Origin of the sequence: Staphylococcus sp. HMSC36A10, assembly GCF_001838845.1 — a bacterium.
Classification (GTDB): domain Bacteria; phylum Bacillota; class Bacilli; order Staphylococcales; family Staphylococcaceae; genus Staphylococcus; species Staphylococcus aureus.
In genome coordinates this window covers 1-57,671 of sequence record NZ_KV839067.1, presented here as the reverse complement: position 1 = coordinate 57,671, position 57,671 = coordinate 1, and the positions used below count along the sequence as shown (strand labels likewise).

Annotated in this window: 49 protein-coding genes, 2 tRNA genes, 3 pseudogenes, 1 riboswitch and 1 other annotated feature; of the genes and pseudogenes, 16 read left to right on the top strand and 38 right to left on the bottom strand. The window is 33.2% G+C overall.

The window, feature by feature from the left end; translation table 11 throughout:
• Positions 1–77: 77 nt before the first annotated feature.
• Positions 78–374, bottom strand: coding sequence for a TfoX/Sxy family protein (locus HMPREF3247_RS00845; RefSeq protein WP_000179892.1), 297 nt, complete (start codon positions 372–374; stop codon positions 78–80).
• Positions 375–422: 48 nt separating this feature from the next.
• A complete protein-coding gene (locus HMPREF3247_RS00840; RefSeq protein WP_000389759.1) occupies positions 423–626 on the bottom strand; it encodes a DUF6007 family protein in 204 nt (67 codons plus the stop codon).
• A 308-nt stretch (positions 627–934) separates the two neighbouring features.
• Here HMPREF3247_RS00840 and HMPREF3247_RS00835 point away from each other — a divergent pair, with 308 nt between their 5' ends.
• Together HMPREF3247_RS00835 and HMPREF3247_RS15070 are read left to right on the top strand one after the other, a co-directional pair.
• On the top strand, positions 935–1,921 hold the full coding sequence (locus HMPREF3247_RS00835; protein ID WP_000662031.1) for a tRNA dihydrouridine synthase: 987 nt from the start codon (positions 935–937) through the stop codon (positions 1,919–1,921).
• Between the two features lie 184 nt (positions 1,922–2,105).
• A pseudogene (locus HMPREF3247_RS15070) lies at positions 2,106–2,320 on the top strand (universal stress protein); the annotation flags it as partial.
• Positions 2,321–2,586: 266 nt separating this feature from the next.
• Here the strand turns inward: HMPREF3247_RS15070 and sqr are convergent.
• Genes sqr through cstA form a run of 3 tightly spaced genes read right to left on the bottom strand, consistent with a single transcriptional unit; the run spans position 2,587 to position 6,231 of the window.
• Complete coding sequence (gene sqr / locus HMPREF3247_RS00825; protein ID WP_001033013.1) at positions 2,587–3,780, bottom strand: type II sulfide:quinone oxidoreductase Sqr; 1,194 nt, start codon at positions 3,778–3,780, stop codon at positions 2,587–2,589.
• Between the two features lie 18 nt (positions 3,781–3,798).
• A complete protein-coding gene (cstB, locus tag HMPREF3247_RS00820) occupies positions 3,799–5,133 on the bottom strand; it encodes a persulfide dioxygenase-sulfurtransferase CstB (RefSeq protein WP_000465472.1) in 1,335 nt (444 codons plus the stop codon).
• A 30-nt stretch (positions 5,134–5,163) separates the two neighbouring features.
• Positions 5,164–6,231 (bottom strand): persulfide response sulfurtransferase CstA, encoded by a 1,068-nt coding sequence (gene cstA, locus HMPREF3247_RS00815; protein WP_000816129.1) that lies wholly within the window; start codon positions 6,229–6,231, stop codon positions 5,164–5,166.
• A 136-nt stretch (positions 6,232–6,367) separates the two neighbouring features.
• Between cstA and cstR the strand changes: the two genes are divergently transcribed.
• The 4 genes and pseudogenes from cstR to HMPREF3247_RS00795 form a co-directional block, all read left to right on the top strand.
• Positions 6,368–6,628, top strand: a complete 261-nt coding sequence (gene cstR, locus HMPREF3247_RS00810; protein WP_001105086.1) for a persulfide-sensing transcriptional repressor CstR — start codon at positions 6,368–6,370, stop codon at positions 6,626–6,628.
• Positions 6,628–7,383: a sulfite exporter TauE/SafE family protein gene (locus HMPREF3247_RS00805; RefSeq protein WP_000355845.1), complete on the top strand. Its 756-nt coding sequence runs from the start codon at positions 6,628–6,630 to the stop codon at positions 7,381–7,383. Before cstR ends, HMPREF3247_RS00805 begins: the two co-directional genes overlap by 1 nt.
• A gap of 97 nt (positions 7,384–7,480) precedes the next feature.
• Positions 7,481–7,569: pseudogene (locus tag HMPREF3247_RS00800) on the top strand (hypothetical protein).
• 24 nt (positions 7,570–7,593) lie between these two features.
• Positions 7,594–8,052, top strand: a pseudogene (locus HMPREF3247_RS00795) (tRNA-dihydrouridine synthase); the annotation flags it as partial.
• A 107-nt stretch (positions 8,053–8,159) separates the two neighbouring features.
• Here the strand turns inward: HMPREF3247_RS00795 and HMPREF3247_RS00790 are convergent.
• The 25 genes from HMPREF3247_RS00790 to hutH form a co-directional block, all read right to left on the bottom strand.
• Positions 8,160–8,633 (bottom strand): GNAT family N-acetyltransferase, encoded by a 474-nt coding sequence (locus HMPREF3247_RS00790; protein ID WP_000455976.1) that lies wholly within the window; start codon positions 8,631–8,633, stop codon positions 8,160–8,162.
• Positions 8,634–8,732: 99 nt separating this feature from the next.
• The gene (locus HMPREF3247_RS00785; RefSeq protein WP_000426894.1) at positions 8,733–9,317 is read right to left on the bottom strand and encodes a hypothetical protein; all 585 of its coding nucleotides are present in this window, start codon (positions 9,315–9,317) and stop codon (positions 8,733–8,735) included.
• A 520-nt stretch (positions 9,318–9,837) separates the two neighbouring features.
• Positions 9,838–10,146 carry a helicase C-terminal domain-containing protein gene (locus HMPREF3247_RS00780; protein WP_001566849.1) on the bottom strand — a complete coding sequence of 103 codons (309 nt, stop codon included), beginning with the start codon at positions 10,144–10,146 and terminating at the stop codon, positions 9,838–9,840.
• 299 nt (positions 10,147–10,445) lie between these two features.
• Positions 10,446–11,480, bottom strand: a complete 1,035-nt coding sequence (gene mcrC, locus HMPREF3247_RS00775; RefSeq protein ID WP_000608224.1) for a 5-methylcytosine-specific restriction endonuclease system specificity protein McrC — start codon at positions 11,478–11,480, stop codon at positions 10,446–10,448.
• Positions 11,473–13,173, bottom strand: coding sequence for an AAA family ATPase (locus HMPREF3247_RS00770; RefSeq protein ID WP_000649663.1), 1,701 nt, complete (start codon positions 13,171–13,173; stop codon positions 11,473–11,475). Before HMPREF3247_RS00770 ends, mcrC begins: the two co-directional genes overlap by 8 nt.
• A gap of 335 nt (positions 13,174–13,508) precedes the next feature.
• Complete coding sequence (locus HMPREF3247_RS00765; protein ID WP_000749911.1) at positions 13,509–14,309, bottom strand: abortive infection family protein; 801 nt, start codon at positions 14,307–14,309, stop codon at positions 13,509–13,511.
• Positions 14,310–14,686: 377 nt separating this feature from the next.
• On the bottom strand, positions 14,687–15,166 hold the full coding sequence (rlmH, locus tag HMPREF3247_RS00760) for a 23S rRNA (pseudouridine(1915)-N(3))-methyltransferase RlmH (RefSeq protein WP_000704775.1): 480 nt from the start codon (positions 15,164–15,166) through the stop codon (positions 14,687–14,689).
• Positions 15,167–15,533: 367 nt separating this feature from the next.
• Entirely contained in the window at positions 15,534–17,852 is a 2,319-nt protein-coding gene (gene adsA, locus HMPREF3247_RS00755) for an LPXTG-anchored adenosine synthase AdsA (protein WP_064129946.1), read from the bottom strand.
• A gap of 226 nt (positions 17,853–18,078) precedes the next feature.
• Positions 18,079–18,879 (bottom strand): MBL fold metallo-hydrolase, encoded by an 801-nt coding sequence (locus tag HMPREF3247_RS00750; RefSeq protein ID WP_000088649.1) that lies wholly within the window; start codon positions 18,877–18,879, stop codon positions 18,079–18,081.
• 388 nt (positions 18,880–19,267) lie between these two features.
• Positions 19,268–20,056 carry a two-component system regulatory protein YycI gene (locus tag HMPREF3247_RS00745; protein WP_001104174.1) on the bottom strand — a complete coding sequence of 263 codons (789 nt, stop codon included), beginning with the start codon at positions 20,054–20,056 and terminating at the stop codon, positions 19,268–19,270.
• Entirely contained in the window at positions 20,057–21,391 is a 1,335-nt protein-coding gene (yycH, locus tag HMPREF3247_RS00740) for a two-component system activity regulator YycH (protein ID WP_001060141.1), read from the bottom strand. It lies immediately after the preceding gene.
• Complete coding sequence (gene walK / locus HMPREF3247_RS00735) at positions 21,384–23,210, bottom strand: cell wall metabolism sensor histidine kinase WalK (RefSeq protein WP_000871607.1); 1,827 nt, start codon at positions 23,208–23,210, stop codon at positions 21,384–21,386. The genes yycH and walK overlap by 8 nt, the downstream gene beginning before the upstream one ends.
• 12 nt (positions 23,211–23,222) lie before the next feature.
• Positions 23,223–23,924, bottom strand: a complete 702-nt coding sequence (yycF, locus tag HMPREF3247_RS00730; protein ID WP_000101976.1) for a response regulator YycF — start codon at positions 23,922–23,924, stop codon at positions 23,223–23,225.
• A gap of 621 nt (positions 23,925–24,545) precedes the next feature.
• A tRNA-Asp gene (locus HMPREF3247_RS00725) sits at positions 24,546–24,618 on the bottom strand.
• 7 nt (positions 24,619–24,625) lie between these two features.
• Positions 24,626–24,700, bottom strand: a tRNA-Glu gene (locus HMPREF3247_RS00720).
• A 429-nt stretch (positions 24,701–25,129) separates the two neighbouring features.
• Positions 25,130–26,413 carry an adenylosuccinate synthase gene (locus tag HMPREF3247_RS00715; RefSeq protein WP_000095328.1) on the bottom strand — a complete coding sequence of 428 codons (1,284 nt, stop codon included), beginning with the start codon at positions 26,411–26,413 and terminating at the stop codon, positions 25,130–25,132.
• Between the two features lie 277 nt (positions 26,414–26,690).
• On the bottom strand, positions 26,691–28,091 hold the full coding sequence (gene dnaB, locus HMPREF3247_RS00710; RefSeq protein WP_070866163.1) for a replicative DNA helicase: 1,401 nt from the start codon (positions 28,089–28,091) through the stop codon (positions 26,691–26,693).
• A gap of 31 nt (positions 28,092–28,122) precedes the next feature.
• Positions 28,123–28,569: a 50S ribosomal protein L9 gene (gene rplI / locus HMPREF3247_RS00705; RefSeq protein ID WP_000864303.1), complete on the bottom strand. Its 447-nt coding sequence runs from the start codon at positions 28,567–28,569 to the stop codon at positions 28,123–28,125.
• A complete protein-coding gene (gene gdpP / locus HMPREF3247_RS00700) occupies positions 28,566–30,533 on the bottom strand; it encodes a cyclic-di-AMP phosphodiesterase GdpP (protein WP_001081633.1) in 1,968 nt (655 codons plus the stop codon). Before gdpP ends, rplI begins: the two co-directional genes overlap by 4 nt.
• A gap of 14 nt (positions 30,534–30,547) precedes the next feature.
• Entirely contained in the window at positions 30,548–31,486 is a 939-nt protein-coding gene (locus tag HMPREF3247_RS00695) for a YybS family protein (RefSeq protein ID WP_021286023.1), read from the bottom strand.
• Positions 31,487–31,778: 292 nt separating this feature from the next.
• Positions 31,779–32,747, bottom strand: coding sequence for a homoserine O-acetyltransferase MetX (locus HMPREF3247_RS00690; protein ID WP_000186489.1), 969 nt, complete (start codon positions 32,745–32,747; stop codon positions 31,779–31,781).
• A 60-nt stretch (positions 32,748–32,807) separates the two neighbouring features.
• Positions 32,808–32,906, bottom strand: a riboswitch (SAM riboswitch).
• 203 nt (positions 32,907–33,109) lie between these two features.
• A complete protein-coding gene (locus HMPREF3247_RS00685; protein ID WP_000628050.1) occupies positions 33,110–33,439 on the bottom strand; it encodes an AzlD domain-containing protein in 330 nt (109 codons plus the stop codon).
• A complete protein-coding gene (locus HMPREF3247_RS00680; RefSeq protein ID WP_000207108.1) occupies positions 33,436–34,131 on the bottom strand; it encodes an AzlC family ABC transporter permease in 696 nt (231 codons plus the stop codon). Before HMPREF3247_RS00680 ends, HMPREF3247_RS00685 begins: the two co-directional genes overlap by 4 nt.
• 650 nt (positions 34,132–34,781) lie before the next feature.
• Entirely contained in the window at positions 34,782–36,068 is a 1,287-nt protein-coding gene (gene serS / locus HMPREF3247_RS00675; RefSeq protein ID WP_000884334.1) for a serine--tRNA ligase, read from the bottom strand.
• Between the two features lie 89 nt (positions 36,069–36,157).
• Positions 36,158–36,374, bottom strand: a binding site (T-box leader).
• A 72-nt stretch (positions 36,375–36,446) separates the two neighbouring features.
• Positions 36,447–37,961: a histidine ammonia-lyase gene (gene hutH / locus HMPREF3247_RS00670; RefSeq protein WP_070866160.1), complete on the bottom strand. Its 1,515-nt coding sequence runs from the start codon at positions 37,959–37,961 to the stop codon at positions 36,447–36,449.
• A 325-nt stretch (positions 37,962–38,286) separates the two neighbouring features.
• Between hutH and HMPREF3247_RS00665 the strand changes: the two genes are divergently transcribed.
• Entirely contained in the window at positions 38,287–39,099 is an 813-nt protein-coding gene (locus HMPREF3247_RS00665) for an NAD(P)H-hydrate dehydratase (RefSeq protein WP_000449218.1), read from the top strand.
• An 87-nt stretch (positions 39,100–39,186) separates the two neighbouring features.
• Here HMPREF3247_RS00665 and gyrA read toward each other — a convergent pair whose 3' ends face one another.
• The 6 genes from gyrA to dnaA all read right to left on the bottom strand — a co-directional run bounded on the left by gyrA (position 39,187) and on the right by dnaA (position 48,338).
• Entirely contained in the window at positions 39,187–41,850 is a 2,664-nt protein-coding gene (gene gyrA, locus HMPREF3247_RS00660; RefSeq protein ID WP_000819079.1) for a DNA gyrase subunit A, read from the bottom strand.
• Positions 41,851–41,886: 36 nt separating this feature from the next.
• Complete coding sequence (gene gyrB, locus HMPREF3247_RS00655) at positions 41,887–43,821, bottom strand: DNA topoisomerase (ATP-hydrolyzing) subunit B (protein ID WP_000255578.1); 1,935 nt, start codon at positions 43,819–43,821, stop codon at positions 41,887–41,889.
• A gap of 9 nt (positions 43,822–43,830) precedes the next feature.
• Positions 43,831–44,943, bottom strand: a complete 1,113-nt coding sequence (gene recF, locus HMPREF3247_RS00650) for a DNA replication/repair protein RecF (RefSeq protein ID WP_000775113.1) — start codon at positions 44,941–44,943, stop codon at positions 43,831–43,833.
• Positions 44,940–45,185, bottom strand: coding sequence for a S4 domain-containing protein YaaA (gene yaaA / locus HMPREF3247_RS00645; protein WP_001789359.1), 246 nt, complete (start codon positions 45,183–45,185; stop codon positions 44,940–44,942). The genes recF and yaaA overlap by 4 nt, the downstream gene beginning before the upstream one ends.
• 380 nt (positions 45,186–45,565) lie before the next feature.
• A complete protein-coding gene (gene dnaN, locus HMPREF3247_RS00640; RefSeq protein ID WP_000969811.1) occupies positions 45,566–46,699 on the bottom strand; it encodes a DNA polymerase III subunit beta in 1,134 nt (377 codons plus the stop codon).
• 277 nt (positions 46,700–46,976) lie between these two features.
• Positions 46,977–48,338, bottom strand: a complete 1,362-nt coding sequence (gene dnaA / locus HMPREF3247_RS00635; protein ID WP_001290433.1) for a chromosomal replication initiator protein DnaA — start codon at positions 48,336–48,338, stop codon at positions 46,977–46,979.
• A 730-nt stretch (positions 48,339–49,068) separates the two neighbouring features.
• On the opposite strand from dnaA, the gene rpmH reads away from it, so the two are divergent.
• From rpmH to HMPREF3247_RS00590, 9 genes are all read left to right on the top strand, one after another.
• Positions 49,069–49,206 (top strand): 50S ribosomal protein L34, encoded by a 138-nt coding sequence (gene rpmH, locus HMPREF3247_RS00630; RefSeq protein ID WP_000240855.1) that lies wholly within the window; start codon positions 49,069–49,071, stop codon positions 49,204–49,206.
• Positions 49,207–49,326: 120 nt separating this feature from the next.
• Complete coding sequence (gene rnpA, locus HMPREF3247_RS00625; protein WP_001808047.1) at positions 49,327–49,680, top strand: ribonuclease P protein component; 354 nt, start codon at positions 49,327–49,329, stop codon at positions 49,678–49,680.
• A 143-nt stretch (positions 49,681–49,823) separates the two neighbouring features.
• Positions 49,824–51,203 (top strand): tRNA uridine-5-carboxymethylaminomethyl(34) synthesis GTPase MnmE, encoded by a 1,380-nt coding sequence (mnmE, locus tag HMPREF3247_RS00620; protein WP_000362509.1) that lies wholly within the window; start codon positions 49,824–49,826, stop codon positions 51,201–51,203.
• 66 nt (positions 51,204–51,269) lie between these two features.
• Positions 51,270–53,147, top strand: a complete 1,878-nt coding sequence (gene mnmG, locus HMPREF3247_RS00615; protein WP_000249661.1) for a tRNA uridine-5-carboxymethylaminomethyl(34) synthesis enzyme MnmG — start codon at positions 51,270–51,272, stop codon at positions 53,145–53,147.
• Entirely contained in the window at positions 53,147–53,866 is a 720-nt protein-coding gene (gene rsmG / locus HMPREF3247_RS00610) for a 16S rRNA (guanine(527)-N(7))-methyltransferase RsmG (RefSeq protein ID WP_000215595.1), read from the top strand. Before mnmG ends, rsmG begins: the two co-directional genes overlap by 1 nt.
• A 42-nt stretch (positions 53,867–53,908) precedes the next feature.
• The gene (gene noc, locus HMPREF3247_RS00605) at positions 53,909–54,748 is read left to right on the top strand and encodes a nucleoid occlusion protein (RefSeq protein ID WP_000742837.1); all 840 of its coding nucleotides are present in this window, start codon (positions 53,909–53,911) and stop codon (positions 54,746–54,748) included.
• A gap of 316 nt (positions 54,749–55,064) precedes the next feature.
• Entirely contained in the window at positions 55,065–55,418 is a 354-nt protein-coding gene (locus HMPREF3247_RS00600; protein ID WP_000491382.1) for a DUF3147 family protein, read from the top strand.
• Positions 55,419–55,485: 67 nt separating this feature from the next.
• The gene (locus tag HMPREF3247_RS00595) at positions 55,486–55,881 is read left to right on the top strand and encodes a DUF3147 family protein (protein ID WP_000779134.1); all 396 of its coding nucleotides are present in this window, start codon (positions 55,486–55,488) and stop codon (positions 55,879–55,881) included.
• A 259-nt stretch (positions 55,882–56,140) separates the two neighbouring features.
• On the top strand, positions 56,141–56,710 hold the full coding sequence (locus tag HMPREF3247_RS00590; protein WP_001054130.1) for a helix-turn-helix transcriptional regulator: 570 nt from the start codon (positions 56,141–56,143) through the stop codon (positions 56,708–56,710).
• A 117-nt stretch (positions 56,711–56,827) separates the two neighbouring features.
• Here the strand turns inward: HMPREF3247_RS00590 and HMPREF3247_RS00585 are convergent, their stop codons facing one another.
• Positions 56,828–57,028 (bottom strand): cold-shock protein, encoded by a 201-nt coding sequence (locus tag HMPREF3247_RS00585; RefSeq protein WP_001059079.1) that lies wholly within the window; start codon positions 57,026–57,028, stop codon positions 56,828–56,830.
• A 392-nt stretch (positions 57,029–57,420) separates the two neighbouring features.
• Positions 57,421–57,612 carry a peptide resistance ABC transporter activity modulator VraH gene (gene vraH / locus HMPREF3247_RS00580; RefSeq protein WP_000672038.1) on the bottom strand — a complete coding sequence of 64 codons (192 nt, stop codon included), beginning with the start codon at positions 57,610–57,612 and terminating at the stop codon, positions 57,421–57,423.
• Between the last annotated feature and the right edge of the window lie 59 nt (positions 57,613–57,671).

The following is a 57,671-nucleotide window of genomic DNA, read 5'->3' as shown; positions in this document are numbered from 1 at the left end:
CAATAAATCGAGATACTCAATAAATTGACAATATGAAATTGATGATTTTCAAAATAGTTGAGCATGGCAATTTATGATTAGTTTTTCAAATCATTTTTTATAGTCTTAAATAAATCAGTGAGATTTGTTGCTTCGTCAAAATCTGGAATTAATATCATTTCTTTAGCACCTGGATATGGGGAGACTAATGTATTATCTTGCAATTTCTGCTGGGCACTTTTAGTCGCCTTGACCAATAATCTATTATCATACAAACCACCTATAACCACACTATCATAATAAATAATATATTCTCCCATCATCTTTCTAGTTTTAACGGCATTTGAATTCACATGATTTAAAAATAAATCATTTATATCTTTTTCAGTAGCCATTGTAATCGCTCCTTCAGTTTTATGTTTAATCACATTCGTATTAATGAATCATTTCGTGTTGCTCTTAATTTTATCTATAATTATATGCGTAGTTAAAATCAAACCTATGGAAAAGAAAATAATGATAACAATATTAAGAAATATAGTTATAAAATTATAGTTTGGAAGGTATGCGAATAGCAGAAACATAGGTATCGCAAAAAATAAATCCCACCAACCTAAACTTTTTAAAGATTCCTTTAAATCTTCCATAATATCACCTTTATAAATTTGTCTTTGTTATAAGATAACGTATAAATCACATTACTGTATATGTAGCTAAAGAAAATTCTGAATCATATTCATAAGTAGTGTATCATTAATAATGAACAATTTAATACGATAATCCTTGATCTTTGTATTGATCAACTTACCACAACATTTATTTTAGACTACTCTTAGACTTCCCTTTCAAATGGTTGCATCTATTGAAATTCCTTTTGTATAAGTTAGGCTTTTGTGGTAATATCATCATGCATAAAAAATCGAGATACTAATTATAAAGAGGGTATAAATATATTATGAAAGAAAATTTTTGGAGTGAATTACCACGTCCATTTTTTATTTTGGCGCCAATGGAAGACGTTACAGATATCGTATTTCGACACGTTGTAAGTGAAGCAGCTAGACCGGATGTGTTTTTCACTGAATTTACAAATACTGAAAGCTTTTGCCACCCTGAAGGCATACATAGTGTGCGTGGACGCTTAACTTTTAGCGAAGATGAACAGCCGATGGTCGCTCATATATGGGGAGATAAGCCAGAACAGTTCCGTGAAACGAGTATTCAACTAGCTAAAATGGGCTTTAAAGGCATAGACTTAAATATGGGATGTCCTGTAGCAAATGTTGCTAAAAAGGGTAAGGGTTCCGGCTTAATCTTAAGACCTGACGTTGCTGCCGAAATTATTCAAGCGACTAAAGCAGGTGGGCTTCCGGTAAGTGTTAAAACACGCCTTGGCTACTATGAAATCGATGAATGGAAAGATTGGTTGAAGCACGTCTTCGAACAAGACATTGCCAATTTATCTATTCATCTTCGTACACGTAAAGAAATGAGTAAAGTAGATGCACATTGGGAATTAATCGAAGCTATTAAAAATTTACGTGACGAAATTGCACCAAATACATTGTTAACAATTAACGGTGATATTCCCGATAGAAAAACAGGACTTGAGCTTGCAGAAAAATATGGCATTGATGGCGTCATGATCGGTAGAGGCATTTTCCATAATCCATTCGCTTTTGAAAAAGAACCACGCGAACACACAAGCAAGGAACTATTAGATCTATTGAGATTGCATTTATCATTGTTTAACAAATATGAAAAAGATGAAATACGACAATTCAAGAGCTTGCGTAGATTCTTTAAAATCTATGTGCGTGGTATAAGAGGCGCTAGTGAACTTCGCCATCAATTGATGAACACACAATCAATTGCAGAAGCACGAGCACTACTAGATGAATTTGAAGCCCAAATGGACGAAGACGTTAAAATTGAATTATAGTATGAGTAATAAAGGTTGAGGATGATATTTCCCAATTTAACACGGATTGAACACTTTCTACTTAGGTATTATCTGGTTTTCCTGATAGGATAACTCCCGATGATGCCTTTTTACTTATATCACTCATCCTTTTGGAAATGGTGCAAAATTAAAAATACATCAGGATATCGTTTAACTCAGAAAAAAACTCCAATCAAAAAAAATGTTTACAACACATTATGAAATTAAAATTGCTCTTAGTGTTCAACAGACAAAGTTATTGAAATTACTATTGGAGGTACATACCAAGCTATCATTTTGAGTACACGTGGTTTGAATATCTGGCAAGAAATGGAAATTGGTAATGTCAGTCATAAAGTCGCTAAACGTGCTCAAATACCATTAATTATTTTTATATAATTTAGAGGATGAGGTATAAACCTTTAAAAAACAGCAGTGAGATGATTTTCAATTAGAAAATATCTTACTGCTGTTTCTATTTTCATAATCATTCTTATTGAATGACTTCATCATGATCATTTAAAACAGTAACAACTTTTTCAATCTTATACTATTTAGAGCTAAAAATTCACGACATATAAACACAACACTGACACGTCATTTAAATACTTAATCTTTTATAGTAAAAGATTTTTCATTAAAAATTTATTGTTTTCTGTACTTTATTATATTAATCCTTTTAGCATGCCGTACCAATACATTTTAGGTAATAAATCTTTCTTAAATATATACATACTTCTACGTTCTTTAGCCTGATTAAACGGCATTGTTTCTTTAGTATTTTTATTATAATCAAACTCTGCAAGTATTAACCTATTATATCCAGTAACAATAGGGCATGAAGTATAACCATCATAATGATGCGTTAACATTTGATTATTCATCACTTGCAATAAATTATTAGCGACGATAGGTGCTTGCTTACGAATAGCTGCGCCTGTTTTTGAAGTAGGTACATTTGAAGCATCACCAAGTGCAAATACATTAGAGTAGCTTTTATGCTGTAATGTGGTTGGGTTAACATCTACCCATCCCTCACTATCTGAAAGTGTACTTTCTTTTACTACATCTAAGGGACCCATAGGTGGTGTTACATGTAACATATCATAACTTATTGTTTTTCTATCGTATGATTTGATATGTTCGAATGTAGCCACTTTTTTGTCACCGTCGATTTCAACAAGGTTATAATTATAATTGACTGTTATATTTCTTTCTTCAACAATCCTTTCTAATTCTTTATTATATTTTCCTACGTCAAATAAAGCATCTTTTGGCGTTGCATATATCACATTAGCGTTAGAACGGATTTTATGTTTCCTAAAATAATCTTCAGCTAAATACATAATTTTCATAGGCGCACCTCCACATTTTATAGGAGTGTTTGGATGCGTAAAAATGGCATTTCCTTGTTTAAAATTAGAAATTTGGTTCCAAGTTTCGTTAACATAGTCAGGTGAATAGTTAGAGCAAACACCATTTTTACCTATATTTTCTTTTAGTCCTTTAATTGAAGACCAATTAATCTGTAATCCTGGAGCTACTACTAAAAAATCATAATAAACGACTGTATTATCTCCTAAAATAACGCTATTATTTTCAGATTGAAAACTTGAAACAGCCTGTTTTATCCAGTGAGCACCTTCAGGTATAACACTTTCCATATCTTTACGAGAACTTTTCAAACTAGATACCCCTGCGCCAACCAACGTCCATAATGGTTGATAGTAATGATGGTCTGCTGGGTCTATAATTGCTATTTTCTCTTTTAAGTTTTGATTTTTTCTTAATAGTCTTGATGCTACGGTAACACCTGCTGTACCGCCACCAATAATAACAATTTGATAATGCTTATTCATTTTTTCCACATCCTTAAATTATTTTAATGATTCTGGAAAATCTTGATAGCCTTCTCTAATATTCACCACATTTTCAAAACCTTTGCTTTCCAATATACCCACTGCAATTGAACTTCTAACACCTGACTGACAATGTACATATATTTTATCCTCTTTATTAAAAGGAATATTTTCATTTAATAATTTACCATGTGGAATATTAACTGCTTGATCTAAGTGTCCATTATTCCACTCTTCATCATTACGTACGTCTAATACATGTTCTTCTTTACCTGTCATATCAGCGCTATGAACGGACTGGGTTGAAATGCCTGATTTTGGCAAACGATAGCCTGCTACCTTATCAAACCCAATTAATTGTAAAGTGTGTTTCGCTTTCTCAACAGTAGATTTATCTCCAATTAAATCTATATCTTTTTCAAAATCTAAGTACCAACCAATTTGATTAATAAAGTTTTTGTTGTATGGTATATTGATTGTTCCTTTTGTGTGGCCACCGTGAAAGGCCTCTTTGCTACGAAGATCAAATGCTACTCTCTTATTATCTAAACTAGGATAAACATCATATGATTGATATAAATTCATACCAAACTGATTAACTTGTTTCATTTGTGCAAAATGATGCGGTGGTGCTGGTTGATTTGATGTTAATGATTCAATAAATTTAGTCTCATCAATTTCATTAAATGCCCAGTTATTAATTTTCTCATAACCTATTGTAGATATAGGTATGGCACCTAATGCTTTACCACAAGGGCTTCCAGCACCATGACCCGGCCAGATTTGAACATAGTCTGGTAAATTTTTAATATTTTGAACGGACTCATACATTTGTTTCGCGCTAATTTCTGTAGAACCCTTTATTTGAACAGATTTTTCTAATAAATCAGGTCTACCTATATCACCAACAAAAATAAAGTCACCACTAAATAATCCCATCGGAACACTTGAACCACCACCTAAATCAGTGAGTAAAAAGCTAATACTTTCAGGCGTGTGCCCTGGAGTATGCAGAACTTCTAATTTAACATTGCCTACTTGAATGATATCTCCATGTTTAACAAATTGTGTTTTTGATGGCATATTTTTATACCCTAATGCATCTTCACCTTCGCCAGACACATATATATTTGCATTTAAACGTTTAGCCACATCACGAATTCCTGAAGCAAAATCAGCATGAATATGTGTTTCTGTAGCTTGTGTAATTGTTAAACCTTCAGAATCTGCAACTTCTATATATTTCGATAAATCACGAACAGGGTCTATTATTATTGCCTCTCCTGTACGTTGACAACCCACTAAATATGATGCTTGAGATAAATGATTATCGTAAAACTGTTTAAAAAACATGATAACAACTCCTTTTATTAATAGATTTAATTAGATAAATAAATTATGATTCGCATTTTCAGTAGCACCAATATAAGTGCCTACACCACCGTACTCAACTTCATCTCTAAGTTCTTCTTTCTGAATACCCATGACATCCATACTCATCGTACAAGCGATTAATTTGATATTTTGCTCAATAGCTTGATTGATAAGTGTTGGTAATGAATCAACATTTTTCTTTTTCATTACGTAGCGCATCATCATATTTCCTAAACCAAACATATTCATTTTGGAAAGAGGCATTCGTATATTCTTTTTGGGCAACATTAAATCAAACATTTTTGCAATACCTTGCTTTTTAACATTAACTGTTTGCACTTTTTTTAATGCATTAAGCCCCCAAAAAGTAAAGAAGATAGTTACATCTTTTCCAGCAGCTCTAGCGCCATTTGCAATAATCAATGCTGCTACAGCTTTGTCTAATTCTCCACTAAATAATACAATTGTAGTACCTTTAGCAGAATAATTTATATCTAAATCTTTTGCTTTTTCTTTTTGAATAATCGCATTAATTCCATTGTTATTTTCATCAAGCTTAACTAAAGTATGCCTTGTTTGTTTCACCCAACTTTTAATGTCACTAGGGAATCCAGGGTCTGTGACTTTGACTTCAATTTGGTCACCTACTTCAATATTCTTCATTTCTTGACTAATTTTTACAATTGGCCCTGGACATTGAAGACCACGATAGTTAAATTGTTTACGATCTGCTTTAATTTCTATACTTTTATATTCTTCTTGTGTATCATAACTATCGTTTTCTTCTTCATAAGCTTTATAACCACCATCAAGATTTATAACGTTATAACCTTGTTTAGCTAAATATTTACTAGCATTAGCACTTCTGTTACCACTTCTACAGATTACATAATAGGTTTTATTTTTTTCTTTATTGAATGACTCAATCTCATCAACAGGATGAAGTATGGAACCATTGATATGTCCTAATGCATACTCCTCTTCTGTTCTAACATCAATTAATTGCCCTTGCTTGGCTAGTTTTTCCAATTCTGCTTTACTAAATTCATCGATAAACTTTTCTCCGTATTGTTTCATAATAACCTCCCTAAAAATACCTGTAGGGGTATTCTAAACAGTTGAATGGAACTTGTCAAATACCTCTAGGGGTATTTGACACATTTGTGTTTATCTATTAATATATTTTTATTCAATTAAAAGTGGAGGTATGACTATGAATTATGATAAAAAAATGATTAATCGTATTAATAGAATACAAGGGCAACTAAATGGAATTATTAAAATGATGGAGGAAGGAAAAGACTGTAAAGATGTCATTACACAAATAAGTGCATCAAAGAGTTCACTCCAACACTTGATGGGTATCATTATTAGTGAGAATTTAATAGAATGTGTAAAAGCAGCTGCGGATGATGAAGAAAGCTCCCAAGAGTTAATTAATGAAGCTGTAAACTTATTGGTGAAAAGTAAGTAATGGATATTGTTAATATAGTTATCATGTTACTCATTGGGGTATTCGGCGGGTTCATATCTGGTCTAGTAGGCGTAGGTGGTGCTATCATTATTTATCCAGCTATTTTATTATTACCACCATTATTCGGAGCCCCTGCATATAGCGCATATATCGCATCAGGTCTTACTTCTAGCCAAGTCTTTTTCAGTACATTAAGTGGCTCATTAAAAGCTCGAAAAAAAACAGAGTTCTCGCCACAATTAGTTCTTTATATGGGTGGCGGCATGATTATAGGGAGTATGTTAGGTGCATTTCTAGCAAATTTATTTGATGCTACATTTGTAAATACGGTATATATCATTATTGCTTTACTTGCATTAACATTAATGTTTATTAAAGTGAAACCTAGTTCCGAAAAGTCTTCATTTAATAAATATTTATTAGTTATCATTGGCCTTTTCATTGGTATTATTTCAGGTATAGTAGGTGCAGGTGGTGCCTTCATTATTATTCCTATATTATTGGTTTTATTCAAATTACCAATGAATACTGTAGTCGCTAATAGTATAGTAATTGCTTTTATATCTTCAATTGGTGCTTTTGTCATCAAACTTATTCAAGGTTATATCCCTTTATATGACGCCTTATTCCTTATAATAGGGAGTATTATATTTGCTCCAATAGGGTTAAAATTAAGTAAAAAAGTCCCTAACATAATACAAAAATGGATTATCAGTATTTTAATCGTTTTTGCTATAGTTCAACTCATTTTATAAAACTAATACTTATAACTCAGACAGCAATTTCCCGAAAAATAATACCTCTTATTTCAACAAATATGTATGCAGTTCGGATTTATATGAATAAAAATTTTTGATGAAATATCCATATATATGCTTATAAATATAAATTTATCAACTATAACTAAAAATGATAAAAGATTTAATGCCACTGATGATTGAATTAATATTATTTAAGTTTTTATCAAACGCATGAGTAAAGTATATGCACATTGGGAATTAATCGAAGCTATTAAAAATTTACGTGACGAAATTGCACCAAATACATTGTTAACAATTAACGGTGATATTCCCGATAGAAAAACAGGACTTGAGCTTGCAGAAAAATATGGCATTGATGGCGTCATGATCGGTAGAGGCATTTTCCATAATCCATTCGCTTTTGAAAAAGAACCACGCGAACACACAAGCAAGGAACTATTAGATCTATTGAGATTGCATTTATCATTGTTTAACAAATATGAAAAAGATGAAATACGACAATTCAAGAGCTTGCGTAGATTCTTTAAGATCTATGTGCGTGGTATAAGAGGTGCTAGCGAACTTCGCCATCAGTTGATGAATACACAATCAATTGCAGAAGCACGAGCACTTCTAGATGAATTTGAAGCCCAAATGGACGAAGACGTTAAAATAGAATTGTAGTATGAGTAATAAAGGTTGAGGAGGAATTTAATGTTCCTCCTTTTTTGTTTGTGTTAAAGTCTTTTAGGTATGAACTAGGGTGATTTAAAGCTGAGTGTATTTATACATTACAAACATTTCCTCAAAACAATTTCATCTCTAATTTCAATGCCATTTTTATCAATTGTAGGAATCGACGGCTTTATTTTCCTAGCTTCTGTTACAGCATCAAAAATAACGTCTGTGATTCTATATTTATTTTTTTGATAGAAATAGAGTGCCTTAATATTTTCATTTGTAGTAATAACACGGATACTTCTTTTACTCATATCTGAGGCAATTATTTCAGCATAATTAAGTAAATGACTACCAATACCCTTGTTCTCTACAAAACTATCTAAAGAAATGATTTCAATGTACTCATCATAAACTTTATACGTTAGTAGCCCCACAATATCATTATTTTTATAGGCAACAATACATGGCAACTCAGACAAAATATAACTACCTGTTGAGACTACCATTTTATTATCGAAATTTTTTTCACTCAACAAGATAGATAAAATATTATTACTCATTTTGTTGTAAGATTTATATTCCAAAATAAGTCACTTCTCTCTGTTAAAAATCCTTATTAGTAATTATTTCTGTAAATTAAACAAAAGTTAAACCTATTTATTCTATAATAATTATTAGATTTTCTACTTTAAAAACACCCCTAAAATTGTAATAATATCCGAAGCGAAGCTAGCTATACTAGAAGATGATTTTGCAAATCTTTTCAAAACTGATAAATCTTCATGAGTGGGTGCCATTTGATTATTAAGAGTATTTTGAATATTATTAACAGCAATCATTAAGTCCACGTTACTTATATCATTTAATTCTTCTTCGTATATGAACTTCTTTGCATTTATTGAATTAATAGTTTCTGCATATATATTTATCTGATTCGCTTTTTTGATATCTACAGAGTTAGTATTTATATCAACATTGGTTTTTAATAATGCTACAGCATGCAACTCTATTGTATTATTAAAATATTTATTATAAAACCTTTCGAATCTGTCATTGCCTTTGTAATAAGACTGAAACTTGTAGCATTGGTAATCATTACCACCAAATTCTAAAATGTATTTTTGATTAATTACATAATTCAGCACATCGATTAGTTCTTTATCTTTTTTGCTAATTGGGTTAAATTTCAATTTTATGGTCAACTTATTACTTTCTATTTCCACATCTGTTCTATATTTTTCTATTACTTCAATTACTTCATTTTCCAAAGACAAACAACCCCTTTTTAAACTTATATATTTTAAAAACACAAATATAGAAATTTTTCACTTTATTACATATTAACATAAAAATGGGAATGATATTCAATTTATATAATTATCAATTGTAAGATTATATTAGACAATTAAAAAAGTGTTCTGTGTTAAACATAATAAGTATTCCCCCAAAAAGAAACCTAAGTAGTTAGTATAGAGTGGCTTATACACATAAGTTCATTGTTAAATAGGTTAAATTATGTAAGTCTCTTTTCAAATTCTATTGGACTTAAATAGTTCAATACATGCATTATCGCAACAATTCTCTTTATGACTTACACTCGTAATTTTTTCTGTTTCTCTTAATTTATTTTGACACTTTATCGATGAGTGCTGACTCCATCTATCCAAATGATGAATTAAATCTACAGATAGTTCTTATGTCATTAATGCTCTTTTTAATGACGAAATTACTAGTTCTTTTATCTAACAGCATAAATACCCCTCCAAAGTACAATATAAAAAGGTATAGTTATAATGATGTCAAAAAGTTTATCACATCGGATTCATTAATTTCATTTTTTATTGGTATCGAATTTAATATTAATTCTCTATGGCGGTAATTTTTATCATTCATTCTTAAATCCAATATAGTCAATAATCCTCTATCTTTTGCTGTTCTGATTAATCTACCGGTACCTTGTTTAAACTTCATAATCATCTCTGAAACTATTACCTTTTCAATATTACCCAATAATTTACTCTTTCTTTTTATTACTGGATCAGGAACGGGAAATGGTAGTCTTACTATTATAATTGATGTTAACTCTTTCTCTTTCAATATTTATATTTACTTAGCGTATAATTAAAATGAAATAAGTGATTTGGTGGGAATGATGATTTAACAATGCACAATTTTGATTCTTTAAACATGTGCATTTTAAAATTATTTTTAGCTATAAATGCGAATTTTGAAGTTGCTACTCTTTTAGGTTTACTAAAATAAAAGTTGATATAAAGAAACTTGAACATGAGAACAAATAAAACTAAATTCATGACAATCTTAAACCTCTAAAAATAACATTTTGAAATCACTAATCAAAATTAATAGCTTTATACTTTTAAATTTTTAATATTATTTTAGTAAAATATATCATCAACTATCTCATTCAACTGTTTTTTAATAATAGTAAAATCACTGTTCAAATCTAATGTCTTAATAATGATTTGACTACCACTCATATGAAACTTATTGTTCAAATCAATATTTTCGTCTGTTTTAGCATATAGCAACATTCCTGAGACCTGCATTGCTTTCTTTTTTAAATTTAATTGTTGGTTTTTCACGTAGGTAAATATTTGATACAAGTTAGTTGAATGGATCTTTTTAGTATCATAATAATTGTTTAATGTATTTTTATAAAATTTTGCATCGATAATTAGACATTTATTTTTATATCTCAACATAATATCACTTCTCATTATAGGAAGCATATTCACGTTGTCATAATTATCTAATGACCATTGAATATTTGATGATGTAACAACAAGCTCTGGAAATTCTTTTTTATAGTACTCTAGAACAAATTTTTCATATAGTCGAGATATTTGTTGTTCGTCTACAAACGCCATAAGATTATTTTGTCCCCTGTTTTCAGTTTGTATTACTCCTTGAAAAATTAAAGAGCATATAGATATCAACATTTTATACATCTGATTATTTCGATCAAACAAATGATGCCATTGAATATTTCTATAATCTAAAGTATCAACATTATTAAAATGAATTAATAACTTTCGGATCTTTATCTTATTCTTCCTAGAAATATCTGTTTTTATTAAACATCTCATTGTAGTTTTTAAAATCTTGTTCATGTATGTATTTAATGAAAATTCATCATAAATACAATTAATACGTTGACTTAAAACTCCTAAGCCTTGTATAGAATTCTTAACATCAACTTTTCCCCTAATAACTTTTAGAGAATCTGTCTGTTCTATATATTCATGATGAAGTCCACTATTTAACTGACTTGATATACCTTTTATAAGAATAGCTGAATATAAATCAAATATATTTTCAAATTGTTCTGTTGCTAACTTCTGATATCCTTTTTTGTTAAGTACTGTAAATGCATAAGATAACATATAATAAATATTTTTAATATTAATCATTATTTATCGAATCCCTTAATTTTTCAGACCATACATTTATTTTTGAAGGTTCATCAAACCAATACTCTTCTAGCATAGGAATAATCTCAAATTCTACAATATTAGAAAGTTCATCTTTGTCGATACATTCAATATTGCTAAAATAACTATGACCAATCACAAAGCCATTACCTAACATATCGTCTTGAACAATCTCTTTATTTAATCCTTCTATACAATTAATTACTGACTCTAATTCAGTATTATTAATTGCTTTAAGAAGTTTTTTGAATTTAGTTGTGTGAAACGCTGGTTGCATATTATAAAACGCAAAGCGTCTGCGTAATGCATAATCTAAAATTGCTAAACTACGATCAGCTGTATTCATCATTCCCACAATATAAATATTTTTAGGCACAGAAAATCTCTCACCGCTATAAAGTAATATTAGTTCTTCATCTCTTTTATCACTTTCAATCAACATAAATAATTCACCAAAAATTTTACTCAGATTACCTCTATTAATTTCATCAATAATTAAAAAATATTCATTATCACGGTCTTTATCAGCTTTCTTACAAAAATCATAAAACGTCCCCGTAGTCAGTTCAAAACCTGAACTAGTAGGTCTATATCCCATAATAAAATCTTCATATGAATAACTTTGATGAAATTGAATTAATTTAATTCGTTCTTTACACTTACTGCCAATCAATGAATAAGCAAGACGTTTTGCAAGAAAAGTTTTTCCTACACCAGGCGGTCCCTGTAGTATGACATTTCGCTTCCTTCTTAAAAGTTGTACTAACCTATCATAATCACTTTCATCAATAAAAACTTCATCTAAGAATTCTTGTTTTCCATATGGTATAACTTCAGTTGTTCTACTTCTATTTTGTATTATATTGTCATTTTCACTGACAACATTTTCTTTGATATTAGAATCAAGTTTGTTTCTGTTAGCTTCATTTATCATTTCAGAATAATGCCAAGACTCATAACTTAAATCAATAAAATCATTAATCTCTACTTCCTGGCACTTCAAAACTAGCTTTAACATATCTATCAATTCTAAATAATGTCGACCTGTTAGTTTTTCTTTTGGTTTAAGTTGTTCATTAATCAATTCTTTAGGAAGTTTATATGTATCAAAAATGTACCAAATTGAACGTGAATCAAAGTTAGCAAATGTTTCAGGTGCAATCCAGTACAAACCACTCGTAATCTTACTATTCCCATTTCCTGTTTTAGTAATATTCTCATCAAAACTATGTATAAATTTTAATTTATTATCTTCTGATGGATAATTTGCAAAATTTAATGCATCAGTAAATAATGTCCATAAATTTTCTATGTCATTATCTTTTCCATAATCTTTAAAATTATAATATGTAGCATTCAGATTATTGACTGTTGGAATACTGTCAAAAACTAAAGGAATTTTGGACTTAATATCCAATTTCGAAGCTAATTCTGTTAAAATTTTTACCTTATTAGTTTCTCTCATAAACGTTTTATTAAATAATGCAAATATTGTAAAAGGATCTATATCCATCAATACATTATCACTTGCTAAAGTTGGGAATTTTATTCCCGTTTTTATATATATTTCCTTCACTATTTCAATTAATTCATAACGTTTATTTTGATAATCTGTTAACTTATCAGCTAATTCTTTATAATAGCTAACCCACGTTTTATCTATACACTTCATCACAATATCCCCTCCGTTGTAATTACAATGTATTATGAAAAGATAGAAAATACTACTTTTCAAAATTATCCCCTTGCAAATAAAATTTTCTATAAATCTATTAGTTTCCTAGATTAATAAATTTCAATGTCGCTAAGTGCATTTTATTCTTGTTATTATTTAATTTGAAGAATATGCTTAAATCATAATAATCACTTACATAAACATCGTACTTTATGATAAGTCACAAGGTAAAAAACTCCTCCGCTACTTATGATACGCTTCTGCTTATCGGTAGATGCCACGGTATTATAACTATATATCCAATAAAATTGATTAATATCATTAAATAGTTTTTACTTTTTGTATGAAGATAAAAGAAATTCGGTTATTGTACGTGCCGCATTGATTGCTAGAAGAGCATGTCTAGTTTCAGGTCTATAATTTTTCTTTGATTTACCATGTGCATCCCCATATTCATTCCTTACTTCGTCCAGACCATTAATTACATTTATCATTCCACTCAAAATTGTTTTAAAAGTATTTTCATTATGTGCACCAGGAGAAAGATTCATAATACTACTTACTTTTCTATATAAAACTCTCACAGTTTCATTATTATTGAATTTTTCTCCTTCAGAATCTAGAATATGCTTCAAAGTACTCTCAACCATTGATTTTGCAGATGTAATTGCGTCCTCTGGATCTGTTAGCGCCTCTTTTTCAATTCTATTACATTCTTTTAATACATACTCAATATCAAATTTTTCTGCCAAAGATTTAACAGTACTTAAGTTAACTTTACTTCCATTTTTAGTTATTCTTCCTTCCTCTTTATTATATGCATATCCTAATGCATTAATTATTTTTATTAATCTATTAATTTCTTCGTCTTCATCAATTTCATTACTATACATATTCCATTGAACCAAATACGCTTCCATAACATTAAGTAATTTAGAAAATTCAGATTCATCTTCTAAATTTAAAGTACTAATATATTCCCACGCTAATGTTTTACGTTGCCCACTATATTTTTGATTTATAGAGCTATCTCTCATAATATCTGCATCAATAAAATTATTTTGAATTTCTCTGAGTGAGCTTCTTGAAGAAAGTAAGTCTAAAAATTTATCAATGAGTGTTGATTTTTTCATGATATTCTCCTTTTAACCAATAATTTTTCTAAAGTTCTCAAGTTCTTCTTTTTAACTGCCACTATGTATAAAATGTATTTCGATTCAAAAATTGTAACGTTTAACCATAAATGATTATAAAATAAAAACACTTTCGTTGAATTCATTTTATGGAAATATAATAATTTTAATATTACAAAAGCAGGCTACTTTTTTTCTATATACTTCAAAAATTTGGTAACCCAGAAAACTGTGCTTTTATTATATTTCCATTTTAAGGGTTTATCACCATAATATTCTCCATTTTTTTATCTAATTTAAATTTATTTCTAATAATCAAAATTATGTCTGAGATGTTACTAATGTATTTAATATTATTTTTAGTATTTAATCTCCCCCTACTTATGATACGCCTCTCCACGCATAATCTTAAACGCTCTATACACTTGCTCAATTAACACAACCCGCATCATTTGATGTGGGAATGTCATTTTGCTGAATGATAGTGCGTAGTTACTGCGTTGTAAGACGTCCTTGTGCAGACCGTTTGATCCGCCAATGACGAATACAAAGTCGCTTTGCCCTTGGGTCATGCGTTGATTCAATTCTTGGGCCAATCCTTCGGAAGATAGCATCTTTCCTTGTATTTCTAATGTAATGACTGTGGATTGTGGTTTAATTTTGGCTAGTATTCGTTGGCCTTCTTTTTCTTTTACTTGCTCAATTTCTTTGTCGCTCATATTTTCTGGTGCTTTTTCGTCTGGAACTTCTATGATGTCTATCTTGGTGTATGGGCCTAAACGTTTTTCATATTCTGCTATGGCTTGCTTCCAATATTTCTCTTTTAGTTTCCCTACAGCTAAAATGGTGATTTTCATGTCGTTTGGTCCTCCAAATTGTTATCAACTTTCCAGTTATCCACAAGTTATTAACTTGTTCACACTGTTCCCTCTTATTATACCAATATTTTTTGCAGTTTTTGATATTTTCCTGACATTTATGCCCGATTTTTAGTGTATAACCTGTGTATTTGTGGATAACTCTGTGGGCATTGTGGGTATTTCTCTTTAAATTGTACACAATTCTGGATAACTATCCCCATTTCTGTGGATAAACACCTTGATGTCTTATTACTTATCTTCGTTTTTATATCCCATATTTATCAACGGTTATCGCTTTTTTTCATAAAAAAACACTACCGTACCTCTTATTTGAGAAATACAGTAGTATTATTTTCAATATATTTTAGCTAGCTTTTCTACGTCGTACAGTCGCAATTAAACCTATACCTGCTACTAATACAAACATCGCTGCTGGGCTTGAACTTTGATCAGTTCCAGTTTTTGGTAACTGTTTCTCATGTGCGCTACCTTTAGGCGCTGACTTGTTAGCCAATTGTTTCCCACTCTTACTTGATACAGCAGTTCCTTCCAATGCGCGATCAGAACCTTCTCTACCACTACTAACAGTTCCGCTATGCGCTGGTAACAACACAACTTTACTTGGCACTGGTTGTTTCGCTGGATTCATCACTTTGTCTTTATCAATTGGTTGTGTATCTTTACCAGACTTACTACCTTTGCTACCTTGTTGTCCTTTAGCTGGTTGTTCACTTACTGCTGGTTTACCTAATAACATACGTTGTGGTTCTGTCGTATCATACTTAGCTAAGTTAGCTGTTTTTAAATAACTTGCTAGTACTTGATCTAATGAAATACCTTCTTCTCTAGGACCACCGAACATACTATATCCGTCGCCACCTGATGCTGTGAAGTCATTCATCGTTACGTGATATACACGTTTTAAATCAATATTTTCAAACTTACCTGTCTCTTTATTTAAAATTTGAATAGCATTAATTCGTTTGCCAGACGGTTTATTTATATCATAGTAAACACGGATTGAATCAGAGATATGTAGTAAACCGCCATTCGCTGTTAACACTGTCTTACCGTCCTTTTGTGTTGTTGGTGCGCCTAAACTATGTTCGAAAGCCGTCCAGACGTCTGAACCTTTTACATCAATTTGCGCAATCGTATTTCCAAATGGTAATACTGAGATTAAATCATAGCGTGTCACCTTACCTTTTGCGATAGAGGCACGAATACCTCCACCATTTGTCACGGCAAAGTCAGTCTTTTTAGAGAAATTCTTAACGCCATACGCTTCCATAGCATCTGCAATCGCGTTTCCTAAATTTGTTTCACGCGTTCTAACGTCATCTCTTTCTCCTTTGAAATCAATCGTATTATTTGGAATAATAATCTCTGCTGTTTGTGCTCTAAATGTTTGATCAGCTTGATTAATTTGTTCAGCTAATGCTTTGTTCGGTGTCACATTTTCAACGTCTTTAACGTTAATCAATGACGGCTTAATATTCGATACCTCTCCATTGCGGTAATTAAATGTAATCTTACCGATATTCGCAAGTGCTGTACCTGTTTGTGCTAATGCATCATTGTTATAAATTTGACCATTTTGAAGTACGGTATGTGAATGACCATCAATGACTGTAATTCGTTTCTTCAATCGTGGATTTTGACTTAATTGTTTCACTAAGTAATCACCACGCCATGTTTCTTGTGTTGAAGGATCAATCCCTAAATGTGATATAACAACAAATGTATCTACGTCTTTATAAATACGCATCATTTCTGCTGTCACACTTTGTAATGGATCTCTAAATTCAACACCTTTAATGCCTTCAGGTCTTGTTTTCGTCTTTGTTTCTGGTGTCGTTACGCCAATAATTCCATAACGAATACCATTTTTCGTTACAATCGTTGAAGGCTTAAACGCGCGTTTCCCATCTTTGTAAACGTTAGTACTTAGCATCGGGAAGTCTAACATACCCTCTAATTTTTTCAACTGGTCGTATCCAAAGTCAAATTCGTGGTTACCGACTGCCATAGCATCATAACCTACTGCATTCATCGCTTTAGCCATTTCTTCACCTTTAGACTGGTTTGAAAGTGGTAAACCTTGGAAGGCGTCTCCTGCGTCTAACATTAAATCAGGCTTTTCTTGTTCTTTTACTGTTTTTAATTTAGCCATACCGATGACACGCCCTTTTTCTTCGGCTAGTCGGCCATGGATATCATTTGTATGTAATATTTTATGTGTTGTTGTTTGTGGTGCATTGGCAGCAAACTTTCGTGGTGAAAGTGATGCTGTTTCAGCATTTGATAATTTGAATGTTGCTGTGTGAGTTGGATTTTGTGTTGAGGCTTGTTGTGTATCTACGTCGCGTGTTTCGTTTACTTTTGTTGAAACTGCTGTAGATGGTTTGTTAGATGGTGCGTTGGATGTTACTTTGTTGTTTGTATCATCAGCTGTTCCCTGCGCTGATGCTGATACGTGGGTTGCCGCTTCTTCACCATAATGATGAGCCGCTTCCTTTGTTGGCGGTACTTGTTGCTTATCTGTTGGCGCTTTGTCTATCGTTATTACTGCATGTGCTTTCATTGGTGTATGCTGCTCAGCCGCGTTCGAGACATGCCATAATCCCATTGCACTAAAAAGCAAAACGAGCCATACACTTGTTTTAAGTAATAAAGCTTTCATTTCGTTCCCTCCATTAACTGTCATACACCAATATATTATCATAATCCTTATATTAAAATGATTGATTTTATGTAAATTATTTATAAATTACATTTAATATCGAATTATTTTTTACATTTCAACTAGAACCTTAATCTCAACAACAGCCATTTCCAACCAACAACATAAAAAAGCACCCGATAAAGTCGTCTCACAGCAATGCGGAACTTTATCGGGTGACTCTCATTTATATTGTATATATTGGCGTTGGAATAGCTTTATCCGTATCACATAGCAATACTTCTTTTTCCGTATCAATATCGTGTTCGTTCAATACTTGACCAACACTCATACGCGCCAAATCTTTCATGTTATTATCTTGTGATAAATGCGATAGGTAAATACGTTTCGTGTTACCTGTAATCACGTCTGTCATTGCATGACCCGCATCCTCATTAGATACATGACCCATATCGCCTAAAATACGTTGTTTCGTCTTCCATGGATAACGACACATTCTCAACATATCGACGTCATGATTACTCTCAAAAATAAACGCATCGCTGCCACGTATCATACCTTTCATACGATCAGACACGTAACCCGTATCCGTTAAAATCGTAAACTTCTTATAGTTATTATGGAAAATATAAAATTGCGGATCTATTGCATCATGTGACACGTTAAACGATTCAACATCGAAACCTGCAATAGATTTTGTTTCATAAGGATTAAAAATGAATTTCTGATCCATAGGGATGCGACTATCTTTCTTTTCAATTGCCTGCCAAGTCTTTTCATTCGCATAAATTGGCAATTGATATTTACGCGCCAAAACACCTAATCCTTTAATATGATCAATATGTTCATGGGTTACTAAAATACCATTTAAATCTTGAATATTACGGTCAATTTGACTAAACAATTCTTCCATTTTCTTGCCAGTCAAACCAACATCAACTAATAGACTACCTTTTTCATTTTCTACAAAAGTGGCGTTACCTGTACTACCACTTGCTAATACACTCATGCGTATCAAGCGGCTCATCCTTTCTCTTTAAACAGTCAATCTCTCTATATGACTGCAATATACATCAGTGCAAATATACGATTTTCCCTACAGAAACTATCAGTATATTAGCTGTTTTGTATACCTTTCCTATTATGTAACTTTAGTTCATCGACCGGTTTCTTATATTTAAATTTTGATAATCACGTGCAATGAATTTCTTAATTATTATAACAATGATTAGACAAATACTAAAGTTTTTAAAATAGCAGTTACGTTAATTTTAAAATGCGGTTCTACTTAAAATATGAATAAATGCGCACATTAGAGACGCAGAAATGTCATCCATGAAAACCCATACCAGCAAAAAGCTAGCACCGCTTCTCACATATGATGAGCTTGCAATACTAGCTTATTACGATTCATATTAATGATTAATAATTTTAGGGTTATTATTTGTCGCTTCGACATAGTAAGTATTCGTTTTGTCCTTACCGTCATGCTTCACTTTAATTTCCCAGTTTGGTTGTAACAATTGAACATTCGTTTCGTTCACGACTGAGTAGTAACCGAGTCTAGCATTAATGACTTCATCACCTTTTTTCAAGTAACGATTATAATATAATGCCTCGATTGCTTTTCTCACTCCAATAACTTGATGCTTCTTATCTGCACCATCTGTGGGCTTAATGTCATCCATCATTGATTGTTTATAACTAGCCGCTTTGTTATCTTCTATATTAAAGTTCAACATCGCTTTACTATTATTCAAAATCGGGAAATTATCATACGTTTGTTCGTATTTTACAGAACCAGAACTAATCTCACTTAATTGATATTCTGAACCTTTGAACACACGTTTGTTAACATAATCCTTCAAATCTTTTAAGTTATTGTCACTGACCTTTACCGATTGACTAATGTTCGCATTTAATAATTTTCCACCATCTGATGTGGTCAAATCCGAATCGCCCTTAGCTTTAGAACTAAAGTCTTTCGAACGCCCCGTAATTTGCTCTAATTTTATGCCTTTAACAGATTTATTTAAAATACTGGCTGGCACCCTAATTTCTTCTTGCTGAAAATTAACTTCATTGTTACTCTCGACTTCATTAATGTGTGAGCGATTGACTTTATTAACATAAATCGATACTAACACGATGTTGACAAGAATAAACACGAAAATGAAAAGTGTCTTTGTCAGTTTCCAGTTCATTTATTCAAGCCTCCCATCGTTATAAACAAACCATTTTCCATCATATTCTACATACCAACGCGGTACGAGTTCACTGTTAATCTGCACTTCAATGTGATTATGATCTGAGTTATCCTGCATTTCGTAACCGATAGCGATGTTTGTTACTTTTTCAAAATTAATATCACTATTGTTCGCTAAGCTTGAACGTACAGACTCTAATTTCGGCAACGTTTTATTATCTTCACTGTTTAAAACAACGTCGGTGCGTAATAACGAACGACGATAATCAAAGACGCCTTTTTCACCCCAAGTGACTTGAATTTGATTAGAGCCTTCTTTATTAAACGTTGGATAACCGTTAAGGAAACGTTGATATGTTAACTCGCCTGACTGATTATTCGTACTAAACAATCTGAAGTCTTCGTTTAAGAAACCACCATGACCATTAATAAAATCAAAGGTTCCTGGAATCGTTTCTTCCATTTTGCTGGAACTTGCTTCATCTTCGGACAAGTTTTTATAATGGTATTTTTCATTTTTATCGTTATAGTTTGCGACACCTGTATTATTGTTGTAGGTTGTAACACCACTCTTTGAACTACGAACGATGGTTGAATCGTCAAATAGTATAGCATTCATTTTCTCAACACTAATCGTGTTAAATACCATGCGATATGTTTTTAACTTTTCAGGTTTACTTGGTGCAAAAACATGCGTCGTACGATCAATTGTATCTTTGTTTGTGATGATATCTGTGTATGGTTGCATATCTTTTTTCACTGCTGCTAATGCATCTAAAAAATGATCATTTTTCGTTGTAGTTGTTAATTTTACGTAATCGTGGCGATCTTTGCTTATAGCATAAAGCACGATATTATCATCAGCATCATGATCTATGACCAAACGATTGAAATTGAAATGATTTGGTACTTTCGCATTCATGTTCAGTACTTGACCAAGATATGTTGATAACGGTAAATCATACGTAAAATCGAATAATGTAAAATCACTGCTCAAATCAGGAATCATCAAGTTATGATCACGACGAACATGTTCCACGGACTTCACTTCTTTATTTTTTAAAGGTTTCGTCAGCTTATTCACATTAGAAACCGTCGCGATCGTACCTTCTGGATGATCATTTTTCGAATGAATAATCTGAAATGGCGTAATAGTTGTATCCATTTTGGCTGTCATAGGTGTCGTTAAAGGTTTCGTTTCACTCTTCTTACTATCTGTATTGTCGACATTTGCAATATCAGGAGAAAAGTTCCATACCATATATGTCAATACGACACTCATCAAGACAAGTAGCGCTAAAATGACAGATTTAATATGCTCCTTATTATTCATCCCAATCACCGTCTTCAATGACTTCACATGGAAGTGTGATAAAGATAGATGTACCTTGACCTTCTACACTGTTTGCCCAAATACGACCATTGTGCGCTTCCACAATCTCTTTCGAAATGGCTAGTCCTAATCCAGTACCACCCATTTTACGCGTACGTGCCTTATCTACACGATAGAATCGGTCGAATATCTTATCGACTTTATTGATAGGAATACCGATGCCATTATCTTTAATACGAATCGTCATTCGATTATAAAGTGGATTTTGTTTCACGTGGAACTCGACACGTTTATCGCCTCTAGAATATTTCATCGCATTTGTAATGACATTATCAAATACTTGCGTCATTTTATCAGGATCAAATTCTGTGAAAATCGTCTTTTTCGGAATATCTCGAATAAATGTTGTATCTTTCGCAGACATTTCATGTCGATTAATAATTTTATTAATGAACATGTTAAAGTCGATAATTTCTTTGTTGATTTGATCAGACTCATTATCCATTTTAGATAACTGTAGCAAGTCATTGACCAGTCGAATCATTCGTTCTGTTTCTTCACGGGTAACAGATAAAAATTGTGGCGCAAGTTCCTCATCTTTCCATGCACCTTCTTCAAGTGCTTCAATGTAACTATTCATAGAAGTTAAAGGTGTACGTAACTCATGTGATACATTGGCAACAAATTCACGACGCTCACGTTCAACTTGTTGTTGTTCAGTAACGTCATGTAACACAGCGATATAACCAGTTACAAATCCTGTTTCCTGCACAATCGTACTAAAGTTAACACGTGCGATTAGACCTTCTTCTTCATTTAAATCTAATAAAAAACTATCATTATTCTCTTGAATTTCTTCAAGTTTAAATTCATCTTCAAGACTTAATACACTTAACATGTAATATCCGATGATGTCTTCTTTCGCCATACCAAGCATCTTGAGTGCCATATCATTGACGATACGAATACGTCCACGGCGGTCTGTTGCAATAATACCATCACTCATATGGGTGATAACTGAGTCCAGTCTACGTTTCTCACTTTCAGTATTAGCCTGCGCTTCTTGTACACGTTTAGACAAGTTATTAAATGCTAAAGCTAATTCGCCAATTTCATCATTACCATAAATCTTCACACGTTGCGTATAGTTACCTCTGGACATTTCGACCGTCTGGTTACGCATATCGGTGATTGGTTTGGTAATCGTTCGCGCTATAAAGAATCCTAGGATGACTGTGATTAATAATGAAATAGCTGTACCAACAATGAATATTTGATTTATATTATTTAATTGGTTATAAACGTCATTAATTTTTGATTCGATATAAATATTACCAATTACCTTTTTATCGACTTTAACTGGGATATTATATACCCAGACACGGTCCTTACCACCGCCATAATCTTTTAAAATTAAATGATCGTTTGATTGTCCTAGTGATAGTGCTTTTTGGACAGAACTATCATTCGCTTTTTGATTGATTAGACTACGGTTAGACTGCTTCGTCGTCGCAATAATAATTTGGTCTTTATCTATAAAACGAATTTCTCCAATTTCTTGACGGTTGGCATACTCACTTAATAAATTTTGAATATCTTTTTGTGCATTTACGGAGCCCTTTTCGTCATATACTTTTTCAATACTAATTTCTAATTGTTTCGCGTACTGCGTAATATTCTTCTTAAAATTATCAAGCAGCTCTTTTTCAAGGTTATTTGTAAAATATAACCCGATAATTTGCATACCAATGATAATCAGTAATACATAAACAATTACAAGTTTAGTATGAAGGGATTGTAGTTGTTTTAGCCACTTCATTCGTTTCGACCTCTACTCATGTTGTTGGAGGAAATATCCAACGCCTCTACGCGTCACAATATATTCAGGATGTGACGGATCATCTTCAATCTTTTCACGTAAACGACGAATCGTTACATCGACCGTACGTACATCGCCAAAGTAATCATAGCCCCATACTGTTTGTAATAAATGTTCACGTGTCATTACTTGTCCCATATGTTTTGATAAATAATGGAACAATTCAAATTCACGATGTGTTAATTCAATATCTTCGCCACGTTTTTTAATAGAATATGCGTCTGGATAAATCACAATATCTTTAATTGTGATTTCATTCGTTACATTTCCAGTGTCTTGTGCTGGTTGTGAGTAATGACGACGTAAGTTCGCTTTCACACGTGCGATTAATTCACGCGTACTAAACGGTTTCGTTACATAGTCATCTGCACCTAGTTCTAAACCAAGCACTTTATCAATTTCTGAATCTTTAGCAGTAAGCATTATTATTGGCATTTCGTATTTTTTGCGCACTTCACGACATACTTCCATACCATCACGACCAGGTAACATGATATCTAGTAATACGATGTCTGGTTCTTCTTCATAAATTAAGTCGACTGCATCATTACCATCGTATGCACAGTACACATCGTATCCTTCTTTTTTTAAGTTAAATTCTAAAATATCAGCAATCGGTTTTTCATCATCAACTACAACAACTTTTCTAGCCATTTGCATAAACCTCTTTTCTTAAATCATTAATATTATTTTATCATTTTTTGTTCTTTATCGTTTATGTTTGTGTAAAAAATCACAGGATGTCGCTTACTATTTTTGTTATTGTGCGCATTTTCCGTCTTATAACGTATAGTAACCTATTATATAATTTACCATTTATAAGCTATTAATTCTATTTTCCAATATAAACTTATATATTAATATTTTTTATTAGTTTCTCACGGCGGATTGTGACAATGATATTTAACACAATGATGAGGTCTCTATTCCAATAATAAAATTAGGGTAATGGCAACTTCTAGTTGCACGTCATTGCTCAGAAAATAAATATCATTATTCGTTATTCGTTACTTTAACAATTGATGATGTTATGGAGGACTGGTGGCATATCACAACGAAGAAATATGTTGACAGTAGCATATGTTTGTACGTCTAATAAAGATTTTATTGTCTATGTTTATCTTTCATATCCAACCACTAAGTTACTTGAGGTTCATACATTATAAAGAAAATGGACGAACAGATAAATCAATATGATTATCATTCGTCCATATATCTTTTATTAATATAATATAAAACGCAAAAAATGCCTATCCTCTTGGATAGGCATTTGTACGGTCTCGACGGGAATCGAACCCGCGATCTCCTGCGTGACAGGCAGGCGTGTTAACCGCTACACTACGAGACCTAAAAAATGGTGACTCCTACGGGACTCGAACCCGTGTTACCGCCGTGAAAGGGCGGTGTCTTAACCGCTTGACCAAGGAGCCGTTCTTAAGCACAAGATAGATTATAGCACAGCCAATCTTGCCATGACAAGATATTTTTTACATAATTTTGCTATTATTTTTTGAAGAATGTTATAAGTGAAAAATTGCATTTTATTGGCAGTCCGTTTATTATAATAATTACGCTATTTTTGAAATTTTTCTATTTTAGATACTTTCATTTACACTTACGTCTACTCTATTTTAATAGCTATTTTCGACATCAGACTTCTTACATTCAAGTATTTCATCTTTATTTTCGTTAAATATCATCTAATCTTCTAAATTATGACTAGCAAATATCACCTTTATGTTAGTATTTTTTATCTAAATAATCGAATCGATACAGAAGCAAGCATAACAAAAGCCTCCTACCAATAAAGATAGAAGGCTCATGTATTTATAATCATTGTGTATGACTTATATAAAGTTCTACCACAATTCTTTTAATAGGTTTGTTTGTTCTCTATCTGGACCAACTGAGAAGATAGAAATTTGTACATTACATAATTCTGAAATACGCTCTAAATATTTACGTGCATTTTCAGGTAATTCTTCTAAAGTGCGCACACTTGTTACGTCTTCTGTCCAACCTGGTAACTCTTCAAAGATTGGTTTACAACGTTTTAATTGATCTAAGTTTGCTGGGTACTCAGTAATTTCTTTACCGTCTAATTCATAAGCTGTACAGATTTTCACTGTGTCTAGGCCTGTTAAAACATCGATTGAGTTAATAGATAAATCTGTAATACCACTTACACGACGAGAGTGACGTAATACAACTGAATCAAACCAACCTACACGACGTGGACGTCCTGTTGTTGTACCGTATTCACGACCAACCTCTCTAATATGATGTCCATCTTCATCGAATAATTCAGTAGGGAATGGACCATCACCAACACGTGATGTATAAGCTTTACATACACCAATTACCTTTGAAACGAATGTAGGACCTACACCTGTACCAACAGTAACGTTACCTGCAATTGGATTACTTGATGTAACGAATGGGTATGTACCATGGTCGATATCTAACATTACACCTTGCGCACCTTCGAAAAGTACCTTTTCATCTGCTACAAATGCATCGTCTAAGATTTTTGATGTGTCTGTTACAAATTCTTTTAAACGTTGACCTGCAGCATAGTATTCTTCAAAGATATCATCAAATGATGGACATGTTTCGTTAAACATACCTTTGAAATATGCTTGTTTATATTCAATATTTGATTTTAATAATCTTTCGAATGTTTCTTTTTCAAGTAAATCTGCCATACGAATACCGATACGTTGAACTTTGTCTACATATGCTGGACCGATACCTTTTTTAGTTGTACCAATCTTATTGTCACCGCGTAAACGTTCTTCATATTCATCTTGTGCTAAGTGATATGGTAAAATCACTTGTGCACGATTAGATATACGTAAATTACTTGTAGGAATGCCACGTTCATTTAATCCGTCTAATTCTTTCAATAGTGCAACTGGATCAACAACGACACCGTTACCGATTACCGCTAATTTGTCTTTGTAAAAGATACCAGATGGTACTAAATGTAATTTATATGTTTCTCCGCCAAATTGAATGGTATGGCCTGCATTATTACCACCTGAAAAACGCGCGATAACATCTGACTGTTCTGCCAAGAAATCCGTTATTTTTCCTTTTCCTTCGTCTCCCCATTGTGTCCCAACTACTACGATTGATGACATGTGAGCACCTCCAAGTTTTTCTCATTTAACCATTTGATATTCTACCAATATCGAGACCATAATGCAAATAAAAATCGAACATTGATTTTCAACCTTTTTAAAAGAAAAATCATTTTAACAAATCGTCTTCAACGTCCTAAAAACCCTTTAACAGAGGCGTTGACAGTACTAATTTATCACTTTCAATACACAAACTTAACATATATCAACCCGTTCAGAACAAAATAAAAACCGTACAATTTTATCATCGTAATGATTATTGTACGGGAAAACTTTTTTACATCATATCTGCATGTGCATAATCGATATCGGTAAATTTATTATATTGTTTCATAAAGTGTAACTTAACTGTGCCTGTTGGACCGTTACGTTGCTTAGCAATGATAATTTCAATTTCACCGTTTTCATCATTCGTTTGTAGCTCAAAACCACCATCATCGTCATCATCTTCATCGCCACCACGGTTATAATAATCATCACGGTATAAGAACGCAACGATATCAGCATCTTGCTCAATCGAACCAGATTCACGAATATCACTCATCATTGGACGTTTATCTTGTCGTTGTTCAACACCACGAGATAACTGACTTAATGCGATAACTGGACATTCTAATTCACGGGCTAATGCTTTTAATGTACGAGAGATTTCAGAAACTTCCTGTTGTCTGTTATCGGACGCACGTGAACCACTACCTTGAATCAACTGTAAGTAGTCAATCACAATCATGTCTAAGCCATGTTCTTGCTTTAATCGACGACATTTAGAACGTAAATCATTAATTCGAATACCCGGTGTATCATCAATAAAAATCTTCGTACGTGATAATTTACCTACCGCTATAGTAAAACGACTCCAATCTTCCTCAGTCATAGTACCCGTTCTTAAGCGGTTTGAGTCAACATTACCAGAACTACAAATCATACGTGTGGCTAACTGATCAGCACCCATCTCTAGTGAGAAAATACCAACTGTATACATATCTTCATGCGTTGCAACTTTTTGTGCAATATTAAGTGCGAACGCAGTCTTACCTACAGATGGACGCGCTGCAAGGATAATTAAATCATTTCGGTTGAACCCTGCTGTCATTTGGTCTAAATCTCGATATCCTGTAGGTATACCTGGTGTTTGACCACTATTTTGATCAAGCTCTTCAGCTGTTTCATACACTTGTCCTAAGACGTCTCGAATGTCTTTAAAGCCATCGCTTTCACGAGAAGATGATAGCTCTAAAATTCGACGTTCTGCATCACTTAAAATCGCATCTAGTTCAAGTTCATCATTATATCCATCATTGGCAATACTATCTGCAGTTTGAATCAATCTACGTTTTAATGCATGCTTAGAAACGATATCAGTATAATACTGAACATTTCGCGTCGTTGGTACATTTGTAGATAACTCTGCAAGATATTGCGGGCCACCCGCTTCATTCAACGTACCTTCCGTCGATAATTGATCCATCAATGTTACAACATCAATTTCTTTATTATCTTCATTTAAGTGCATCATTGCACGGAAAATATGTTGATGGGCACCCCTATAAAACGACTCAGGAAGCAAAACTTCCTGAGTAGTATTAATCAATTCTGGATCTATAATAATTGAACCTAAGACAGACTGTTCAGCTTCATTGTTATGTGGCATTTGATTTTGCTCATACATTCTATCCATGAATGGTTACACCTCTTATTTCAATCCAACTTTATTGTTCAACTGTGTGTACGCGAATTTTACCTTCAACTTCTTTATCTAATTTAACAGGTACATTCGTATATCCTAGGGAATGAATTCCATTTGGTAAATCCATTTTACGTTTATCAATTTTAATATCATGTTGTGCTTTTAGTGCTTCGGCAATTTGTTTTGTACTTACTGACCCAAACAATTTACCACCTTCACCAGTTTTTGCTGATACTTCAACTTCAATGTTTGATAACGTTTCTTTTAATGCTTTAGCATCTTCAATTTCTTGTTGGCGTTCTTGTTTTGCACGTTTTTTCTGTAACTCTAATTGTTTAAGGTTACCTGGTGTCGCTTCTACAGCATAATTCTTTTTCAATAAGAAGTTATTTGCATAACCTACTGGTACTTCTTTAACTTCACCTTTTTTACCTTTACCTTTAACATCTTGTGTAAAAATTACTTTCATGCATCTTCACTCCTACTTAATTGTTCTGTAATTGCTTGTTGTAATTGTGCTATCGCCTCTTCGACTGTCACACCTTTAAGTTGTGTTGCAGCATTGGTTAAATGTCCACCGCCACCAAGTGCTTCCATTGTTAACTGGACATTTACTGAACCGAGTGAACGCGCAGATATACCAATCAGATTATCTTCACGTCTCGCAACAACATATGATGCTTCAATACCTTCTAAACTTAACAGTTCATCTGCTGCTTGTGCAACTGTTACTGGATGATAAATTTTATCGTCTGAACCATGCGCAATGGCTATGCCATTATCTTCAACTTTTACAGTTCGAATTAATTCAGATCGATTAATGTAAGTATCCACATCATCTTTTAAGAAATGTTGCGTTAAAATCGTATCTGCACCATGTGCACGTAAATAACTCGCTGCATCGAATGTTCTTGATCCTGTTCGTAATGTAAAGTTTCTTGTATCTACAATAATACCTGCATACATCACTGTTGATTCAAGACGTGTTAAACGTTGTTCTGTTGGTTGATATTCCAGTAACTCTGTTACCAATTCAGCTGTCGAACTTGCGTATGGTTCCATATATATCAACAATGGATTAGAGATGAAGCTTTCACCACGTCTATGATGATCGATAACAACTTTACGGTTTGCTTTATTTAAGACATTTTCATCTAAAACCAGTTCCGGTTTATGCGTATCAACAATCACTACGGTTGTCTTAGATGTCATCATATCCCAAGCATCATCTGATGTTATAAATCGTTCTCTTAACTCTGGCTTTTTATCAATTTCGTTCATCACGCGTCGTAATGTTGGATCAATGTCAGTCTCATTTAATACGATGTATGCTTCTAAATTATTCATCATTGCAAATCTAGACACACCGATTGCTGCACCAATTGCATCTAAGTCAGGACGTTTATGTCCCATGATAATGACTTTGTCACCCTCTGCAAGGATATCTTTTAACGCATGTGAGATCACACGTGCTCTTACACGAGTACGTTTCTCCATCGGGTCAGTCTTACCGCCATAGAAGCGCACATTACCATTAATACTTTTAATTGCAACTTGGTCGCCACCGCGTCCTAATGCTAAGTCTAGGCCTGATTGTGATAATTCACCTAAATCGATTAAATTTTCAGTACCTTCACCAACACCAATACTTAATGTTAATTGGGCACGATAACCAACACTTTTTTCACGTAATTGACTCAAGATATCAAATTTAGATTCTTCTAAGTCAGCTAATATTTTTTGATTTAAATAGGCTACGAATTGATCGGAACTATACCTTTTAAAGAATATATTATACTCAGTTGCCCATCGACTAATAACACGCGTTACCATTGAATTGATTTCCGAACGCTGCGTATCATTCATATTTTGAGTAATCTCATCGTAGTTATCTAAAAATAATGTCGCAATGATTGGTTTAGAATTTTCAAATAGTTCATTTGTTTGTACTTGTTCAGTTATATCAAAGAAATAGAGGCAGTGATCATTCTCAGAATAACGTACTTGGAAATGATACTGATTATATTCTATTTCAACGGATTTCACTCTATCTAATTGCTTTAAAATATTTGGAAATACTTCATTTACAGATTCAGAAATGACATTTGCTTCCATATGATCTATCATAAATTGGTTAACCCATTCGATGTGATCATTTTCATCTAAAACAATGATACCAATTGGTAAATGTTTGATTGCTTTATTATTTGTTGTTGAAATTTGAGCACTCAAACCATCTACATAACTATCCATTTTCATTAAAGCTTGTCTGAATAAAATGATGCTAACAATAATCATCACGACAAGAACGATAGATGCAATTAATGCTATAAGACTATTAAAGATAAACCATACACCCATTAAAACAATTGCTGTGATGATCATGATGACAAATGGTATTAGTAAAGCTTTCTTAGTGGACTGCCGATTCATTATTCCACCTCTATTCACTTTTTAGAATTATTTTTCATGATTCGCTTCAAATTCAAACTTAAATCGATAACACCAAGTAGTCCTACAATATGTGTCGTAGGTGTCAGTATTGTACCGATAATCAATAGTAAAATCGTTACTGCATTCGGCAAACCTTTCGCTTTACCAAAGAAATGAATAACACTTAAACCTTGAATATACATTACTAATGATAACACAAGTTGGAAGTTTAAAAGAATGCTCTGGAACACACTCGGTTGACCTGTAAATAATAAACATATGATAACAATAATGTATATCCATAATAAAATACCGCTCATTTGCCACGCGAAAAGTGGCTTAAATACAGGTGTAGCGATTTTAAATTTTCGTAAAATCGGAAATGTAACGATTAAGTTAATTAAGACGATTAAAAATGTAATGATAATGATGAAACCTGGTAATTGAACGGTCGCTTGTCTAAACCCTTCTTCTAATATTTGGGTCATATTCGCATCGGCACCGCTCATCGTAATCGCTTCATGTAATGTTTGCTTGAAAGGTTTTACTATGCTCGCTGATGGTGGAATTCTTCCGAATGTTTGTAGTAACATAAAAGCGATTAATGAAATTAAGCTCATCGCTACTGTTGTTACGTATAATATTCTTTCTTTAGACGTTCTTTCTTTGAGCAATTGACCAATAATTAAACTTGCAATTAAGACTAATATGATGGCACTTAAAACGAAAGTATTACCTAAAACAGTTGTTATAATTACTGTAATAAGTGCACTAATCCCGAAAGATTGTATTGATTTATTCCATAAAACGATACCTGGTATGGTTGCAAATAATGCAAATATTAGTCCTAAACCAGGCACTAGATATAAAGCTAAAGCGACAAATACCAACGCAATCGTTGCAATTATTGTTGCTTTAGGTTGTATTTTTGAAAACACATAAGCCACTCCCATATTTTTAACTATAGCTATTATTTTAACCTCTTTAATGGAATTTAACAATTTATAGATTGTATGCTTCTATTTCATTTAATTGAATAATAACTTTCATGTTTTATAAGTAATTAACATACTCATTTGAATCGCTTTTGTGTGCTTTCATTTTCAACATGATTATTTAATCCCACTACATAGCAATCAAGCTTGATTTAGATTTACAATTCATTACCACTCTCATGTACTCTAGATGTTTTTGAATATGATAGCTGTGATTTAGTGGCTTCATTCTTTGAAAATATATATATTATTACTTACGCTTAAAATGCTTTAAATTTAAGAAATGATATAAGTTAGGTGCCCAGGTACTAAAGTTTAGTAGGAATCCATCATGCCCAACATTATCAGGCACGAAGAAATGACGATGATATTTAAAACGTTCACCTAATGCACGAACTTGATCATCCGGATATAGCAAATCATCTATGAACCCCATCGTTAACACTTTTGTTTCTAAATTTTTAAAAACATGCGTTACGTCTGTGCGACCTCGGTCAATGTTGTGACTATCCAATACATCTAGCAGTGTCAGATAACAATTCAAATCAAAATGTTCTTTAAATTTATTACCTTGATGTTGTTGGTATGCGACTACTTCATCCAGCGTGAAACGTTCATCATAACTTTTTGATGATCGATATGTCAAAAAACCTAATTGGCGTGCAATACTTAGACCTTCCTTACCACCAAGATGAATGGCTTGCCTTGCAATTTCATTGAAAGCTCTACTATAAGATGATGTTCGGCTTGTTGCAGCAAGGATAATGGCTTTATCTACTTCAAACTGTTGATTGTAAAGTAGTTCCATTGCTTGCATTCCTCCAAGGCTTCCCCCTATTAAAATATTAATCTTGTCATAACCAAGGGCTTGTATACCTCGTTCATTCGCTCTGACTATATCTCTTAATGTTAATTTTTTAGGAAAATGAGGGTCGTTTAAAGGTGAACTTGAACCGAAAGGACTACCAATAACATCAAATGTTAAAAATTGATAATCGTGAATGGGTATATATCCCCCATCAATAATTTCTCGCCACCAACCCGGATAATCATCTGTTCCATATGTTAAATGATTGCCAGTTAATGCATGACAAACTACAACTAATGGTTGTCCATGATAACCGACATGCTCATATCTCAAACGCAAGTTATCTATGACTTCCCCAGATTCTGTAATAAATTTCCCTAAATTTAAAGTATCTACTGTGTAATTTGTCATTGTTCTTTCCTCCTTAAACAAAAAAAACTTCTCACCCTATTGAAAAGTAAGAAGTCTTTATACTTATCATTCGAGTAACTCGTTGGTTTTAGCACCGTGCTATAAAGTCGGTTGCTGAAGTATCACAGGGCCAAGTCCCTCAACTTCTCACAATAAGAAATATGAAATTGTTATGTGTTAGTTGAGATTCAGTGATGAATTACTTTATCATTTAAAATGTTGTTATCATTGTCATGCGTTAGCCAAATCGCTTACGTATACACGATTCCCAATCTTAACATAGACGATTTGTATATCAGAATTTTCTGATTACTAACAGTTTACCTAAGTTTAAATATCTGTTCAATGATTTTCAGTTATTTTTAAAAGAAAAATCGTAATGCTGCCATGATAACAATCCCACTAATAATTGTAATAGTTAAACTACGCGTGATTATAGATAAAATAACCGTCGGAATGAGCGCGATAATGTAAGGGATGTTTAATGTATACCCCTCACCATGAGGCGTCTGTTGAATAATGCTGTCAATGACAAGTGCCGTAAATAGTGTGATTGGGATAAATGATAGCCATCGAACCACGACATCAGGCAATTGCACTTTTGAAATCATGATAAAAGGTATAATTCGAATTAATAGCGTTACGATACCACACAATAAAATAAGTATTAACATGTTCATATGAGTTATCATCGTTCCATCATCACTCCTAACGCTGCTGAAATTGTGGCTGCAATTAATATTGCTAGATATGAAGGCATAAACATACTTAGCGATAACATCATTACTATGACGGCAATAATGAGTACTATGTAAATTCTTAATCGCGATTTAGTAATTGATTCAAATTGCGCAATGGCCAAAAAGATAAACATAGCCGTGATAGCAAAATCTAACCCTAGCGTTTGCGGATTTGAGATATATTCGCCAAATAAAGCCCCAGCTACACATGAAATTGCCCAAAATAAATATGCTGTGATATTAAGACCATGCATCCAACGATCATTGATAGCTTCTCCTTTTAAATAAGGTGTAATGGCGACGCCAAACGTTTCGTCAGTTACTAATGAACCTAATCCAACACGGTTCCAAAACCCATATGTCTTGAAGTTTGGTGCAAGCGACATACTTAAAAGGAACATTCTTGAATTTACGATAAATACAGTTAGTACAATCGCTGATATCGGTGTACCTGCTATAAACAACGCGCACATAATAAATTGCGCAGCACCGGCATATATTACAAGACATAACAAGACAATTTCTAAAATACTAAAGTTTTGAGACGAAGCCACAATACCAAATGAAATACCAACACCGGCATAACCCAATAATGTTGGGATACACTCTCGCACGCCTTGTCTAAAACTTAAATGTGTTGTCATCTCAACTACCTCCTTTGCCACTTTATATTTATATAATTACGAAAAAAATAATATACCTAGTCTAATACAGTTCTATATCACAAGCAATAACGTTAGACGCCGGTTTGTCTGAAGTTAGACATACCGTAGTCTTTAATCAGCTTCATATTAACTTTTTATTTTTTAGAATTTTCAATTTTTTATTTAAGACTACCTCCATATTTTCTATGGATTGTAGTTGTTTTTAAATACTAATTTTATAATTTTTTATATCTAATGATGAGTATGGGATATTGATTCATGTACCACTCCCTTATAATCATCATACCCTCCCCCTACCCTACTCCATCGATATTACTCATACTACATCAACGAAATCAGTATTTTATCGCTTAATTTCCTATAATAGTGATGCTCAAAATTGTTACGTTTTAGATTGTTTTAGTTCATCATAATTATCCCGTATTGTTGCTATAATGAAATGCGTTCACCCCATTAAACAACAAACTTAATTTATTGTTGTTATGTGCATTGGCTCACTATTATACTTTTACAGCACAAAAAAAGTGGCGACAGCTTCGTCACCACTTTTTAAAATATTATTTAAAGTATCTTGCCCTTGCTTTAAGTATACGTAGATATATACTTTTTAAAGCTTGTAGCTAAAGCCTTTATTTAACTGGTTTTGAAATTTGTGTTTTACCACCCATAAATGGTACTAATGCTTCTGGAATTGTTACTGTTCCATCTTCATTTTGGTAATTTTCAACAATAGCAGCAAATGTACGTCCAACTGCTAAACCACTACCATTTAATGTATGTGCTAATTCTGGTTTAGCTGCTTTGTCACGCTTGAAGCGGATGTTAGCACGACGCGCTTGGAAATCCGTACAGTTTGAGCATGAACTAATTTCTTTATAATCATTGTAGCTTGGTAACCAAACTTCTAAATCATATGTTTTGCTTGCACTAAATCCAATATCACCTGTACATAAAATAACACGACGATATGGTAAACCTAACTCTTCTAGAATTGCTTCTGCGTTTGTTGTCATTTCTTCTAAAGCATTCCATGAATCTTCAGGTTGTTCAAAACGTACCATTTCCACTTTATCGAATTGATGTAAACGAATTAATCCTCTTGTATCTCTACCTGCTGATCCTGCTTCACTACGGAAACATGCAGATTGACCAGTGAATTTTTCAGGAAGTACACCTGGTTGAATAATTTCATTACGGTAGAAATTCGTTAATGGTACTTCAGCAGTTGGAATTGTATATAATCCTTCTTTTTCTACTTTAAATAAATCTTCTTCAAATTTAGGTAATTGACCTGTACCATACATTGTATCTGCGTTCACAAGCTGTGGTACCATCATTTCTGTATAACCATGTTGTGTTGTATGTTTTGTAATCATATAGTTCATTAAAGCACGCTCTAATTGCGCACCTTCATTTGTTAAATATACAAAACGCGCACCTGAAACTTTTGCTGCACGGTCAAAATCAGCCATTTTCAATTCTTCTACAATATCCCAATGTGCTTTTGGTTCAAATGAAAACTCACGTGGTGTACCCCACTTTTTAACTTCAACGTTATCTTCATCAGATTCACCTTGAGGTACATCATCACTTATTAAATTTGGAATACGACAAAGGATACCTGTCATTTTATTATCAATTTCATTTAATTGACTATCTTTTTCTTTAATATCGTCACCTAATGTGCGCATTTCAGCAATCACATCATCAGCATTTTCTTTATTACGTTTTTTTAATGCGATTTCTTCGCTTACTTTATTACGACGTGCTTTCATTTCTTCTGTTGCACTAATTAATTTACGTCGTTGCTCATCCAATTCTAAAATTTCATCTACAACTTTTGGATCATCTCCACGTAATTCAATTTTGCTCTTAACTGTGTCAGGCTCATTTCTGAATAATCTAATGTCTAACATTAACCTTCATCCTTTCCCAAATAATTATCATTTATTATGGAATGACGTACGTCTTTATTTTTTAGAAAATAAAAAAAGACCACATCCCTACAAGGGACGTGGTCTACGCGTTGCCACCCTATTTAACAATTTAAGTTATAAAGATACACTAAACCTAAATTGCACTTCACTAAAATAACGGTTATCACCGATTGTTCTTTTAAATTAAGTAGGTAGATTCATATATATGTTGATTCTTGTTCACACTAACCACAAGCTCTCTGATATCGAACACTATATATTACTTGTCCTACGAACAATGTCTTATTAAGTTATTTTTAATATAGCAAACTATATTTGCTTTTTCAAGTAACGATTTCAAACATCACTCATGTCGATTTAGTGACATGCAGTCGTTTGATAAATTGATTGCTTTAAATACTGTGCAACCGCTTCAATATCTTTATGAAATTGACGATCATGTGTAATGGATGGCACGATACTTCGAAACTCATCATACTTGCGACGTGTTTTTGGTGATAATCCTTCAACACCTTTTAACTCTGCTGCTTGTAATGCAATAACACATTCGATTGCCAGCACACGTCTTGCATTTTCAATAATTTGATAACCATGTCTAGCAGCTGTAGTTCCCATAGATACGTGATCTTCTTGGTTCGCAGATGAAGTGATAGAATCAACACTCGCTGGATGCGCTAAAGTTTTATTTTCAGAAACGAGACTTGCAGCAGCATATTGCATAATCATCGCGCCACTTTGCAATCCTGGCTCTGGACTAAGAAATGCTGGTAAATCACCATTTAATTGAGGATTTACTAGTCGCTCTAGACGACGTTCCGATACGTTTGCTAATTCACTTACACCTAATTTAAGATGATCTAATGCAAAAGCAATAGGTTGTCCATGGAAGTTACCACCTGAAATAACAAACGTTTCATTTGCTTCCTCAAATATAAGTGGATTATCATTAGCCGCATTCATTTCAAATTCTAATTGCTGTTTAACATAATTGAATACTTGAAAACTCGCACCATGGATTTGTGGTATACAACGCAACGTATATGCATCTTGTACACGTATTTCTGCTTGTCGCGTCGTTAATGCTGATCCTTCTAACCAATCACGCATACGCGCTGCCACATTAATCTGTTCTTGAAAATTACGAACAGCGTGCACATCATGTCGATATGCATCTATAATGCCATTAAGAGACTGATGCGTTAATGCAGCAATCCATTCAGATTGGTAACCTAAATCTTCTGCTTCTATATAACTAATGACACCTTGAGCTGTCATAGCTTGCGTACCATTAATCAATGCTAAACCTTCTTTAGCCTGAAGGTTCAAAGGTTGTCTATTTAATTCTCTTAATACATCGTCACTATCCTTTTCTTCCCCTCTGTACAATACTTTCCCTTTACCAATTAATGCTAATGCTAAGTGTGATAATGGCGCTAAATCTCCTGATGCACCGAGAGAGCCTTGCTGTGGGATTATCGGTATAATACGTTCATTTATAAAAAATTGTAATTGTCTCACTAATTCTAAAGTGGCACCTGAATGACCTTTTAATAATGTATTCAATCGTAAAATCATCATGACTAATGCTACTTCTTTTGAAAATGGCTCACCTAGTCCACAGGCATGTGAGCGTATCAGATTCACTTGTAATTCATTATATTGCGTCGGGTCTATACGTACATCACTAAATAACCCAAAACCTGTAGTAATACCGTAAACCGTTTCCTCATTTTCAATAATACGTTCAACTACCGCTCTACTTTTTTTGACACGTTCTAACGCATCATCAATAATTTCAATCTTTGATTGTTGTTGTAAAAATGATTTAATATCCTCAATTGTTAGTGTTTCACCATCTAAATATAAAGTCATATATGTTACCCCCTTGTTTATATTAAGTAACCCATCCTTCTTGAAGTATACGTTTTCATTTTTATTGAAACAATGGTTTTACGTACATTTATAACCTATTATCAGAGCACTATTGTAGTGCGTTAAAGGATATTAATATTGTTGTAAGCATATTTAATAATTTATCTATTGACGAATTGCATATACAGGTATAGTATTTTCTATTGTATTTAACGACAAATAATAATGAATTCAGAAATTTATAATACATTTTGTTAAAAGTTACTATATATTTTTAAAATTGAATAAATTCCGAAAAGGCTTTTACATGGGAGGTTATATCACTATGGAAACGTTAAATTCTATTAACATTCCTAAGCGTAAAGAAGATTCACATAAAGGTGATTATGGCAAAATTTTATTAATTGGTGGATCTGCTAACTTAGGTGGTGCCATTATGTTAGCGGCTCGTGCATGTGTATTTAGCGGTAGTGGTTTAATCACTGTAGCTACACATCCAACAAATCATTCAGCTTTACATTCTCGTTGTCCAGAAGCCATGGTTATCGATATTAATGATACGAAAATGTTAACGAAAATGATTGAAATGACTGATAGTATCCTTATTGGTCCCGGACTTGGTGTTGATTTTAAAGGGAATAATGCCATTACATTCCTATTACAAAATATACAACCACATCAAAACTTGATTGTTGATGGTGATGCAATCACAATTTTTAGTAAACTTAAACCGCAATTACCTACTTGTCGTGTAATATTCACTCCGCACCTCAAAGAGTGGGAACGTTTAAGCGGTATTCCTATTGAGGAACAAACTTATGAACGTAATCGTGAAGCGGTAGATCGTTTAGGTGCAACAGTTGTACTAAAAAAACATGGTACTGAAATTTTCTTTAAAGACGAAGATTTTAAATTGACAATTGGTAGCCCAGCAATGGCTACTGGAGGTATGGGTGATACTCTTGCCGGTATGATTACAAGTTTTGTCGGTCAATTTGATAACTTAAAAGAAGCGGTTATGAGTGCCACATATACACATAGTTTTATTGGCGAAAATCTTGCAAAAGATATGTATGTGGTGCCACCATCAAGACTTATCAATGAAATACCTTACGCAATGAAACAATTAGAAAGTTAGTCATTACTAATCATTGAATGTAGTACAGTATTACTTTCTAGCATAAAAATAAGACTCCCCTACATATAGGGAAGTCTTATTTTTTTATTATTCTTCATCTGATGATTGTTGTATATCTTCTTCAACACGATCCATGAAATCTTGTCTTACTTCAATACGTCCATCTTCATCATTTTCTTCTGAATCAATCACTTCAGTATGAATTGCATTTCCTGGTGTTTCATCATTTACAACCGCTTCACGTTGTTGTTCAGTACCATCTTCAGATACAGTTGAAGTAGATTGCTCATCTTCATTCGTTTCATCTTCTGCATCTTCTTTTACTTTAGCAACCGTTGAAACAAATTGATCATCGCCTAAACGAATTAAGCGAACACCTTGTGCTGCACGACCATTTTGAGAAATATCTGCAACATCTAGTCGAATAATGACACCTGCATTAGTAACAATCATTAAATCTTCTTCACCAGTTACTGTAGTGATACATACAACATTACCATTACGCTCAGTAATCGTAGCTGTTTTAATACCTTTACCACCACGATTTGATAAACGATAGTCATTAACTGGCGTACGTTTACCATAACCATTTTCAGTAACTACTAATACTTCATCAACACTGTTTGCATGAGCTACATCAAGCCCTACAACTTCGTCACCTTCACGAAGTGTAATACCTTTCACACCCGTTGCTGTACGGCCTAAAGGACGTAATGTTGATTCAGGGAATCGAATTAATGATGCATGTGATGTACCAATCAAGATATCTTCTTGACCACTTGTTAAGCGAACTGCAATTAACTCATCATCTTCTCTGAACGAAATCGCAATCTTACCATTTCTATTTATTCTTGAGAAGTTGCTTAATGCTGAACGTTTAACGACACCACGTTTAGTTGCAAACACTAAGAAGTTGTCTTCACTTTCAAGGTCTTTAACAGCAATCATTGTACTAATGACTTCATCATTTTCAAGTTCAATAGCATTCACTACAGGAATACCTTTAGACTGTCTTGATAACTCAGGCACTTCATAACCTTTTAGTTTGTATACACGACCTTTGTTAGTAAAGAACAATACATGGTCATGTGTACTTAAAGTTACCAATTGACTGACAAAATCTTCTTCCAATGTGTTCATACCTTGAACACCACGACCACCACGGTTTTGAGCACGATATGTAGATACCGGCAAACGTTTAATGTAGTTATTATGGCTCAAAGTAATTACTATTTGTTCTTCTGGAATTAAGTCTTCGTCCTCTAAATCTTCAAATCCACCTAATTGGATTTCAGTACGACGCTCATCACCGAAACGATCTCTAATTTCAGTCAATTCATCTCTAACTAACTGTAATAACACTTCTTCATCAGCTAAGATGGCTTCTAATTCACTAATATAATTTAATAACTCATTATATTCAGCTTCAATTTTGTCTCTCTCTAAACCTGTTAGACGTCTTAAACGCATGTCTAAAATAGCTTGAGCTTGTTTTTCAGAAAGTTTGAAGCGTTGTTGCAAGCTGTCCATTGCAACTTTATCTGTATCTGACTCACGAATCGTTGAAATAATTTCATCGATATGGTCAAGTGCGATACGTAATCCTTCTAAAATGTGGGCACGATCTTTAGCTTTACGTAAGTTGTATTGCGTACGTCTTCTAACAACTGTCTTTTGATGCTCTAAATAATGTACCAACGCTTCTTTTAAATTAATAAGCTTCGGTCTACCATTTACAAGTGCAATCATATTCACACCAAATGATGTTTGAAGTGGCGTTTGTTTGTATAAGTTATTTAAAATGACACTAGCATTTGCATCCTTACGCACATCAATAACGACACGCACACCAGTACGTAAACTTGTTTCATCACGTAAATCAGTGATACCGTCAATTTTCTTGTCACGAACGAGCTCTGCAATTTTTTCAATCATACGAGCCTTATTCACTTGGAAAGGAATTTCAGTGACAACAATACGTTGACGTCCGCCTCCACGTTCTTCAATAACTGCACGAGAACGCATTTGAATTGAACCACGACCTGTTTCATATGCACGTCTAATACCACTCTTACCTAAAATAAGTCCAGCAGTTGGGAAATCAGGACCTTCAATATCCTCCATTAACTCAGCAATTGAAATATCAGGGTTCTTACTTAAGCTAAGTACACCATTGATTAATTCTGTTAAGTTATGTGGTGGAATATTCGTTGCCATACCTACCGCGATACCTGATGCACCATTGGCTAATAAGTTAGGGAATCGAGCAGGTAAGACTGACGGCTCTCTTTCATTACCATCATAGTTATCGATAAAATCTATTGTATCTTTATTAATATCACGTAACAGTTCAAGTGTGATTTTAGTCATACGCGCTTCAGTATAACGCATTGCTGCTGCGCCATCTCCATCCATTGAACCAAAGTTACCTTGGCCATCAACAAGCGGATAACGATAACTGAAATCTTGAGCCATACGTACCATTGCTTCATAAATAGATGAGTCACCATGAGGGTGATATTTACCCATTACGTCACCAACGATACGTGCTGATTTTTTATATGATTTATCCGGTGTCATACCTTGTTCATTTAATCCATATAGTATACGACGATGTACTGGTTTTAAACCGTCACGAACATCTGGCAATGCACGAGCAACGATAACACTCATCGCATAATCTAAAAATGATTCACGCATTTCACTGGTAATATTTCGTTCATTTATTCTTGATTGAGGTAATTCAGCCATCAAGAGTTCCTCCTTCAAAAGTTCAGTTCACAGCGCTTAGAAGTCTAAGTTTGCATAAACTGCATTATCTTCTATAAATTGTCTACGGTTTTCTACAACGTCACCCATTAACATTTCAAATGTTTGGTCCGCTTCAATCGCATCTTCAAGTTTTACTTGTAAAAGAGCGCGGTGCTCAGGGTTCATTGTTGTTTCCCATAATTGATCTGCATTCATTTCTCCAAGACCTTTGTATCGTGCAATAGACCATTTTGGTGTTGGATTCAATTCAGATTTAAGTTTATCAAGTTCCCTATCATTGTATACATAATACTTTTGTTTACCTTGTGTCAGTTTATACAACGGTGGCTGTGCAATATACACATAGCCTGCTTCAATTAACGGTCTCATAAATCGATAGAAGAATGTTAATAACAATGTTCTAATATGCGCTCCATCCACATCGGCATCAGTCATAATGACGATTTTGTGATATCTTGCTTTCGCTAGATCAAAGTCGCCACCGATTCCTGTACCAAATGCTGTGATCATTTGACGAATTTCATTGTTATTCAAAATTCTATCTAATCGTGCTTTTTCAACATTTAATATCTTACCTCGTAATGGTAAAATCGCCTGCGTTCTAGAGTCACGACCAGATTTTGTAGACCCCCCGGCAGAGTCCCCTTCGACTAAGAAAATCTCACATTCTTCAGGACTTTTACTAGAGCAATCGGCTAATTTACCTGGAAGACTTGCTACATCTAACGCTGATTTACGACGTGTTACTTCACGCGCTTTTTTCGCAGCAACACGTGCACGTGCCGCCATAATACCTTTTTCAACCACTGTACGTGCGACTTGTGGATTTTCATATAAAAATCGTTCAAAGTGCTCTGAGAATAATTTATCTACAACTTGACGCACTTCAGAATTACCTAATTTTGTCTTCGTTTGACCTTCAAATTGAGGATCACCATGTTTGATAGATATAATTGCTGTCATACCTTCACGTGTATCTTCACCAGAAAGTCTATCTTTTTCTTCTTTCATAATCTTGCTACTTAAACCATAACTATTTAAGACACGCGTTAATGCACGTTTGAATCCGTCTTCATGCGTACCACCTTCGTACGTATGAATGTTATTTGCGTAAGTTAAAAGATTTGTGGCATATCCTGAGTTATATTGAATCGCAATTTCTACTTCAATATCATCTTTAGATTGATGAATATAAATTGGCTCATCATGAATAGGTTCTTTATTTTCGTTCAATAACTCAACGTACGATTTAATACCGCCCTCATAGTGATAGGAGTCTTCTCTAACGTTTTCTTCATCACGTTCATCTCTTAATGTGATTTGAATTCCTTTGTTTAAGAAAGCAAGCTCTCTAATACGCTGCTGTAATGTTTCATAGTTGTATACAGTTGTCTCTGTGAAGATTTCTCCATCTGCTTTAAAACGAATGACAGTACCTGTCTTATCAGTTGTGCCAACTTCTTTTAAGTCAAATTGAGGTACACCTTTTTTATATGCTTGATGATATATAGTCTCATTTCTGTGTACATATACTTCTAAGTCTTGTGACAATGCGTTTACAACTGATGAACCAACACCATGTAAACCACCAGATACTTTGTATCCGCCACCGCCGAATTTACCACCAGCATGTAAAACAGTTAAAATAACTTCGACAGCTGGACGTCCCATTTTTTCTTGAATATCAACTGGGATACCACGTCCGTTATCCGTTACTTTAATCCAGTTATCTTTTTCAATAACAACTTCAATTTTATTTGCATAACCAGCTAATGCTTCATCGATACTATTATCGACAATTTCCCACACTAAATGGTGCAAACCTCTCTCTGAAGTCGATCCTATATACATACCTGGTCTTTTACGTACTGCTTCTAAACCTTCTAATACTTGTATTTGCCCAGCACCATAATTATCCGTGTTGTTTACATCTGACAATGCAGTCACCATCGCTTTCTGTTACTTTATAATTTCACCTTGATTAATACGATACAATTTAGCGTTATTCATGATTTCATGATCAATACCATCTACAGATGTCGTAGTGACAAATGTTTGTACTTTATGCTGAATCGTACTTAATAAATGCGTTTGACGCGAATCATCTAATTCACTGAGTACATCGTCTAATAATAAGATGGGATATTCCCCAACTTCGATATTCATTAACTCAATTTCAGCTAATTTAATGGACAAAGCCGTTGTACGTTGCTGTCCTTGAGAACCATATGTTTGAGCATCCATGCCATTCACATCAAAACTTATATCATCTCGATGTGGTCCGAATAAGCTAATGCCTCGTTCTTTTTCTCTTTGCATATTATCGCTAAGAATAGACATAATTTCTTCAAGTCGTGCCGCTTCATTTTGAGCATAATCAAATTTAAGACTAGGTAAATAATTCAGCGACAACGCTTCTTTATCATTTGTGATACCAGCATGAATCGGTTTAGCTAACGACTCTAGCTCTTGAATAAAATGTGCACGTTTATCAGTTACTTTCATTGCATATTCAGCAAACTGCTGATTTAATACTTCCAACATTGTTAAGTCCTTTTTTTGGCCTAATTGTAACTGCTTTAAGTAATTATTCTTTTGCTTTAAAATACGTTGGTATTGAGCTAAATCATTTAAGTAAACAGCAGAAATTTGGCCCAACTCCATATCTATAAAGCGTCGTCTTATTTGAGGAGAGCCTTTTACAATATTCAAATCTTCTGGCGCAAATAGAACCACATTAAGGTGTCCAATATATTGAGTTAGACGACTTTGCTCTAAGTGATTCACTTTGACTTGTTTACCTTTTTTAGTTATAAACATTGTTAATGGCATCGTGCCGTGTCTATAACTAAGCTCACCTTCTATTTTAGCATAATCAGCATTAAAACGTATGAGTTCCTTATCATTACTCGTTCTATGACTTTTTGCTAAAGCTAAGGTATAAATTGATTCAAGTAAATTTGTCTTTCCTTGTGCATTTTCTCCAATGAGGATATTCACGTCAGGATGACATTTCAACGTAACCTCATCATAGTTACGATAATTTTCTAATTGGAGTGTATTTAACTTCATTGTTCACCTTGATGAATGATTAAGAAAGAACCAGCATCTTCAGGTAATTCTGGGATATCTATACGATCTTGATGTTCTAACTTTTTACCGCGACGTGTTTCACGCACTCCATTAATTAATACTTCAACGTCTTGCAAGAACCATTTTGCTTGACCACCAGATTCAATAATCCCTTCTGTTTTTAGAAATTGACCTAAATTAATGTCTCCTTCTACTACAACTTCTTGAACCAAAATAATCACTCCATTTCTTTGTATGTCATTAATATATTATACCTTTTTTTGTCACAAATTTCATTTAAAATAGAGGTAGAAACCGTTTACATATAAATAATTAATTCTTATTTTTTGGCAATACTGTCATTTTCAATTTTTTAACGCTATTTAACGGCGTTTAACTTTTATATTCAACTTGTTATTGACTATTAAAATTTTAAATTTAAAGGGCATATAAGCACACTTATTAAAATTTGGATATATTTGTCATAAATTTAATTGGCGTCTTTTATTTGCTGTTTAAAATGCTGTCAAATTTATTTTACATACGCATCTAGAATTATTTTTGCAAAAAAATAAAGGATGACGTTTTAATTAATCACGTCATCCTTTATTTATATCTATTTTTAGTAAGTTCTGATTGGTAAAATTAATTGCGTTACCGAGTCGTCACCTTTTGGTTTTAGAATAAATGGTTTCATTGTACCGAAGAATTCAACTTCAACCTCATCATTATCGATTGCTTTTAAAGCATCCATCATATATTTAGAGTTGAATGAAATTTTCAGGCTACCACCTTCAACATCGTTTGCATCAACTTCTTCTTTTACAGTACCAATTTCTGGTGATGTAGAAGATAATTCAACAACGTCATCACCTGTACTTAATTTAATAACGTTATTACCACCTTCACGTGCTAATAAAGAGGCACGATCAATCGCATGATAAAACTCCCCATTGTCTATACTTAATTTAATTTCATAGTTTTCAGGGAATAAACGTGTTGTATCAGGATAATGTCCTTCTAATAATCGAGAAATAAAGTTCACATTTCCAACTTTAAATAAAACTTGGTTTGAAGCAAAGAAGATATCAATGTCTTCTTCATTGTCAGACATAATTTTATTTAATTCAGCTAAAGCCTTACCTGGAATGATGACATTTTTGTTTTCAGAAACATCTTCTAACTGCAACTTTCTTACAGCCAAGCGGTGTGAATCAGTCGCTGTGCATATTAATTCATTTTCTTGTATAAGCCAGTTCACACCAGTTAGTACTGGGCGTGTTTCTGAGGTGGACACTGCAAAATTCGTTTGTGCAATCACGTTTTTAAGTACTTTTACCGACAATTGAATTGCGTCATCTCTAGAAACTTGAGGTAATAAAGGATATTGATCTGGATCTAAGCCACTCAAATTAAATTCAGAATGACCTGATGTAATTAATGTCTGGAATTGTTCATTTGTAGATAATTTAACATCTTTACCAGGTAATTTTTTTATAATATCAACAAAGAATCGTCCAGGAAGTACTACTGAGCCTGTTTCTGAAATATTGACAATATCTTCGCCATCTACAGTTTTAGGAATAGTGATTTCTATTGAAATTTCAGAGTCTGAACCAGTTAATATAACTTCATGTTCTTTCGCATCGATTTTGATACCAGTTAATATAGGTAATGTTGTTCTTGGTGAAATAGCTTTTAATGTGTCATTTAATTGTGTAATAAAATAATCTCTTTTAATAGTGAATTCCATCATTAATTAAAACTCCTTCCAGTCGTTTATATATAATTATATAGGTTTTAAGTTCTTAGTAATAGTAGTAGGTGCTGTGGATTGGTGGATAAGTCTTAAAAACATAGATTTGGCAAAGTTATACACATGTTGATAACTTGTGTATGGTGTGTATGACTTTTAAACATTATCCACAAAATGAGTTTTGCTCATCTTGCCACATTAGCATATAGAAATGTAAAAAATGATTGTTATTATTAGTGCTGTTATATAACAGATTACATTTCCCAAAGTTTCCTACTTATACATTTCTTATTTCTTTTTCAAGATTCTCTACTTCTTGTTTAAAAATAGGATCTTCTTTTAAATCTTTAGATATTTTTTCATGAGCATGAATGACGGTCGTATGATCACGCCCACCAAATTCTTCACCAATTTTAGGTAATGAGAAATCTGTAAGCTCTCTAGACAAGTACATAGCTATTTGACGCGGATATGCAATTGACTTTGTACGTTTTTTTGCACTGAAATCTTCAATTCTAACATTATAGTACTGGCCTACAATTTTTTGAATATCTTGGATGGTAATCTTTTTAGATTTTGGTGCTTGAATGATATCTTTTAAAGCTTCAGCAGTTAATTCAGTTGTAATTGGTTTTCCTAATAATTGTGAATATGCAAGTAAACGTGTTAATGCACCTTCTAATTCACGAATATTAGATTGAATTTGATTTGCTATATAATTTAAAGCTTCTGGTGGAATATCTAATTTTTCTTCTTCAATTTTCTTCTGCAAAATTGCCATTCGAGTTTCATAATCTGGTGGCGTAATATCAACAATTAGCCCCCATTCAAAGCGTGAACGTAATCGATCTTCTAATTGTGCAATTTCCTTTGGTGGTCGATCACTCGAAATAACTATTTGCTTGTTATTCTGATGCAATTCATTAAAAGTATAGAAAAATTCTTCTTGTGTTTGTACTTTATTTTGTATGAACTGAATATCATCGATTAATAAGACGTCGATATTACGATATCTTTCTCTGAAAGCTTCACCTTCGTTATCACGAATTGATTTAATAAATTCATTTGTGAATTTTTCACTTGATGTGTAAATCACTTTGGCATCTGGATTATTATCTAAAACATGATGACCAATGGCATGCATTAAATGGGTTTTTCCTAAACCAACACCTCCATAGATAAATAATGGATTGTACGCTTTGGCTGGTGCTTCGGCTACAGCTAAACTTGCTGCATGTGGAAAGCGGTTACCAGGTCCGATTACAAAAGTGTCAAATGTGTTATGGGCATTGAATTGCTCTCTACCAAGCACATGATTATCCTCAGTTGTTTCAGTAGAAGGTTTTGTTGTTTCTTTTGGAGTAGCAGTTTCATTATTACTATAATTTGCTAATTCTTCAGTAGTAATAAAGTGAGGTTTAACTTCATAGCCTACAACATCAAATAAGATTGCTTGGATAATTTCAGCATATTGTTGATTTAACCAATTTGCATTAAAAGGAATACTCGATAATACGATAGCTTCACCATCTTTAATCGTGTAAAGCTCAGTATCTTTTAGGAAAGTTGAGTAACTTACAGCTGATAATTTTTCTTGAGCAATTTCAAGCACTTTTTCCCAAATTTCTTTTTCCGACATAAATTTACTCCATCTTTCTTAAATTTTTAAGTTATACACAAAAATAACAGCCGTGGATAACTTCTAAACACACCATGTTAATAATTATCCACAAGTTAATAACAATCGGTGGATAACTTTATCCTGCTTATTAGTTATGCACAGTATTTTTATGTAAATATCAATAAATAAATCCTTATAAAATCATGAGTTGGACGACTTATCCACACAATTATACTTTTTCAGTTCTCTATATGTCAAATACCTGTGAATATGTTGCTAAAAATAGTATAACTTTGTGTGTAATTTCTAATTATCCACAATTCTGAAAACTATAAATGTGCATAAGTGGATAACTTTTCCTTCTATAGAATATCTGTTAGTGAGTGTATCAAAACAGCTTGGGAAATAATTTATAAAGTATGTATAAGAACTGTATAAGGTATTCAAACATTGTAAACACTCATGCTTCGGACCAAACTCATGGTGATGTTATGAAATTTGATTGCTCGCATCGTGTATTTCTATCTTTAATCGATAAAAGTAAAAAAATTGAGCAGTAGTATAAAATGAACTTGCGTTATAAATAGGATTTTGTTATATTGTAGTAGTTGCTTGAATTATGACTAGATAATCAATGAGCTAATACGAGAATTTTAATCTAAGAAACGCAAAATCTTATCTATTAAAGTGATCAGAGTCTGCATAATCTGGTATATTAGATAACTGTATAAAGATGGAGGTGTTTTGCATGGTAAAACGTACTTATCAACCAAATAAACGTAAACATAGTAAAGTTCATGGTTTCAGAAAACGCATGAGCACAAAAAATGGCCGTAAAGTTTTAGCGCGCCGTCGTCGTAAAGGCCGTAAAGTTTTATCTGCATAAGATCACTGACTCATCAGTGATCTTTTTTTTCGTTTAAATTAAGAATAAATAGAAATTTATGTTATAAGCTCAATAGAAGTTTAAATATAGCTTCAAATAAAAACGATAAATAAGCGAGTGATGTTATTGGAAAAAGCTTACCGAATTAAAAAGAATGCAGATTTTCAGAGAATATATAAAAAAGGTCATTCTGTAGCCAACAGACAATTTGTTGTATACACTTGTAATAATAAAGAAATAGACCATTTTCGCTTAGGTATTAGTGTTTCTAAAAAACTAGGTAATGCAGTGTTAAGAAACAAGATTAAAAGAGCAATACGTGAAAATTTCAAAGTACATAAGTCGCATATATTGACCAAAGATATTATTGTAATAGCAAGACAGCCAGCTAAAGATATGACGACTTTACAAATACAGAATAGTCTTGAGCACGTACTTAAAATTGCCAAAGTTTTTAATAAAAAAATTAAGTAATGATAGGGTAGGGTAGGGGAAGGTAAATATTAACCACTCAACACCTCCCGAAGTCTTACCTCAGACAAACGTAAGACTTACCTTAGGGTTATAATAACTTACTTTAAAATGTATTCACATCGTTGAAGGAGGCGAGTAGCAATATGGATTTAGATACAATTACGAGTATTTCAACACCAATGGGTGAAGGGGCAATTGGAATTGTTCGATTGTCTGGACCGCAAGCCGTTGAAATTGCTGACAAATTATATAAAGGAAAACATCTTTTAAATGATGTTCCATCACATACGATTAATTACGGTCATATTATTGATCCAGAATCTAAAGAAGTGGTTGAAGAAGTTATGGTGTCTGTGTTAAGAGCGCCAAAAACATTTACACGCGAAGATATTATAGAAATTAATTGTCATGGTGGTATTTTAACGATTAATAGAGTGCTGGAACTTACTATGACATATGGCGCTAGAATGGCTGAGCCAGGTGAATTTACAAAACGTGCCTTTTTAAATGGTCGTATTGATTTATCTCAAGCTGAAGCAGTTATGGACTTTATTCGCTCGAAGACAGATAGAGCTTCTAAAGTTGCGATGAATCAAATTGAAGGTCGTCTAAGTGACTTAATCAAAAAACAACGTCAATCTATATTAGAGATACTCGCTCAAGTGGAAGTGAATATTGATTATCCTGAATACGATGATGTTGAAGATGCGACTACTGAATTTCTTTTAGAGCAGTCTAAAGAAATCAAACAGGAAATTAATCGTTTATTAGATACCGGTGCGCAGGGCAAAATTATGCGTGAAGGTTTATCTACAGTTATTGTTGGTAAACCAAACGTAGGTAAATCATCGATGTTAAATAATTTAATACAAGATAATAAAGCGATTGTAACTGAGGTAGCAGGTACTACAAGAGATGTCTTAGAAGAGTACGTCAATGTTCGTGGCGTGCCATTAAGATTAGTTGATACTGCTGGTATACGCGAGACAGAAGATATAGTAGAGAAGATTGGTGTTGAACGCTCTAGAAAGGCTCTTAGCCAAGCAGACTTAATTTTATTTGTATTAAACAATAACGAAGCATTGACTCAAGAAGATTACACATTATATGAAGTGGTTAAAAATGAAGATGTAATCGTAATTGTTAATAAAATGGATTTAGAGCAAAACATAGATATTAATGAAGTTAAAGATATGATAGGTGATACGCCATTAATTCAAACTTCAATGTTAAAACAAGAAGGTATTGATGAATTAGAAATACAAATTCGAGATTTGTTCTTTGGTGGAGAAGTACAAAATCAAGATATGACTTATGTTTCTAATTCAAGACATATTTCATTATTAAAACAAGCAAGACAAACGATACAAGATGCGATTGATGCAGCAGAATCTGGTGTGCCTATGGATATGGTACAAATTGATTTAACTAGAACTTGGGAAATATTAGGAGAAATTATTGGTGAGACTGCAAGTGATGAACTCATCGATCAGTTATTCAGTCAATTCTGCTTAGGTAAATAGTAATTGAAATAGACGGAATACCGTCTTAAGAAGGCTAGTAAGATATCAAATAAGGAGGTTTATATTGTGGTTCAAGAATATGATGTAATCGTTATAGGTGCGGGACATGCAGGTGTAGAAGCAGGTTTAGCATCTGCAAGACGTGGTGCTAAAACATTAATGCTAACAATAAATTTAGATAATATTGCATTTATGCCATGTAACCCATCTGTAGGTGGACCAGCTAAAGGTATCGTTGTTCGTGAAATTGATGCTTTAGGTGGACAAATGGCAAAAACAATCGATAAAACACACATTCAAATGAGAATGTTAAATACAGGTAAAGGACCTGCTGTAAGAGCACTAAGAGCGCAAGCAGATAAAGTACTTTATCAACAAGAAATGAAACGCGTGATTGAAGATGAAGAAAATTTGCATATAATGCAAGGTATGGTAGACGAACTTATTATAGAAGATAATGAAGTTAAAGGTGTACGTACAAATATTGGTACAGAGTATTTATCTAAAGCAGTAATTATTACAACGGGAACATTTTTACGTGGTGAAATCATTTTAGGTAATATGAAGTATTCAAGTGGACCAAATCACCAATTACCATCAATCACATTATCAGACAATTTAAGAGAACTTGGTTTTGATATTGTTCGTTTTAAAACAGGTACACCACCGCGTGTAAATTCAAAAACAATTGACTATTCGAAGACTGAAATACAACCAGGTGACGATGTAGGTCGTGCATTCAGCTTTGAAACAACAGAATATATATTAGATCAATTGCCATGTTGGCTAACGTATACTAATGCTGAAACACACAAAGTTATCGATGATAATTTACATCTATCTGCAATGTATTCAGGGATGATTAAAGGAACCGGGCCACGTTATTGCCCTTCAATTGAAGATAAATTTGTTCGATTTAATGATAAGCCGCGACATCAACTTTTCTTAGAGCCTGAAGGTCGTAATACAAATGAAGTATATGTGCAAGGATTGTCTACAAGTCTTCCTGAACATGTGCAACGTCAAATGTTAGAGACGATACCAGGTCTTGAAAAAGCAGATATGATGCGTGCCGGCTACGCAATTGAATATGATGCGATTGTGCCAACGCAGTTATGGCCTACACTTGAAACGAAAATGATTAAAAACTTATATACTGCAGGTCAAATTAATGGTACATCTGGTTATGAAGAAGCAGCAGGACAAGGATTGATGGCAGGTATTAACGCTGCAGGTAAAGTGTTAAACACAGGCGAAAAGATATTAAGTCGTTCAGATGCATATATTGGTGTCTTAATCGATGATCTTGTAACTAAAGGTACTAATGAACCTTATCGTTTACTAACATCACGTGCAGAATATCGTTTGTTACTACGTCATGATAATGCTGATTTGAGATTGACGGATATGGGATATGAACTTGGTATGATTTCTGAAGAACGATATGCACGTTTTAATGAAAAACGTCAGCAAATTGATGCGGAAATTAAGCGTTTATCAGATATTCGTATTAAACCAAACGAACATACGCAAGCGATTATCGAACAACATGGTGGTTCTCGCTTAAAAGATGGTATTTTAGCTATCGATTTATTACGCAGACCTGAAATGACTTACGATATAATTTTAGAAATTTTAGAAGAAGAACATCAATTGAGTGCAGATGTTGAAGAACAAGTAGAAATACAAACAAAATATGAAGGTTATATCAATAAATCACTACAACAAGTTGAGAAAGTTAAGCGTATGGAAGAGAAGAAAATTCCAGAAGACTTAGATTATAGTAAGATTGATAGTTTGGCGACTGAAGCGCGAGAAAAATTATCAGAAGTAAAACCTTTAAATATTGCACAAGCTTCTAGAATATCAGGGGTAAATCCAGCAGACATATCTATATTATTGATTTACTTAGAACAAGGTAAACTCCAAAGGGTGAGTGACTAATGACTGTAGAATGGTTAGCAGAACAATTAAAAGAACATAATATTCAATTAACTGAGACTCAAAAACAACAGTTTCAAACATATTATCGTTTACTTGTTGAATGGAATGAAAAGATGAATTTGACAAGTATTACAGATGAACACGATGTATATTTGAAACATTTTTATGATTCCATTGCACCTAGTTTTTATTTTGATTTTAATCAGCCTATAAGTATATGTGATGTAGGCGCTGGAGCTGGTTTTCCAAGTATTCCGTTAAAAATAATGTTTCCGCAGTTAAAAGTGACGATTGTTGATTCATTAAATAAGCGTATTCAATTTTTAAACCATTTAGCGTCAGAATTACAATTACAGGATGTCAGCTTTATACACGATAGAGCAGAAACATTTGGTAAGGGTGTCTACAGGGAGTCTTATGATGTTGTTACTGCAAGAGCAGTAGCTAGATTATCCGTGTTAAGTGAATTGTGTTTACCGCTAGTTAAAAAAGGTGGACAGTTTGTTGCATTAAAATCTTCAAAAGGTGAAGAAGAATTAGAAGAAGCAAAATTTGCAATTAGTGTGTTAGGTGGTAATGTTACAGAAACACATACTTTCGAATTGCCAGAAGATGCTGGAGAGCGCCAGATGTTCATTATTGATAAAAAAAGACAGACGCCGAAAAAGTATCCAAGAAAACCAGGGACGCCTAATAAGACTCCTTTACTTGAAAAATAATGCATAATCCTTTACAACTAACATAAAAGGAGCGAATGGATAATGAAAAAACCTTTTTCAAAATTATTTGGTTTGAAAAACAAAGATGACATCATTGGACATATTGAAGAAGATCGCAATAGTAATGTTGAATCCATTCAAATTGAACGTATCGTTCCCAACCGTTATCAACCAAGACAGGTGTTTGAACCAAATAAAATTAAAGAACTTGCTGAATCAATACATGAACATGGTTTACTACAACCTATTGTTGTAAGACCGATTGAAGAAGATATGTTTGAAATTATTGCTGGAGAGCGCCGATTTAGAGCAATACAATCACTAAATTTACCTCAAGCAGACGTTATTATTCGTGATATGGATGATGAAGAGACGGCTGTTGTTGCATTAATTGAGAATATTCAAAGAGAAAATTTGTCTGTTGTTGAAGAAGCGGAAGCCTATAAGAAATTATTGGAAATTGGTGATACAACGCAAAGTGAATTGGCAAAAAGTTTAGGTAAAAGTCAAAGCTTTATTGCAAATAAGTTGCGTTTATTGAAGTTGGCGCCGAAAGTACTACTTCGCTTAAGAGAAGGTAAAATTACTGAACGCCATGCGAGAGCGGTATTATCATTGTCTGATAGCGAACAAGAAGCGTTGATTGAGCAAGTCATTGCACAAAAGCTAAATGTGAAACAGACTGAAGATAGAGTACGCCAAAAAACGGGGCCCGAAAAAGTCAAAGCACAAAACCTTCGCTTTGCACAAGATGTCACTCAAGCACGAGATGAGGTAGGCAAAAGTATCCAAGCGATTCAACAAACAGGATTACATGTTGAGCATAAAGACAAAGATCATGAAGATTATTATGAAATAAAAATTCGAATATATAAACGTTAGTAGTAGGATGTCGTATACATGATGACTAACACATAAAAGACAAAGCTAAGATCATAACAGCTTTGTCTTTTTTTGTTTTACGTGAAACATAAAAATTTATATTTATATGTTGATTTGAAAATTACAGTTAATGGTAATTTTCAATAATTTGAGCTGGATATACTTTCATTTGAACCCTTTATTGCTAGTTTATGAAAGTATCATGAAAGCTTTATGAACATCGCTTGAGTTGCCTTTACAGTAGAAAATTTAAGTTTTACACTTTGTGTGAATGATACGTTTTGTATTGAATTAATTATAGAAAGGTACGTTGAAGATGTTTTCAATTGGAAGTGCAATTCTTCATTTTGTCATTGGTGGTATCGCTGTTGCATTAGCTTCAATTATTGCTGATAAGGTAGGTGGTAAGTTAGGAGGTATTATAGCTACTATGCCGGCAGTCTTTCTTGCGGCTATTATCGCATTAGCTTTAGATCATCGTGGTACGCAATTAGTGGAGATGTCGATGAATCTTAGTACTGGAGCAATTGTCGGTATTCTGTCTTGTATATTAACTGTATTTTTGACATCTCTCTACATTAAGCATAAAGGTTATCGGAAAGGCGCAATATTCACGGTTGTTTGTTGGTTTGTCATTTCCCTCGCAATATTCAGTATTAGACATTTATAGTTTGGAAAATGCGTGATAATTAGTTGTATTCAGTTATTAAGTAATAAATTATTGGAGGCAGAACATCATGAAATTAACATTAATGAAATTTTTTGTGGGGGGATTTGCAGTATTATTAAGTTATATTGTATCTGTAACACTACCTTGGAAAGAATTTGGCGGTATATTTGCAACGTTTCCGGCAGTATTTTTAGTATCTATGTTTATTACAGGTATGCAATATGGTGATAAAGTCGCTGTGCATGTAAGTCGTGGCGCAGTGTTTGGTATGACAGGGGTATTAGTTTGTATTTTAGTTACATGGATGATGTTACATATGACGCACATGTGGTTGATTAGCATTATTGTTGGTTTCCTAAGCTGGTTCATCAGTGCAGTATGTATTTTTGAAGCGGTAGAATTTATAGCACAAAAAAGATTAGAAAAGCATAGTTGGAAAGCTGGAAAATCGAATAGTAAATAGTGTGAACGTAGTATCACTGTTAGGATTTAATTCGCAAGCATTGAATAGCATGGAAAAGTTGCGTCCTTAATAAATGAAATTCAAGTTGGCATTGAGAAAATTACAAGCGCGTAATCATACAGGTCTGTCTTAAGGGAGTCTTCAAACCCTGATGTTGTCGTATGTCAAAACATTTAGTCAATCATACAGGTGACTTGATTTAACTTTATCTGATAGTCTGATTGTAATGATTGTACTAATTGACTGGAGGCGTATGTAATTGAATCTAAGTAAACAAATTAAAAAGTATAGGGAACGAGATGGTTATTCACAAGAATATCTTGCTGAAAAGTTATATGTATCTAGGCAGAGTATTTCTAATTGGGAAAATGACAAAAGCTTACCGGATATACATAACTTATTAATGATGTGCGAATTGTTCAATGTAACTTTAGATGATTTAGTAAAAGGGACTATTCCATTTGTACCTGATATTAAAGTGCAACGAAGTCTTAACTTATGGACATATGTGATGCTTATTTTCATGACATTAGCTGCAATTTTAACAGGACCTTTAATTGTTTATTGGAATTGGGCTTGGGGTATAACGGTGATAGTCATTTATGGAATAGGTTATTATGCAGCTATGAAAATAGAAGACTTTAAAAAAGTGCATAAAATGGATAACTACGATCGAATTGTTGCTTTTATGAATGGAAAAGATCCTAGTGAAGTACAAACGACTAAAGCTAGAAATACGATGACAAATGCGCTTTCTATTATATCAGTAGTTGGTACACTCAGCCTCATAATTTTCCTTAGTGTGTATTTGGCAAATAAATTTTTATAAATCATCATCGTATCGTCTCATATTATCCGAAATAGCATAAAAAAATACCAACAAGGTTCTAAACCTTGTTGGTAATCAAAGCGATTCATTTATAATGAGTCGTTTTATTTTGTAAGATTAAACAGTTTGTACGTTAACTGCTTGGTCTCCACGTTGACCTTCAGTGATTTCGAAAGTAACTTTTTGACCTTCTTCTAAAGTTTTGTAGCCATCGCTAGCGATACCTGAGAAATGTACGAATACGTCTCCGCCATTTTCTTGTTCGATGAAACCAAAACCTTTTTCTGCGTTAAACCATTTTACTGTACCGTTATTCATATAGAAAACCTCCATGTGCTTTTGCACTTAATATTTGTAACAAATTCATAACTAAAAAAGAGGATATTCTAAACAAATACACTACAATTTAATTCACGAGCTTTTATTACGTAAGACCAACTATACGCTCATATTGGCATAATGTACAGTGTTTTTTGAAAATAAATTAAAAAAGATTTTTAAAAACCTTAGAAACGTTGATTTAAAGGGGTTTATAAAAATAAAAAAATTGTAGTCTTTTATGGTGTTTGCTAGTTTTCAAAGTGACATATCGTTTAAACATGACGATTTTATAAGCAATCCATAAAAAACAAGCAGCGATAAACGCTACTTGTTGATATTAAAATCTGACTTGAAAGGTCATAGCAATGTTATATAACGATGGAATGTGCTTATTTGCCTTTTTCTTCACGACGTTTTAAATAATAGGCGCCACCTAATAAACCAGCTGGAATGCCTATCATTGGTGTTGTGAATGAGCTTAATACAATAACAAGTATTGTTAAAGCAATGACGTTATACCAAGTTACAGTCAAATTTTTCAAATCCTCGTATGATTGTTTTACTAATTCTCTAAATTTCATGATTCAATCTCTCCTTTTTATAAATCTTTAGATTGTCAAATTAAGCTGGACAAGTTTAT

Excerpts from the sequence above, each read along its gene's own strand:
- HMPREF3247_RS00845 (WP_000179892.1), bottom strand. The coding sequence starts at position 374 with ATGGCTACTGAAAAAGATATAAATGATTTATTTTTAAATCATGTGAAT.
- HMPREF3247_RS00840 (WP_000389759.1), bottom strand. The coding sequence starts at position 626 with ATGGAAGATTTAAAGGAATCTTTAAAAAGTTTAGGTTGGTGGGATTTA.
- HMPREF3247_RS00835 (WP_000662031.1), top strand. The coding sequence starts at position 935 with ATGAAAGAAAATTTTTGGAGTGAATTACCACGTCCATTTTTTATTTTG.
- sqr (WP_001033013.1), bottom strand. The coding sequence starts at position 3,780 with ATGAATAAGCATTATCAAATTGTTATTATTGGTGGCGGTACAGCAGGT.
- cstB (WP_000465472.1), bottom strand. The coding sequence starts at position 5,133 with ATGTTTTTTAAACAGTTTTACGATAATCATTTATCTCAAGCATCATAT.
- cstA (WP_000816129.1), bottom strand. The coding sequence starts at position 6,231 with ATGAAACAATACGGAGAAAAGTTTATCGATGAATTTAGTAAAGCAGAA.
- cstR (WP_001105086.1), top strand. The coding sequence starts at position 6,368 with ATGAATTATGATAAAAAAATGATTAATCGTATTAATAGAATACAAGGG.
- HMPREF3247_RS00805 (WP_000355845.1), top strand. The coding sequence starts at position 6,628 with ATGGATATTGTTAATATAGTTATCATGTTACTCATTGGGGTATTCGGC.
- mcrC (WP_000608224.1), bottom strand. The coding sequence starts at position 11,480 with ATGATTAATATTAAAAATATTTATTATATGTTATCTTATGCATTTACA.
- HMPREF3247_RS00770 (WP_000649663.1), bottom strand. The coding sequence starts at position 13,173 with ATGAAGTGTATAGATAAAACGTGGGTTAGCTATTATAAAGAATTAGCT.
- HMPREF3247_RS00765 (WP_000749911.1), bottom strand. The coding sequence starts at position 14,309 with ATGAAAAAATCAACACTCATTGATAAATTTTTAGACTTACTTTCTTCA.
- rlmH (WP_000704775.1), bottom strand. The coding sequence starts at position 15,166 with ATGAAAATCACCATTTTAGCTGTAGGGAAACTAAAAGAGAAATATTGG.
- adsA (WP_064129946.1), bottom strand. The coding sequence starts at position 17,852 with ATGAAAGCTTTATTACTTAAAACAAGTGTATGGCTCGTTTTGCTTTTT.
- HMPREF3247_RS00750 (WP_000088649.1), bottom strand. The coding sequence starts at position 18,879 with ATGAGCCGCTTGATACGCATGAGTGTATTAGCAAGTGGTAGTACAGGT.
- HMPREF3247_RS00745 (WP_001104174.1), bottom strand. The coding sequence starts at position 20,056 with ATGAACTGGAAACTGACAAAGACACTTTTCATTTTCGTGTTTATTCTT.
- yycH (WP_001060141.1), bottom strand. The coding sequence starts at position 21,391 with ATGAATAATAAGGAGCATATTAAATCTGTCATTTTAGCGCTACTTGTC.
- walK (WP_000871607.1), bottom strand. The coding sequence starts at position 23,210 with ATGAAGTGGCTAAAACAACTACAATCCCTTCATACTAAACTTGTAATT.
- yycF (WP_000101976.1), bottom strand. The coding sequence starts at position 23,924 with ATGGCTAGAAAAGTTGTTGTAGTTGATGATGAAAAACCGATTGCTGAT.
- HMPREF3247_RS00715 (WP_000095328.1), bottom strand. The coding sequence starts at position 26,413 with ATGTCATCAATCGTAGTAGTTGGGACACAATGGGGAGACGAAGGAAAA.
- dnaB (WP_070866163.1), bottom strand. The coding sequence starts at position 28,091 with ATGGATAGAATGTATGAGCAAAATCAAATGCCACATAACAATGAAGCT.
- rplI (WP_000864303.1), bottom strand. The coding sequence starts at position 28,569 with ATGAAAGTAATTTTTACACAAGATGTTAAAGGTAAAGGTAAAAAAGGT.
- gdpP (WP_001081633.1), bottom strand. The coding sequence starts at position 30,533 with ATGAATCGGCAGTCCACTAAGAAAGCTTTACTAATACCATTTGTCATC.
- HMPREF3247_RS00695 (WP_021286023.1), bottom strand. The coding sequence starts at position 31,486 with ATGGGAGTGGCTTATGTGTTTTCAAAAATACAACCTAAAGCAACAATA.
- HMPREF3247_RS00690 (WP_000186489.1), bottom strand. The coding sequence starts at position 32,747 with ATGACAAATTACACAGTAGATACTTTAAATTTAGGGAAATTTATTACA.
- HMPREF3247_RS00685 (WP_000628050.1), bottom strand. The coding sequence starts at position 33,439 with ATGATAACTCATATGAACATGTTAATACTTATTTTATTGTGTGGTATC.
- HMPREF3247_RS00680 (WP_000207108.1), bottom strand. The coding sequence starts at position 34,131 with ATGACAACACATTTAAGTTTTAGACAAGGCGTGCGAGAGTGTATCCCA.
- serS (WP_000884334.1), bottom strand. The coding sequence starts at position 36,068 with ATGTTAGACATTAGATTATTCAGAAATGAGCCTGACACAGTTAAGAGC.
- hutH (WP_070866160.1), bottom strand. The coding sequence starts at position 37,961 with ATGACTTTATATTTAGATGGTGAAACACTAACAATTGAGGATATTAAA.
- HMPREF3247_RS00665 (WP_000449218.1), top strand. The coding sequence starts at position 38,287 with ATGGAAACGTTAAATTCTATTAACATTCCTAAGCGTAAAGAAGATTCA.
- gyrA (WP_000819079.1), bottom strand. The coding sequence starts at position 41,850 with ATGGCTGAATTACCTCAATCAAGAATAAATGAACGAAATATTACCAGT.
- gyrB (WP_000255578.1), bottom strand. The coding sequence starts at position 43,821 with ATGGTGACTGCATTGTCAGATGTAAACAACACGGATAATTATGGTGCT.
- recF (WP_000775113.1), bottom strand. The coding sequence starts at position 44,943 with ATGAAGTTAAATACACTCCAATTAGAAAATTATCGTAACTATGATGAG.
- dnaN (WP_000969811.1), bottom strand. The coding sequence starts at position 46,699 with ATGATGGAATTCACTATTAAAAGAGATTATTTTATTACACAATTAAAT.
- dnaA (WP_001290433.1), bottom strand. The coding sequence starts at position 48,338 with ATGTCGGAAAAAGAAATTTGGGAAAAAGTGCTTGAAATTGCTCAAGAA.
- rpmH (WP_000240855.1), top strand. The coding sequence starts at position 49,069 with ATGGTAAAACGTACTTATCAACCAAATAAACGTAAACATAGTAAAGTT.
- rnpA (WP_001808047.1), top strand. The coding sequence starts at position 49,327 with ATGTTATTGGAAAAAGCTTACCGAATTAAAAAGAATGCAGATTTTCAG.
- mnmE (WP_000362509.1), top strand. The coding sequence starts at position 49,824 with ATGGATTTAGATACAATTACGAGTATTTCAACACCAATGGGTGAAGGG.
- rsmG (WP_000215595.1), top strand. The coding sequence starts at position 53,147 with ATGACTGTAGAATGGTTAGCAGAACAATTAAAAGAACATAATATTCAA.
- noc (WP_000742837.1), top strand. The coding sequence starts at position 53,909 with ATGAAAAAACCTTTTTCAAAATTATTTGGTTTGAAAAACAAAGATGAC.
- HMPREF3247_RS00600 (WP_000491382.1), top strand. The coding sequence starts at position 55,065 with ATGTTTTCAATTGGAAGTGCAATTCTTCATTTTGTCATTGGTGGTATC.
- HMPREF3247_RS00595 (WP_000779134.1), top strand. The coding sequence starts at position 55,486 with ATGAAATTAACATTAATGAAATTTTTTGTGGGGGGATTTGCAGTATTA.
- HMPREF3247_RS00585 (WP_001059079.1), bottom strand. The coding sequence starts at position 57,028 with ATGAATAACGGTACAGTAAAATGGTTTAACGCAGAAAAAGGTTTTGGT.
- vraH (WP_000672038.1), bottom strand. The coding sequence starts at position 57,612 with ATGAAATTTAGAGAATTAGTAAAACAATCATACGAGGATTTGAAAAAT.